We start from the raw sequence: 57,067 nt of genomic DNA on the forward strand, positions 1-57,067 counted from the left end.
GGCAGGCCGCCGTCGGCCAGCCGCCGCGCCACGGTCCGGCCCGCCTCGGAGGTCAGCCGCGCCGCCCGGGACGCCGCCTCCGGATGGGCGCCGCGGGGGGGGCGCCCCCCCCCCCCCCCCCCCCCCCCCCCCCCCGGGGGGGCCCCCCCCCCCCCCCCCCCCCCCCCCCCCCCCCCCGTCGTTGGCGCTCAGTCCTCCCAGGCGCGCTGCGTGCGGCGCATCCCTTCGAGCCGTTCGCCGGTCTCCCTGGCGTAGGCGTCCTGCAGCTCGTCCAGGTCGCGCTTGAACGTGCCCAGCGGATCCTCGACGCCGAGCGGCAGCCCGAGCAGTTCGCGGGCCTGCCGCTCGTGGTCTTCCTGAGCGGCGCGTACGGCCTCGACCACGTCGCGGCCCAGCTCTTCCGGTTCCAGCCGCATGGCCCGATGGGTGATCCGCACCTCGACGAGTTTGCTGTCGGCGTCCACCCGCGCGGACACCGTTCCGCCGCGGCTCTCGCCCGATCCGGTCACCTGACGTAGCTCCCGCGTGGCCTGTTCGAGCTCGCGCATCGTCCGTTCGCTGGCCTGTACGAGCCGGTCGAGCTCGTCGAGGCGGGGGTCACTGGAATCCATGCGTTCCACGGCATCGGCAGCAGGTTAACGAACAGCCATCGGCAGCCGTCCAATCGTCTAACTGATCATTAAGAGTGCCGTGCAAACAGGGAGGTAAGGGACGCCATCGGGAAGAATTCGTACATATGACGACGAAAGCGGTTGCGCCGGGGCAGGAGATCTACGTCACCTCCACGGCCATCGGTCACACGCGCGATCGGGTCGACGACGAGCTGAAGGCGGCGATCTCCTTCGTCAGGAGCCTCGTCGGCACGGTCGGGGTCGAGGCTCCGGGCTTCGGCGTACTCGGGGAAATGGTGCTGGGCGGCACCTACGACGGCATGTGCCGCTGGGCCGACAGCACACTGGGCCAGGCGGAGGAGACAGTGGACAGCTGGGTGGGGGCGCTCGGCATCGGGGAGCGTAACTGGCGCGCGGCCGAGAAGCAGAGCGCCGTGAGGTATCGCAAATGAGCGACTACGGGAACCTGCGCAACTACTCGCATCCCGCCTACAACACGCCCCCCACCGCGAACACCGGCTACTCGCCCTACAGGTATCCCGGCTACAACTCGCCCACCTCACACGGCGCCTATAACCCCTACAAGCCGCCCACCTTCGGGCCGCCTCCGACGATGCCGGAGCCGATCGGGCCCAAGGTGCTGGAGTCGCTGAAGAGGCTGGGCCGGATCTCGGCCTGGCTCGTCCCCGCCGTGGTCGTCGCGGGCACGGCCATCGCCAACGAGCCGGGCATGGCGCAGGCGGCCACGAACTGGAAGAACGGCATCGCGGGCCGGCTCGACGACGGGGTCAAGCAACTGCTGCCCCAGCTCGTCGCCACGTCGCGGAGCGGCTGGATCGCCCTCGACCAGCAGGAGTTCGAGCGGGTCGTGTGGATCTTCCACCGGGAGATCGGCGCGCTGCGCGGCGTGCTCGGCGACGTGGGTGGGATGGTCGACGAGGTGGCCGCCGGGTACCGCAGCTACTGGGTCAAACTGGCCACGCTGGGCGTGACCACGCTCACCTTGCTGCTGTTCGCCAAGCGACTGCAGGCGTTTCCGCACACCAGGCTGTATGGCGGCCTGCTGGAGAAGTTCGTCGCCTCCGGAACCAACGGCGCGGTGGCCGTGCTGACCTTGACGCTGGTGTCGGGTCTGCGTGGCGCGGGAGACATCATGTCCACCGTGATCAAGAAGGAGCACCAGTTCGGCTACATCAAGCCGAGCGGCGCCGCCGAGGTGAACTTCGAGCAGGCGACCATCAACGCGAAGGAGTTCCCGTCGTTCCAGGCGCCGGACAAGCCCGGCGACCTGCCCAAGGGCTATGAGAAGTTCGACTGGGTGGAGCCCGAGCAGACGACTTCTCAGTAGGGCCGGTACGGGCCGCCCTGCTCCACCGACTTGATGCCCGGGTGGTTCGCGAGCGATCCGTACCGGTCGTACGTGTACAGGACCCCGGCGATGATGTTGTCCACCGGCTCCAGGATCTGCTTGTATCCCGGCAGGCTGTTGTGGTCGAACGTGGGTGGGATGGTCTGCATCAGTCCCTGTGACGGCACGCCGTTCTTGGCGTTGATGTCCCAGTTGTTGATGGCGCTCGGGTTGCCGCCGGACTCGTGGTAGATGACGGTCCAGATCCGCTGGATGGCCTTGGGGTCGTTCGGGTCGAGGTCCTGGAGCTTGTCCAGCAGGCCTCTCTTCCGCAGCTCCGCGGCCATCTCCGGCGACTTGATGACCCGGAGGGCCTCCTTGATCCAGTTCACGACCTCGGCCTTGGGCGCGGGGGCGTTGCCGGCCGAGGAGACGCCGCCGCTGTAGGCGTAGCCGGCGCCGCCGCTCGCGCCGCCGCCGTCGCTGCCACCGGCGGCGGCCGCCGACTCCAGCGTGGTGCGCTTGTCGTCGAACGGCGTCCTGACCCACTCGACCTTGTGGTCGCCCGCCTCGAAGTCGGCCCCGTCCGGCGGGGGGACCTTGGTGAAGAAGCCGAACCCGGCATCCGCGCCGAGCTGCTTGGCCAGCGCCTTCTTGGCGTCCTCAAGGTCGCCTTCGGCCTTCTCGACCAGGCTCTCGGCCTGCGTGACGTTGCCGCTGACGATCGTCGTACGGGCGAGCGCGGCGTCGGCATCCTGGGACGTGGCCTTGGGATTCAGCTTCGCGTACTGGCTCTTGTACGTTGCCGCGCGCTCGACCGCGTCCTGGCAGAGCGTGTTGACCTTGCCGTGGGCGTCCTCCAGGGAGGTGGCCGCCTTGTCGAGAGCGTCGGCGCAGGCCGTCAGCGCTTCGTTGAGGTCGGTGCTCGCCCGCGGGTAGGCGTTCATGTACTTGGTGAAGGCGTCGGCCGAGCCGCCCTGCCACGCCTTGTCCACCTCGCCGACCGCCTTGGTCAGAGAGCTGGTCGACCTGGTGACGTGACCGGCCGCCGCCCGCCAGGCGCCGGCGGTGTTCCTGATCGCCTGCGGATTCCCGGTCACTTTCGCGAGGAGCGCGGCGAGCCGGTCACCACCGGGCAGGTCGCTGACCCCGCTCATCCGCCGGAGGCCTTCGCCGCCTTGCGCAAGTTGGTCTCCACCTGGTCGATGGCCTTCTCGACACTGTTCAGCCGGCTCTTGCCCGCCTGCAGCTCTTCCTTGAGCGCCCGCCACACCTTGTCGACGTCCGTGGCCAGGTCGCCGGAGTCCTTGAGGGCGCCGAACGTCTTCGACGAGGTCTGCCCGGTCGGTGCGGAGGACTTGGTGCCCTCGAACGCGTCGTCCAGATCGAGCATGTTCGCCACCTTGCGGGCCCGTTTTCCGCATTCTTCGAGCGCCTGGAAGTGCACGTCGACCCAGCCGCTCATCGGACCCCCAGACACCTTGCTGCGAAGTGCACGAAACATGAGCATAGTGGACAGTTATCTGAGATGTCCTTGAGGAAGGAGAAACGCTTGGGACAGGAAGGCGGCTACTCTGCGCAATGGGCAAATATCCGGCATGGGGCCGTAACCGCGAAGGAGGAGGCCGAGCACGTGCGCATGGTCCGTGACGAACTGCGTGACGTGTTCGCCGCCGAGGGACGGCCCATGGGGGACGACCAGTACGGCGCGGAGTTCGAGAAGAGCTTCCCCCTCCGGACGAAGGGCGTCTTCAAGGCTTTCGACGACTACATCGACGAGCTGGAAGGTGTCGGCGACGGGATGCGCGTCAACGCCAAGGGATACGAGGCCGCTGAGATCGACTCTCAGGGCTGACTCGCGTGCTGCTTGATGGGATACCGGTGCCCGAGTGGGCCCGTCCGTGGGCGGGCTGGGTGCTGGGCACCGACTGGCCCAAGGGGCGGGAAGGCGGTCTGTTCCGGCTCGCCGACGGGCTGGTGAAGGCGGCCCGCGACGTGGCCGCCGGAGCGGACCGCGACGGCGTACGGCTGGGCGCCGAGGGGTGGGACGGAGCGGCACTCCGGGCGTTCCGTAAGCGGGTGTCCAAGGACGTGGGCGGCCGCCAGGCGGCCCTGGTGCGGTCCCTGGTGGACCTGGCGTTCGCGTGCAACGAGCTGGGGGTGCAGCTCGAGTTCACCAAGCGGATGATGCGGCTGGCCGTACTGCTGCTGGTGGTGCAGCTGGCGTGGCTGATGTGGGCGCTGGCGTCGCCGGCGGGTGGGCTGGCGTTGCGGCTGATGGGGGTACGCGCCCAGGCGGCTCGATGGACGGTACGCCAGTTCGCCCGCCGGTTACTGATCAACATCGCGCTGTTCGGCGGGTTGCTCGGCGGGATGGACCTCCTGGTCCAGCTGACGCAGTCGCGCCGGGACGAGATCGACTGGCGGCAGGTGGGGTCGTCGGCGGCCACCGGAGCGTTGACCGGGGGGTTGCTGACCGGGCTGGCATGGGCGTTCCCGACGCGCTCGCTGTGGATGCTGATGGGCCAGTCGGGAGTGGCGAACGCCGGTGCCGTGCTGGGCACGGAGTTGTGGAGCGGTGACGGACCGGTCGACTGGACGCTGGTGCTGAAGGGCATGACGTCGGGCGTGGTCGGCGGTGCCGACGCGCACTGGGCGAGCTGGAGCCCGGACGGCGGCCACGCGGGACCCAGACCGGCGGACGGGCACACGCGCGCCGACGACCCGGGCCCTCGGGACGGCGGCCCTCGGGACGGCACCGGGCTCGATGGCCTGGACGGGAACGGTCGCACAAGACTCGCCGACGCCGGCGAGCCTGGTGTGCTGTCCGGCGGCGAGGACGCCCGGCCGCACCCGTACGAGGGGTCGAACACCACCCAGCGCAGCATCGACGAGCTGATCAACTGGTCGCGCCCGGGCGAGCCCGGACCCACCCCGCTCAGGAACCACGCGGAGTTCGGCGAGAGCGCCTCCCGCGGCGTGGTGGCGCGCGAGCCGCTGCCCGGCGCCGGCGGCGAGACCGTGAAGCTGGAGAAGGCCAGGCTGGCCGACGGCACGCACGCCGTCGAGAAGGAGTTCTCCGGGACGGACCGGCGAGACCGCGAGCATCTCAACTCGCGGCTCGGCCGCACGGTCGGCGCCGAGGTCGCCGCGACCCACATCACCGGCGAACGCCACCTGCTCATCGACTGGGTCGACGGTGAGCACGTGCCGGCCCAGCGCGGGCCGGACGGCAAGTGGCACCTGTCGCGGCTGCACAACACCCGTGAGGGGATCCTGCTCGGCCTGCTCGACGCGCTGACCGGCAACCACGACCGCTTCTCCCCGGGCCGCGCCGCGCACGACTTCCTGGCCGGCCACGACGGCATCGTCAGGGGCATCGACGGCGACAAGACCTTCACCGGGCGGCTGCCCGACACGAACAGCCCCTTCGTCCGCCACTTCTTCCGCGACAAGGGCGAGCTGCCCGACTGGGGGCCCAACCCGCTCAGCAAGAGCGACGTCGAGACGCTGCGGACCCGCATCGAGGCGCTGCGGGCGGAGTTCCGCGGCCACGCGGACTGGTATGCCGACGTCAAATACGCCTTCGAGAAGATCGCGGAGAACGCGAGCGGCACGGTGTCGGTGCTGGACGCACCCCACGGGTCCGTCATCGTGGAGCCGCGGGCGGCGGGCCCGGTGTTCGGGGAGCGGCCCCGGACGTTCGAGGGAACCACACCGCCTCGCGCGCCGGACGCCGTCCCGCCGGAGCGGTCCTCGTCGACCGGCGACCCTGGCGACCGTATGCGGGCGCGCCCGGTCCGCAGTTACGAGTTCGAACCCGACTACCGCACTCCGCTCCTGCCGGTCAACGGCGAGTCCGTCTTGGCCAAGCTCCGGGGTGTGCTGTCCAATTGCATAGACCCGCGGCAGGCGCTCAGAGCGAGCGAATGGGCCCACCTCAGGAAGAACGCGGATCCGTGGGTGGTCGAGGGCCGCAACCCGCAGCGTCCGGTGCTCGATGCCAGCGCTCGCGTGGAGGCACGCCGTTTCGCGATCCGCGGCGACGAGGTCCGGACGGTGACCGAGTTCACGGTCAAGATCAAGTACGTCGCCGAGAAGGGCATGACGTCCGAACAGGTCGCGCAACTCAAGTCCAACGCGCTCGACGGCGTGGACCGGTACTACAACCACCAGCACCGGCTCCGCGACGGCAGCCAGCTGCACGTCCGGCTGGAGTTCCAGGAAGTGCGTAACGCGCAGCCCGGCGATCTGGAGGTGGTGACCTTCCGCGCCGCCGGTGGTCGCGCCGACATGGTGACCTGGTACGCGGACAACGACGGGCACATCCACGCCCACGAGATGGGGCACCACCTCGGGCTGGCGGACGAGTACCTCGAACCCCCGGAGCGGGGCCGCCGGACGCTCACGGACCGGCACATGGAGCCGGGCGACAATCTGATGGGCGACGCGGTCCGTGTGAAAGTGGACGGCGACGTGCTGCTGGACCACGCGGGCCACGAAGTCCCGCCGGTGGCCGCGCTGCGCGACCACCACCTGGTGCACTTCGACGACCTGGTGCCCGCGTCGCAGCGGTTCGTCGAGGGGGAGGCCGGGTTCCGGCAGCCGGCCGACGAGTGGACGCGGCCCGCGTACACGCCGGAACAGCTGCGCCTGTCCGACCACCTGAGAGACCTGCTCGTCAAATTCCCGCATCAGGACGGCGACCTGATCGACCACGTGCGGGTACTGGATCGCGCCTACGCCCTGTTCGGCGATCGGCTCACCCAGCGCCATATCGACTACGTCCGCGCGCTCCTGGACACCGCCCACTCGCTCTACGGCGCCGCCCCCGATGCCGTGACGGTACGAGATCTGCGCCGCCTGTCCGGCCTGGTGACCTTCCTCGGCTGGAAGCCGGACGCGGGACCGCTCGACGGGGCCTGGGTCAGGGCGCGGAGCGAGGCGGTGCTGGGGCACGGTCATGCCGACGCGAGGACGATCGAGGGCCTGTCGAGGCTGCGCGAGTGGTTCGCCTACACCGACGGGCGGCCACACCCGGGCGAGACGGGACAGCAGGTCATGCAGAGGGCGGCCGGAGAGTTCTTTGGCGAGCCACCCAGCGAGGCCGGCGTCCGCCGCGCCGCTACCTTGTTCAGCGAGGCTGCGGAGCGCTCGCCCGTCCTGGCCGACGGATCGCCCGACTACGTCCGCGTCACCGCCGAGCTGAGGGCCAAGCAGGCGGGAGAGTGGCAGGGCCTAGCGTACGGCGGCGACCACTTCGGCGCGCTCGTGGAGCAGCTGCACGACGACCAGGGAGCCGGGCAGGCCGCCGGGCCACCCAAGGCTCCTGGGGAGTACCCGCACAGCAAGGGGCCGGTATGGGACGCGCGAAGGGTGGGCGAGGCGGTCACCGACTGGGGGGCCACGCCGCACGGGGGGAAGCCGCACACCTTCAGCCCGGCCGAGCTGGTGGCCGCGCGCAAGCGGGCCCATCCGGTGAACATGGAGGCACGTGACCCGGGGGTCGCGGCCATCGAGCGTCGCGACCTGACCGTCAAGGCACGCGACGGAGCGATACGGCCCGTCACGGAGTACACCGTCAGGTTCGCCTACCGTTCCGACACGTCGCCGCTGGGTCACCTTGGCACGCGCGTGCGGGCAGGTCTCGACCAGTTCGTCAACGGCAGGTACGTGCTGCCGGACGGCTCGACGCTGCTCGTCCGCGCGGAGTTCGAGCCGGCGGAACGCCGCGGTGTCACGATCGGACACCGCGACGAGGCACCTGGCAGCAGGCCGTTCGACTTCCCCCACGAGGCGTCACGCGTCGATCTGGCGCTCAAGGTCCTCGATCAGCTGGGGATGGACGACGTGCTCGGCCCACCGCGGACGGCCGAGGCCGCCTCGACCGAAGCGGCTCCCAAGGCGGACGCCGTAGCCGCGCGCAGGCAGGCGGCATGGGACGCGCGAAGGGTGAGCGAGGCGGTCACCGACTGGGGGGCCACGCCGCACGGGGGGAAGCCGCACACCTTCGGCGCGGCCGAGCTGGTGGCCGCGCGCAGGCAGGTCCAGCCGGTGAACATGGGGGCACGTGATCCGGGGGTCGCGGCCATCGAGCGTCGCGACCTGACCCTCAAACCGAAAGACGGAGTGGTACGACGCGTTACCGAGTACACCGTCAAGTTCGCCTACCGTTCCGACATGTCGCGGGCGGACCTGGGCTACTTCGGCAGGCGCGTGCGGGCAGGTCTCAGCCGGCTCGTCGACGGCAGGTACGTGATGCCGGACGGCTCGGCGCTGCTCGTCCGGGTGGAGTTCGTGCCGACGGCACGCCGTGGTGTCACGATCGGACACCTTGACGAGGCACCTGGCGGTAGGCCGTTCGACTTCCTCTACGAGGCGTCATACGTCGATCTGGCGCTCAAGGTCCTCGATCAGCTGGGCATGGACGACGTGCTCGGCCCACAGTAGACGGCCGAGGCCCAGTTCCCTAACCGCGCAAGCGGGCGTGGGGCGGCTCGGCCCGTTCTGGGTCACTGCGGTTTTGGGGGCGTCAGGCGGCTCAGCCCGTTCTGGGTCACCGCGTACAGGTCGTCGGACAGGGCGAGCGGGACGTCGCCCAGCCGGGTCTCGCCGACCTGCTCGCCGTCCGGCAGACGCCATAGCCGTACGGTGCCGTCGTCGCAGCCCACCGCCAGCACATCGCCGCCGAGGAAGCGCAGGCACCGGACCGTGCCCGGGTTGCCGCCGAGCACCACGACGTCCTCGCCCGTCTCGGTGTCCCGCACGGGTACCAGCCCGTCATAGCTGCCGGAGGCGAGCACCGCCCGGCCGCCGAGCGTGCCGAACGCCAGCGCGTACACCGGCAGCGAGTGCCCGTACACGGCCGACAGCGGCCGGCCCGTCGCCGCCTCCCAGGTCCTGACCACCCGGTCGTACCCGCTCGACGCGATCACGACCCGGTCACCGGACCGGCCGGTTGCCACACACGTGACGCCCGCCGTGTGTGCGGCCAGGCGGCGCAGCGGGCGGCCCGAGATCGCGTCCCAGGTCCTGACCGTGCCGTCCATGCCGCCGGAGACCAGCAGGTCGCCGTCGAGGGCGAGCGCGAGCACCTGGCCGGTGTGCGGGGTCGGCACCGCGACCACACCGCTCATGGGATCGTGTACGCGGACGGTGCCGCCGTCGGTGCCGCAGACCAGGCTGCCACCGTCGAAGGCCAGGCTCGTGATGCCGCCGTCTGTGGAGGCGGCGGTGAGGCCGTCTGTGGGGGCGGCGGGGATGCTGTCGCTGGGTGCGGTGGCGCCGTCGTCCGCGGATGCCACGGGCCGGAGGTCGCCGTCGGCCAGACGCCAGACCCGCAACGCGCCGTCGGGGGAGCCGGCGGCCAGGAGCGTCCCATCGGTGGCGACCGCATCCGCGACGGCGTCGGTGAGCTCCCGCAGCAGCGTGCCGTCGACCGTCCAGACCCGGACCCCGTCACCTACGGTGACCAGCCGCTCCGGCGCTGCGCCGTCCTCCGCGGTGACCAGCCACTCCGGCGCTACGCCGTCCTCCGCGGTGGCCAGCCGCTCCGGCGCTGCGTCGGCCCCGATGGTCGCAAGCCCGGCGGCCCCTTCGGCCCCGGGGATCCCGATCGGCGGTTTTGGCACGGTGGCGATGCCGGCGGCCCAGTCGCCGGACCGCCATCCCGCCAGGAGCGTGCCGGTGTGCGGGTCGTGGATGGTCACCCGGCCGTCGAGTGCGCAGGACGCCAGGGCCGGCCGTCCCGACACAGTGAGGAAGGCCAGGCCGGTCACGCTCGCCTCGTGACCCTCCAGGGCGCGTAGCTCATGCCCGGTGCCGGCGTCCCAGATCCGGATGAGCCGGTCAGCGCCCGCCGATGCGACGAGCCCGGCACCGGCGGCGACCGCGTTCACCCAGCCCCCGTGGCCGGGCAGCGAGTGCAGGGTGCGGCCGTTCGACAGGTCGGTGAGCCGTACCATCCCGTCGTCGGAGCCGGTGACCAGGAGCGTGCCGTAGGCGCGCACCGCGTTGATCGCGCCTTCGTGCCGATCCGCCAGTGAGCCCAGCGATCCCGCGGCGTCCCAGACGCGCAGCACGCCGTCGGCGCCGCCGGTGTAGATCAGCCCGCCGGCCGCGGCCACCGCCAGAACCGGGCCGTCGTGGCCCGCCTCGGCGTGGAGCTGCTGCCCGGTGCCGGTGTCCCAGACCCTGATGACCAGGTCGTCGCCGCCGGTGGCGACGATCTCCCGGCCACCCGCCGTGCCGAGCGCGATCGCCCGTGTGTGCGCGTCGGTGACGGTGGCGGCGCCCAGTTCCTCCTCGTACGGCAGGCCGTACAGGGCGAAGGTACGGCCGGGACGGGACAGCGCGTAGGCGGGCCGCCCGCCCACGGTGCCGAAGGCGGCGGCGGCCGGTGAGCCGGGATCGGGCGGTGGCAGCGTGGGGTCCGGCGCGGAGCGGTGGGCCAGCCTCGGCAGCTCGTTCGCCGTCTCCCTGACAGCACCGTTGCCGACCTGGTGCACCAGCGCGTCGAGTATCCGCAGCACCCGCTCCAGCCCCAGCTCGCCGCCGTGGTGCCAGCCGAACAGCACCGACCCGGCCAGCTGGCCAACCCCGCCGTCCGTGCCGTCTGCGGCGTCCGCGCCGTGCCCGCTTTCCGGGGTGGCTTCGGCGCCCCTGTCGGTGACCACCACGCTCACCTCGCGCAGCGTGGAGCCCGGCACCGGCGCGGGCGCCGCCACATCGGGGAAGCCCGAAGCGCGCAGCGCGTCCAGCAGCCACGGCCACACGACTGGGTCCAGCTCGGCCGTCCAGGCCCGGACGCCGCTCGCCCGCGCATGCTCCAGCCGGGCCCGCCCGTCGGCCGAGACCGTCAGGTCCACGGTGCCGGGGAAGGACGTGCCGGTCAGCCGGTAGCGCACATGTGACACGGCCGACAACCTACGGCGTGTCCAGGAACGCCGTCTGGATCAGGCGCGCGCCCGACCTCCTGTCCACGTAGAAGCCGCGGCCCGGCGGGAGCTGCTGCGGACGTACGTTGCCGAACAGCGCGCCCTCGTCCTTGTTGCCCGACATGATCAGAGCCGGGCTCGCCATCTCCTTCAGCCGCTGGACGGCCGGGTCGAACATGGAGCGGCTCGCGCCGCCCATCTGGCGGGAGATGATCAGGTGCAGGCCGATGTCGCGGGCCTGCGGCAGCAGTTCGGCCAGGGGCGCCAGCGGGTTGTTCGAGGTGGCGACCAGGTCGTAGTCGTCCACGATGATGTACAGGTCGGAGCCTTGCCACCAGCTGCGCTCCCTGAGTTGTTCCGGCGTGAGGTCCGCCGGGGGCAGCCGCTTGAGCAGCGCGGTGCGGGCGTCCTGGATCAGCTCGGCCGCGGCGGTGCTGGAGGCCGCGTACCCGATGCGGTGGTCGGTGACCGCGGTGTCGAGCAGGGCGCGGCGGTAGTCCAGCACGATCATCATGCATTCCTTGGGCGTCTTCCTGACGACCAGGCCTTCCATGATGAGCTTCAGCACGTTCGACTTGCCGCACTCGGTGTCGCCGAACACGATGAAGTGCGGGTCGACGTCGAAGTCGAGTGCGACCGGCGCCAAGGCGGCCTCGTCGATGCCGATGGCGATCCGGTTCGGCCCGGTCAGGGCGGGCTCCGGGAGCGACGCGGCGGGCAGCATCGCCGGCAGCAGTCGCACCGGGCGGGCGGCGGGACCCTGCCAGGAGGCCCGTACGACCTCCACCAGCGAGCGCACGCCGGCGGAGAGGTCGTCGGCACCGCGCACCCCGTCGATGCGCGGCAGCGCGGACAGGAAGTGCATGCCCTCCTTGGTCAGGCCGCGCCCCGGCACGCCTTCCGGTACGGCCAGCGCCGCCTTGCGGCTGACCTCCGACTCGTAGGCGTCACCGAGCTTGAACTCCAGCCGCGTGCCGAACAGGTCCCTGATCCCCGCCCGGAACTCCGACCACTTGTTGGTGGAGGCGATGATGTGGATGCCGTACCCGAGCCCTCTGGCGGCGAGGTCGGTGATGACCCCCTCCAGCGCCTCGTACTCCTGGCGGATGGTCAGCCAGCCGTCGATCAGCAGGAAGATGTCGCCCCAGCCGTCGCCCTCGTACTCTCCCGAGGCCACGAGCCGGCGGTAGGTGCTGATCGAGTCGATGCCGCGCGCGGCGAAGTCGCGCTCGCGCTGCGCGAGGATCGTGGCGATCTCCGCGACGGTCCTGCGTACCCGGTCCCCGTCCATGCGGGTGGCCACGCCGCCGACGTGCGGCAGGCCGTCCAGCGCGGCCAGCGCGCCACCGCCGAAGTCCAGGCAGTAGAACTGCACCTCGCGCGGCGTGTGCGTGAGCGCCATGCTGGTCACCAGCGTGCGCAGCACGTTGCTCTTGCCGCTCTGCGTGCCGCCCGCGACGCCGACGTGGCCGGCCGCTCCCGACAGGTCCAGCCAGTACGGGTCACGACGCTGCTCGAACGGCTTGTCGATGATGCCCACGACCCCGGCGAGGCGGCCCCTGCCCTCCCAGCCGGGCGTGGACAGACCGAGCTCGGGGGTGACGGTCAGCGGCGGCAGCAGGTGCGCGAGGGTCGGCGGCTCGCCGAGCGGCGGCAGCCAGATCCGGTGCGCGGCCGGGCCGTGCCCGGACAGCCGCTCCACGACGATGTCGAGCAGGCTGCTCCGCGGCCCCTTCTCCTCGTCCGTCCTGGCGACCTCCTTGGCCGGCTCCTCCACGACCGGGAGCGGCGAGTAGGCCGGGCCGTACTCCACGACCTGGCGGATCGTCCTGTCGTCGCCCTCGGGGGCCGCGAGGCGGGGGTCGGCCTGGTGGGGGCCGGACACGTACGCGGCCTTGAACCGGGTCATGCCGGTGGTGTCGAACTTGAGGAAGCCGTTGCCCGGCGCGGACGGCAGCTCGTAGGCGTCGGCCACGCCGAGCACGACGCGGCTCTCCATGGCCGAGAACGTCCGCAGGCCGATCCGGTACGACAGGTGCGTGTCCAGGCCGCGCAGCCTGCCCTCCTCCAGCCGCTGGGAGGCCAGCAGCAGGTGCACGCCGAGCGAGCGGCCGAGCCGCCCGATCATCACGAACAGCTCGATGAACTCCGGCTTGGCCGACAGCAGCTCGCTGAACTCGTCCAGCACCACGAAGAGCGTCGGCATCGGCGCCAGTTGGGCGCCCTGCTCGCGGGCCCGCTCGTAGTCGCGCAGCGAGGCGTAGTTGCCGGCCGAGCGCAGCAGCTCCTGACGGCGCACCATCTCGCCGTGCAGCGCGTCGTACATGCGGTCGACCAGCGGGAGCTCGTCCTCCAGGTTGGTGATGACCGCGGAGACGTGGGTGAGCGTGTCGAGCCCGAGGAAGGTGGCGCCACCCTTGAAGTCGACCAGGACGAAGTTCAGGATCTCCGACGAATGGGTGACGGCGAGGCCGAGCACCAGCGTGCGCAGCAGCTCGCTCTTGCCGGAGCCGGTGGCGCCGATGACCAGGCCGTGCGGGCCCATGCCGCCCTGCGCCGACTCCTTGATGTCCAGCTCGACCATCCGGCCGTCGGCGCCGAGGCCGATCGGCACCCGCAGCCGGTTCCGGCCTGCCCGCGGCCGCCAGGTCAGCGCCGGGTCCAGCCGCAGGGGGTCGCCGATGCCGAGCAGGTCGGTCAGCGTGGTGTTGACCGACAGCACGTCCTCGACCTCGCCGCCGCTGGTGGCGGAGGCGCGCAGCGGCGCGAGCTGCCTGGCCAGCCCTTCCACCCGCAGGTAGTCGAGCTTGTCGGGGTTGCCGAGCCGGGTCTTGTTCTCCTTGCCGGCGTGGTCGAGCTTGATCATGTGGAAGCCGTCGGGCTGGATCTCCAGCCGGAGCGTGGCCTTCTCCTCCACCGGCCCGGTGGCCCCGGACAGGTCGATCACCGTGACGCCCTGGATGGCGTCGACGCCGAGCTGCGAGTCGTGCGGCACGTGCCCGCCGTCGACGATGAGCACGTGGTACGGCAGAGCGTCCGCGGGTGAGCCGGGCCGGAACCTGGCCCGCTCCTTGAGCTCGGCGCCCACCAGGCGGTCCAGCTCGCTCATGTTCTCGGCCATCAGGCGCACCGGCCCGGCGGCGTCGACCTCGTCGGGGTGCAGCGCGTGGGGCAGCCACTTGACCCAGTCCCAGTGGCCCATCCACTCCTGGCCGGCGCACACCATGATCCGCAGGTCGTCCGGCGAGTGGAACACCGCCATCTGGCCGATCATGGCCCGTACCAGCTCGCGCATGGCCATCGCGTCGCCACTGAGCTTGATGCGCGCGAACGAGCCCAGCGCCACGGCCACCGGCAGCTCCGACACCGTCGCGTGCGCCCGGACGAACCTGCGCAGCGCGCCGGCCGACAGCGCGTCGAGGTCCTCCACCGGCTTGGAGTCCGGCGGGATGAGCTGGATGGCCAGCTTCTGCACACCGGTGCCGAGCCGTACCGTGCTGAAGTCGTCGTCACGCGGCCGGCGCTCCCACAGACGGGGGCCCATCGCGATCCACCAGAGCGCGTCGGGCTCGGGGCCGCTCCACTCCAGTGCCTCGCGCTGCTGCTTGGCCGCCCGCCTGACCTTCTTGCGCACCTGCGACAGGTAGCGGAAGTAGTCGCGGCGGGCCCCGTTGAGCTTGTGCTTGCGTTCACCCGCCTGGCGGCCCATCTGCCCCAGCGTCATGCCGACCATGGAGACCGCGAACATGCCGCTGGCCACGTACATGATCGGATTGGAGTTGCCGCCCGCGGTGAACATCAGGGCCATCGCGGCGGCGCCCGCCACCATGGGCAGATACGTGAGCACCAGCATGAAGCCCTGGCCCTGGACCTCGGGGATCTCAGGAGGCGATTCGAGCAGGATCTCCCCGCGCGGAGGTTTGGGGCTGGGACGACGTTCGGGTCGCCGGACAACGACGATGCTCACCGTGGAATGGTCCTCCGTATCGGTTGCTGACCTTCTTACCAGAAGCGACCCGATATGTTCTCTCTTGTCCATGATGCTCGTGGGACGGAGTCCAGCGATGGGATCGATGGTCCACGGACCGGCCGTTCAGGGACCGTTTCCGCAGGGTCCACCTCGCCTGCCAGGTCCGCCGCACCTGCAGGGCCCCCCGCACCCGCCGGGACCCATGCAGGTCAGCTCGCTCGCCCAGGTGCACGTGCCGCTGCCCCCGCTGTGCCATGTGACGATCGTGGGACCGCGGCGCAAGGCCGATCTGGCGCTGCCCGCCGACATCCCGCTCCCGCACGTCCTGCCCGGACTGCTGCGCGCCCTGGACGAACTGGGCGGCGAGTCCGCCGCCGCGCCGGGGTGGACGCTGCAGCGGCTCGGCGGCTCCCCGCTCGACCTGGGCCAGAGCCTCGGCGCGCTGGGCATACTCGACGGCGAGGTGCTCTACCTCAGGCCGCGCGAGGCGATCCTGCCGCCCGCCCTGTACGACGACGTGGCCGACGTGGTCGCGACCGGGGTGAAGAAGTCCTCGGGCACCTGGGAGACCAAGCACACCCGGCTGATGGGCGCGAGCGGCGCGCTCGGGCTGCTGGTCGTCGGCGCGTTCGCCCTGGCGCTCTCCGGAGCGTCCCCGCTGGTCGTCACGGTGGTGGCGGGCCTGATGGCGCTGGTGGTCGTGGCCACGGGCGCGGCCCTGTCGAGGGCGGTGGGCGACTCCCTGGCGGGCGCCCTGATCGGGCACGCGGCGCTGCCGTACGGCTTCATGGCTGGCCTGTTCGCACCGGCCAGCGGCGGCGTCCTGAACGTCGGCCCGCCCCACCTGCTGGCCGCGCTCGCCTGCACCGCGCTGGTGGCGACCATCGCGGGCGCGCTGATCTCCGACGGCGTGCCGGGATTCCTCGGTACGGCCGTCGCCGCGACCTGTGGGGCGATCGGCGCGGCCGTGGTCATGGTGTGGGGACCGCCGCCCGCGGGAGTGGCCGCGGTGACGGTGTCGATCCTGCTGGGGTTGAGCCCGCTGGTGCCCACGCTGTCGTTCCGCCTGGCCAAGGTGCCGCTCCCGGCCATGCCCACCACCGCGGAGGAGTTGCGGGCCGACAACCAGCGCCTGGACAGCGCGGCCATCCAGGAACGGACCATCATCGCCCAGCGCTACGCCACCGGCATGATCATCGCGGTCGGGCTGGTGGCGCTGGTCTCCGAGGTGCTGCTGGCGACGTACGGCGGCTGGGTCGCCTCCCTCATGACCGGAACGCTCGGACTGACGCTGATGATGCGGGCCCGGGTCTTCCGCGGCGTCCGTCAGCGGCTGTGGCTGATCACCGTCGGTCTCGCCGCGTTCGGCCTGCTGGCGATGACCCTCGGCCCGAAGTCCGGCGTCATCGGGGCCGTGGCCGTGGCGATCGTCATGCTGTGGCTGGCGCTGACCGCCGTCGGCATCGGCCTCTGGCTGCCCACGGGCAGGCCGTCGCCGTTCTGGGGCCGCGCGGCGGACATCGTGGACGTCATCCTGATCGTCGAGCTCTTCCCCCTTGCGCTGGGCGTTCTCGAGGTCTATTCGTGGGTGCGCGGTTTGTCCGGGTGATAGGTTGCTGCGCGATTTAACAGTTTTGTGAGAGTGGAGTGAAGATGCAGGAGTTTGGGGACTTCGCGAACATCGACATCGAGAAGCTTCTCAAGGGCGCGGACGAGCAGTTCGCCCGCATCGAAGAGCTCCAGAAGAACATGACCGACATCGTCGGCCGGGCCCAGGACGACGACGGCCTCGTCACGATCGCGTACGGCAGCGAGGGGCTGCGCGACCTCCTGCTGCATCCCAAGGCGATGCGGCTGAGCTCAGGCGAGCTCTCCGAGCTCATCAAGCAGCAGCTCCAGGCCGCGACCGCGGACCTGCAGCGGCAGGTCACCGAGGCCATGGGCGAGGCCTTCGGCGACGAGGACAACCCGATGAAGTACGTCGATGACCCCGAGGCCGCCCTGCACAAGATCAAGGAGGCCGAGTCCGCCTACAACCGGACGTTCGAAGACGTCATGGGCGAGCTCGACCGTATCCGCCGCCGCCTGGACCTCTGACCGTCGTCTAGACGTCCTTCTTCGTGCCGAGGGGCTGGCCGTCCTTGCCGAACTGGGGCAGGTTGGGAATGTAGACCTGCTCGAACGCCGGCATCTTCTTGGGGTCCGAGGGGGTGACGGCCTTGCTCATGTCCGACGCGGAGCCGCCCATGAACATGGTCGCCGACCCGGCGATGCCGGCGGCCGCCAAGTAGACGCCTTTGCTGTTGCCCACGATCGCCCTCAGTACGGCGAGCGCCGCGGCGCTCGAAGCGGTGGCGGTGAGGTCCGTCGCCACCGTCGTGGGAGGGAAGAGCTTGCCCGCGGCGCTAAGGGCGGAGAGGGTGGCCAGGACCGTGGCCACGGAGATACTGGCCACGGCCGCTTGGAAGGAATGTTTGGCGAGCTGGTCGAGCGCTCCCGCGAGCCCCTCGTAGACTTGCGAGCTGTTCTTCGCCTGCGTGGTGAACTTCTTCACCGCGGCGTCGACGTCCGGACGCGCCATCTTCTCCCAGTGGTCGGAGTCGATGGTGTCGAGGGCGGTGTCGATGGACGTGGCCGCGTTGTTGACCGTCGCGGTCATGTGGCGGGTGTCTCTGGCCGCTTCTTGGATGTCGCCGGGGCTGGAGAGAATCGTGCCGATGAGCGTCCCGGCGAACCTGCAGATCGTTCGGATCGCGGGGTTCGATGGCAGGCCCGCGGCGATGAAGCAGGTGCCGATCGCCGTGGTGTAGAGGCTTGTCCCATATGGGTAAGTGTCCATGTCGTCCCCGGGTCATTTCTTCGCGGTGCTCTTGGCGTTGGCCTCTCGGACGACGTTGGCTCCCTCTCGGAGCTGCTCGTCCCAGACACCCAATTGGTTCTTGGCACTCTTGAGGTAGTCGGCGGCCGACGTGCGGGCCGAGCCGTACGCGGAGCTGAACATCATCGAGCCCACCAAGCCGAAGCCTGGGAAAGGGATGCCGATGTGCCGGGCCGTTTCCTCCGCGGCGCCCAGGTGGTCGCCCGGGGTGTCGCCCTTGCCGTCTTTGGAGGGGCCGATCGTCTTGCCGAGCTTCTCCATGACGTCGGGGTGGGCCTTGCGCCAGCCGCCGCCTACGCCGCCTGCCGCGAGCTTGGTGTCCTTCGCGGTTGGGGGGGTGTCCTTGCTGTCGGTTTGGTCGCCGCCCTTGCCTTTGCCCTTGCTGTCGCCTTTGCCCTGGTCGTCGCCGCCCCCACCCCCGCCGCCTCCGGTGGGCAGGCCCCCGGTCGGAGTCTCCGCGCTGGGTGTGTCCACGGCGGGAGTCTCGGCGCTGGGTGTGTCCGCGGAGGGAGTCTCCGCGGTGGGCAGGTCCGGAGTGGGTGTCTCCGTGGTGGGCGTTTCCGTGGTGGGCGTTTCCGGGGTCGGCGTTTCCGGGGTGCCGGAGCCGGGGTCTTCGGTGCCGCCGCCACCGCCTGACGGGTCCGTCGAGGGGGTCTCGGGAACGGTCGAGCCGTCCTGGCCGTCGGGCGCGCTGGGGTCGGTCTGGCCGCCTGGGTCCGTCTGGGAGTCCGCGGGGTCGGTCTGGGAGCCGCCGGGGTCTTCCTGGCCGTCGGCGCTACCGGGGTCGGTCTGCGGGTCCGACGTGTCGCCCTGGTCGCCTGTGTCCGACTGGTCGCCGGTGTCCGTGCCGCTCTGGTCGTCCTGGTTTCCGGTGTCGTCCTGGTTCTGCGGGTCGTTCGGGTCCTCGGTCGCGTCGCCCGACGTGTCGGTGCCGTCCGGGTCCGCGCTCTCGTCGGCGTCTGAGGGCTCCCACGCGGGATCACCTTCGGCGGCCTGCGGATCGACCGAGCCGGGCTCGCCGTCGATCACGTCGTCCACCGTCTCGGGCCCGACACTCAGCTGGTCGGACTCGATCACCGTGGGGTCCCCCTGGCCGTCGGCCGGGCCCGCCTGATCGGGCGGGATCTGGTCGACGGCGGGTCCGGCCTGGTCCGGCGGGATCTGGTCGACGGCAGGCCCCGCCTGGTCTGCTGGGATCGCCTGGTCGTCGACGGTGGCCGCCTGGGTCGCCTGGGTGTCGGGCGAGCCGGCCTCGATGAGTCTCCCGGGATCACCAGAGGTGTCGCCGCCCTGGAGGCTCACCGGTGAAGAGCCCCCGGTCACGTCACCCGAGACAAGGACGGTCGTCCCACCGTCGATCGAGCCCGGGGGTGCGGTGCCCACCTGGACCTCGCTCGGGCCGTCCTGCGGCGGGGGAGAGCTCCAGTTGAGCAGGCTGTCGATGCTCGATCGCCCCACGGTCCCGAATTCGGCCACCTGTCGCCCTCCCAGCAATCAACACAGAAGCGGCAAAAGCGTATCCGTGAGGCTGCTGAGCCGTACAGGTTGTGAGCTTTTACGACAAGTCGCGACCACCCATCAGCGGACTCAGTCAGAAATCGGCGGGCCGTCTACCTGCTTGTTTGCCAAAAAGTCGCCTAACGGTGATCTAGCCGTTATGTTAAGTATCTGTTATTTCTGGGGCAGATGGGGGCTAGCATGCCATTTGATGTTGTTTGCGGGGGTACCCGGGTTGACCGGACCTACGGCACCGCCGTACAGAACCAGACCTTGTTGACCTGGAGGTCCAATGGCCACACTTATGGGTACGGCGCCCACGAAGCTCATCAAGGCTGCCGGCCAGTGCGAAACCACCGCCCAGTACATCGAGGGCATGCGCCAGAGGGTGCAGACCATCAAGGGTGACCTGATGGCCGCCGGCTGGAAGGGCGGCGCTTCCCAGCAGTTCGGCAAGGCGCTCGACGCCTGGGACCTTGACTTCCGTCAGGTGATCAAGATCCTTGAGGACATCTACGACAAGCTGAACATCAACGCTGGTGTGTACGCCGACGCCGCGCAGCAGAACATGGACATCTCCAGCGGGCTCAACAGCGCCGGCAGCGCCGGCCGTATCGACTCGCTCATCAACGCGTCGAGCTAAGCCCCCCCAGCACCTAGGACGGAGACACTCATGGCCGACACCTTCACTCCCGAGGACTACACCTACGCCCACTTCCCCAACATGGAAGCGGCGTACGAGCAGCTCAAGTCGATCGTCACCGAGCTGGACAAGGCGACGGACGATCTCTACAACGACGTCAGGACCACCCTCGGCACGGACTGGGAGGGTGAGGCGAAGACGTTCTTCGACGGCAAGAAGGCCCAGTGGGACAACCTCGAGGTTGAGATGGGCAAGCAGCTGTTCGAGGCGGCCAAGGCCGTCAGCATCGCCAAGGGTAACTACGAGACCGCTGAGCGGCGCAACATCAGCATCTGGTCCGACTAAGCAGTCGGTCGCGCCGATCGTGCCTCCCTCGGCCGGTGCCGCTGAGCGCCGGCCGGGTTCCTTTGTCTATGGGGGTTGGGGATGACTCAGAAGGATGCAATGGAGGGCGAGCAGGACCCTCTGTACATCGATCCTGATCTGTTCGACTCGGGACCGGGGCGGGAGCATTCCCCCACCCAGATGCGAGCGATCGCGGAAGAGCTCAAGTCGTACCTCGGCGGTATGACGGGACCCGGCTCGGCGGAGGGCTACACCAACGGTTCCGTGAACGGCATCCTGGACCACTGCCAGCTGTCCGAGGCGCAGATCGGCACGTGGCACGACGCCAGTGCCTTCAGCAGGACTGTCGGCGCCAACAGCGGCGGCAAGAAGTTCGCGCAGGTTTATCAGGAATTCATCGACGCCTACAAGGACGTGATCGCCGCCGTCGAGGCGAGCGCCGCCAACCATGGCGCCGGTGACAAGGCCAATGAGGGCAAGGGCTGATGGCCGAGGGCAAGGGCGGCAGGCATGTCGTCGTCATCCTGTCGTTCGACAAGATGCCAGAGGGCGGTGAGGTCAAGGCGTCCAAGGACGAGATCCTGACGATGCTGAAGAACACCCAGCCCAGCCAGATCGAGGATGCCGGGTTCGCGTACGACAAGGCGTCGAGCGCGATCGAGAGTGCCGTCAACGCGCTGGAAGAGCACGCGGGCAAGATCCTCAACGTGTGGAAGGGCCCTGACGCCAGCAAGGCGCGCCACGCGCTGCAGATGCTGCACGCCTCAGGCGGCGAGCTGTCCACCAAACTGGAGATGATGGGCTCCGCCCTGCGCCAGTACGCGAGCTACCTCCCCGAGACGATCTCGAAGGTCGAGGGCATCTCGACGAACAAGAGCTCCGATGGCGACGTTCCCAGCTCCGAGATCATGGTGGACGACGCCGCCAACGCGAAGGCCGCGAAGGCCGCCGCGGACCGCGAGGCCCAGCAGGCGATGCAGGAGCTGAACAAGAAGATCGTCGATCTTTACAACGTTCAGGTTCCGCACGACGTCTCCTACGAGCTGCCCGGCGTCTCGATCCCGGGCGGTACGGGCACGTACCGCGACCCCGGATACCCGGACCGCGTGGGGATCAACGCCGGCTCCGGTGGAAGCGGGTCGTCGGGTGGCTCCGGCGGGTTTGACGGCGGCTCCGGTTCCGGCGGCTCGGGTTCCACGGGCTCCACGGGTAACGGCACGGGCTCCGACGGCTCCCGCGGCAGCGGTTCGGGCGACTCCTCGGGCTCCGGCTCGGGTGACAAGCCGGGCTCGGACTCCGGCAACGGCAGCCAGAACGGCTCCGACTCCGGCGACAAGCCGGGCTCGGACTCCGGCAACGGCGACCAGAACGGCTCCGACTCCGGCGGTCAGGGCGATTCGTCGAGTGACGGCACCGGCAGCCAGGATCCCTCGAAGACCGGCGGTTCCGACACAAAGGACCAGACGGTCCCGCCCGTGCTCGGCCAGGACGACAAGACCAGCAGCGACAACGTCAAGGGCGGCTTGGACCCGAACGGGACCGAGGTGTCCGCTTACTCGCCGACAACGCCGACCACTACGCCGACCACGGTTTTCAACCCGACCGGCAATCCGGTGAGCACCATCGCCCCCAACCCGGTGGGCGTCCTCTCACCCACCGGCACGCCCAGCGTCCCCTCGGTGCTCGGCTCGCCGAACGGTGGCATGGGCGCGGGGGGCCAAGGGCTCGCGGCGGCGATGCGGACGTCCGGGAACGGCATGTCCGGCGGCATGCCGTTCATGCCGATGGGTGGTGGTGGCGCGTCGGACCAGGGGGACTTCGAGAGAATGACCTATCTCCCCGCGGACCAGGACGATTGGAACTCTGCGCACGACGTGACCGACCCGGTCATCTGCTGATCGCGCTACGGGGAGTGGTATGGGCAACTCAACGCAGAACTCCAGCCAGGCGGCTCAACTCGCGCAGCTGCAGAACAGCGGGCAGTTGCCGACGGCGTCGGGCGTCTCCTTCAAGACCAGCGCGCTCGACACCAACAGCGAGGCGATAGACGAACACGCCGGGGTCATCTCCTCGCTGGAGGCCAAGACGAACACCCTCCCCGTACAGTGGCCGCATTTCGGGGTGATCGGCATCGGCGTCAACAGCGTCCACGACAAGGCGGTCGAACGGCAGAAGGACGCGCTCGAGAAGGGACGCAAGGCGCTGCAGAGCTGGAAGACCGCGCTCAGGCAGGCCTCCTCCAACTACCGGGCGGCGGATGACGCCAGCGGCAATCAGTTCCAGAACGTGGGCTTCGACCCGAACAGCCTCGGCGGCGGACCGAACCTCGGCGGCCTCGGCAATCCCGGCGGCTCCGGCCTGCCGAATTCCGGCGGCATACCGGACCTGTCCGGTGTGGGCAACCCGCCGGGGGGCGACACGAACCTGCCCAACGGTGGCCTGCCCAATGGCGGCCTGCCCTCGACGGATCTTCCCTCAACCGATCTACCGAAGACCGACCTGCCTTCGACGGACCTCCCCAAGACGGACCTGCCATCGACTCCTGATGGGAGCCAGATCAAGCAGCCCGACATGAAGGTGCCGGACATCGACTCGGCGCTCAACGGTCAGCCGCAGCTGCCCGATTCGAAGCTGCCCGGTGTCGACGGCAAGGTCCCCGACACCACGTCGCTGTCCGGGCTCGACCCCAACTCGGTGAACACCCCGCAGCTCAAGAACCCGGACCTCAGCAGCCTGTCTCCGGACTCGACCGGCATCGGCACCAGGACCGGCCCAGGGACGGGAACGGGCACCGGGACGGGTACCGGCACGGGCACTGGCACGGGCATAGGCACCGCGCTCGGCACCGGCACCGGTGTGGGTGCGGCAGGCGCAGTGCCGGCCGGTCTGAAGGGGATCAACGGTTCGAGCGGGATGCCGATGATGCCCATGATGCCGATGGGCGGCGGCGGGACCGGTGGCGACCGGGAGAAGGACCGCGAGAACGCCCTGCTCGGTGAAGACGAGGGTGTTTGGGGTGGCGACGATGAGATCGCGCCCGAAGTGATCGGACGGGATTCCAGGTGAGCTACGAGTCCGACGGGTCGCTCTACAAGCTGGCGGCGAGCGAGGCGGCCGCCGGGGCCGTGATGATCCTGCAGCCCTGGGCCTTCTACGTCGCCGCCGCGCTTGGCGTGATGGTCTCGGACCCCGGGGCGATGTCGAGGAGCGCCAAGGCCTGGCGGAGTCTCGACCATGACGGTCTGATGTCCGAGCTGGACGACCTGGACCAGGGGCTGGACCACCTCAAGAAGCAGCTGAAGTCCTCGGGCAAGTGGGCGGGCGGGGCCTTCGACACCTTCGAGGGCATCCACACGGCCTTCAAGAACGGGGTCAAGTCACTCAAGGACACCCGCAACGACACGGGGCAGGCCGTTGACGTGGCGGCCAAGGCCTACCACTACGGAGCCCTCGTGGCCGTGGCGGTGGGCAGCAGCATGCTCCTCCTGGGCCTGTGGAAGCTGGCCATGCGCACCACCCCGTGGACCGCGATCGCCGCCGAGGGGCTGTCGGCGGTGCGGGGCTCCATCACCCTGCAGGCGGTCAAGAAGCTGCTCATCCGGCACGGCATGATCATCGGAGGTCTCTCCACGGTCCTCTACATGGCCGTCCAGCAGACCGAGATGACCGGAAAGCTCTTCCCCGGGCTTGAGGCCTCCATCCCCACCGAGATGACCGCGATGAAGTCGGGCGGCATGCCACCGTTCTCCGACGCGGGCATGCAGTACGACGAGAAGCTGGGCGGCCTCGGCGTGAAGATGGACGAGTCGCTGGGCAAGGTGCCCGGCGACATCGCCTCCGTCTGATCCTTACTCGTCCAGCGGAATCCGCAGCACCTGTCCGGGCACCAGGCTGCGTGGGTCGTCCCCGATGATGTCCCTGTTCGCGGCGTAGATCTCGCGCCACCGGTCGGGGTCGCCGTACACCTTCTCGGCGATGTCGTACAGCGACCCGTTGTTGACGGGCCAGTAGCCGACCTTCGCGGTGTCGACCCGTGACGGCGGAGTCGCGTGGCCGCTGGCGACGGGCACGTTCGACTGGGGCAGCTCGCCGAAGTCGGGGTTGGTCTGCAGGGGCCGCCACACCCGGAAGAGGGACGTCGGGATGCCACCCCAGAACTGCTTGTGAATGTTGCCCGGCTTCCCGGCGACCCTGGCTCCGGGCAGCTTGAGCTTGACCTGCTCGTACGCCCAGTTGCGCATCCCGACAAAGCCACCGAAGGCCATGCCGGACTCGCCGACGGCGGCGCCCGTCTTGGTCAGGGTCGCCGCCCAGCTCGCCGCGGTGCCGCCCTGGAGGATCCCCTTGCCGAAGAATCCGGACATGGGGGCGAAGGTGGCCATCACCATGGCGCCCGTGGTGATGCGGGCCGCCTGGGTGAAGGTCAGGGGGGCGAGGTTGAAGAGGCTGTGGCCGCTGATGCCCTGGGCCACCATCTGCGTGCCGATGACGCCCGCGTACACGCTGCCGGAGGTCTTGGCGTACGCCTTGAAGCTCGACGCGGCGAACTTGTCGGCGAAGGCCGAGTACTTCTTGAACTTCGCGACCGTCAACTCCGCCTTCGTCATGGCCGTGGCGGTGCGTGTGGCGGTGCCGAGCTTGGCCACCCACTTCAGCCGGCCGACCACGGGCAGGACCTTGAGCGCACCGGCACAGATCCTCAGGACGGACGCGAACCTGGTGAGGACCTGGGCCGCCAGAAGGACGATCTTCGTCGTCCGCATGTAGGCGGCTCCCGCGGCCAGCCATCCACCCCATACGCCGGCGGCCCACCTGAGGGCTATGAAGGCCGCGTACCAGATGATCGCGGTCTTGAGCAGCTCGATGATGGCCTGCCTGGTGTGGGCGGCCGAGTCCGCCACCATCCTGAGCAGGTTGGCGATCTCCGTGCAGCTCTTCTTCAGCGCGACGCGGTTGTCCTGCCTGAGTACCAGGCCCCAGACCTTCCTGAAGTCGTCGGCGGCCTTGCCCTTCCACTCCTTCACGATCTTGTCGAGGTAGCCGGCGTGCTGGCCCTGGGCGCGCCCGTCCAGAGCGTCGAAGACCTTGTCGAGGCTGACGGCCAGGCTGTCGTGCGCCGCGGCGGCGGCCCTGAGCCGCCCTTCGGTCTCATCGCCGCCGATGAGCGTGGGGAGTGCGCGCCACATGGACGTGATCGTGTTGAGCAGCGGGGTGGGGTCGAGCAGCGAGCCCCAGTTGATCTCGAAGTGCCAATCCGCCCAGTGCCACTGGAGCGGGTTCATGCTGCCTTCGTGGCTCATCTGGTGCCTCCGACCTGGCTGGCCTGGTGGCCGGCCTGGTAGTTGTACGCGGAGACCTCCAGGGCCGTGGTGATGAACTCCAGTGCGTCGGCCAGGTCACCGAGGTAGCCGTAGACCGACTCGTACCGCTTGTCCCGGTGGTTGTTCTCCGCGGTGCCGTCGACGTACGCCGCGCCCAACTCATCTGCTCCTGGCGCGAGGCCGAAGTCGCTCGTGCTCAGCTTGGCCGGTGCGAAGGCGATCATGCAGTTGCGGACGATCGGGGCCTGCTCGGCACAGGTCTCCATGGCCTTTTTCAGATCCGGCGGTATGACCTCATACCCCTCGGTCTTGTCCCCCATCGGCCCCCCAGGCATCACAAAGCCACATATGTCCCATTGATAGTAATGTTCACGGCTATTTGTCGTCCAGGAAACCTGCTGTTTACGAGCCACCTGAGCTGGTTACGAGCCACCTGAGCGCATCGCCGGGGTGTCGGAGACCGGTGTCCTGGCGGCCGCCGGGTCCAGCGTCGGTCCCTCAGGGATCAGGTGCAGGAGGTGGGCGGGCAGCGGGGCCACGTTCGAGGCGTCGTAGCCCAGCTTGGTCAGGACGTCGGGCGTGGCCAGCCGGTACTTCTTCCCCTGGTCGGTGACCAGGTAGAACTGCTGCACCGAAGAGAGCTGGTTCTCGGCGGGCAACAGCCCCGCCAGCGCCGCCGTGCCCGGCGGCAGCAGCACCTGGTCGAATTTCTCCGGGTTGCCGTTCGACGCCGGCGTCGGGATGGCCATCCGGCTCCCCACGGTCAGCGTGCCCTTCACGGACCCCTTCACGGTGTTGGCGTAGACCATGCACAGCGCTGCCGAGCTGGCGGGCACCTGGAAGCGCGGCATCGTGGCCGGCATGCCGCCGCCCGTGATCCGCTGGGCCGACACCTTCGTCGCGTTGGCGGCCGCCGCGTCGATGGGGATCTCCCGCACGTGGTTCCGTCCGTACGCCGCCTGGCTGGCCGGATCCTGGACCAGCAGCGTCGCCTGCGTCTGGGTGATCGGCGCGAGGCCGTCCGCGAGCATGACGTACCAGCGCGCGGGGGCGCCGGCGACCGGCGCGACCTTGAAGACCTGCCCGACCTTGAACGTCGAGCCGCCGGGTCCGGGGATGTTGCGGCCGCGCTGGGGGATCTGCGGCGCGGCGAAGTCCGAGCCCTCGGCGATGGCGTTGATCCACGAGGTCGGCACCCGCCGGGGCGTCTGGTCGGTGAGCCGGCTCACGTTCTTCACGGCCATGCGTTGGTTGCCCCAGAGCGCCCAGTTCTGCCGCCCATCGCTGACGATCAGCGCGTCACTTCCGGCCGGCGCGCCGCCGACGTCGGTCCCGCCCACGAGCGTCACGTACGACTTGCGCCCCCCGGCGGCGTCGGTCGCGTCCACCACGCAGGCGGACCAGGGCGACTTGATGAGCCGCTCGGGTTTGGGCAGCGAGTCGGGAGCGCCCGGGATGCCCACCTGCCCGCCGCGCGCGAAGCCGGCCAGCGACTCCGTGGACACCGTCTTGACCTTGATGGCGTCGCTGTCCAGGAGGAGCCGGGCGGAGACGTAGTTGGCCACGGGCAGCAACTGGCCGGTCTGCTGGCTGTAGACGTAGGAGGCGCCCGTCTCCTCCTCCACGATGAGCTGACCGGCGTCCCGCAGATTGGTCGCACCGCCCGGCTTGAGCATGCCCCAGATGCCGAACCCGGCGATGATGAGGACGCCGATCATGACGCCGGCGAACGTCGCCACGTTGTGCCGCCGCATCGGCGACTCGGGTAGGTCGGGTTCGCCCTGCAACAGGGCCATACCCAGGCGCTGGGTCATGAGCCGATGTGCCTGGTAGAGATCCTTGCGGGTCTGCATGCCACTCCGTTCCGGTCCAGCCTGAGGACAGCATAGGAGTGTTGCCTATGAGGACAGTGGGTGTTATGTCGCAAATGAGGGCACTAGATCGTGATATATGGGTAAAGTTTGTGGTCAGTGGTGCCCGGGGAGGTTGCTGTGTCAGATCCCGATAAGTTGAGTCCGCCGGTCCAGGGCTGGCATCTGGAATCGGATTGGGCCGGGCTCGATCCCGAGCGCGAGGGCGTCACGTACAGCGCCAGCAAGCTCAAGAAGCTCGCCGAGCAGCTTACGGATGAATTCGCCAAGTTCTCAGGGGAGAAGTCCGGGTCCGTCAACGACCTGGATATGAAGGCCAACCTCATCGGCCTGAAGGCGACCGTCGAGCAGGTCAAGCGATGGGACGGCGGGCAGGCCTTCGTCGAAACGGTCCAGCGTGGGCACAAGGAGTTCACCGAGGTCTACCGCGAGGTCGTCGAGAAGACGCGGATCGCCATCGAGCTGATCAACGCGGGCGCGGGCAACTACGAGCGCGTCGATCTCGCCAACCTCGGTAACAAGGAGGCGTAGGAGCTCCCGTGGCCGAAGACAAGAAGATCAAGACCAAGAAGCAGACGCACATGATCAAGACGTACTGCCCGACCTTTGGGGTGGACGACGACGGCAGGAGCGTCGCCGAGGTCAAGACCTTCGTCCAGTCGCTGGACGCGGATGCCGTCAAGCAGGCGGGCAACGCCTACCTCGACGCCTGCTCGACGCTGGCCGGTGCCCAGCGCGTCATCGAGGACATCAACGTCGAGATGGCGAAGTGCTGGGGTGGCAAGGCGTCGGTCGAGGCGCAGGAAGCCCTCAGGGTGTTGCACGCGACGGTGCGCGAGCTGTCGGGCAAGCTCAACTGGATGGGCCGCCCTCTGCAGTCACTCGGTGACAGGATCCGCGAGCATCAGGAGTTCATGGACAAGGGAGGCTTGTCCTGGGCCGACAACACCTACACCTGGGACGACTCCATGGTCGGCTGGTATCGCACCATGGACAAGGGCATCGAATGGGGCTCCCAGGACGAACTCGCCGGCAAGCACCTGCGCCTGCTGAACGACGACCTCACGCAGACCTACCAGAACCTGCCGGACTCCTTCCACAAAGAGATCCCGGACATCAAGGACCCCGCCGCTGCGTCCCCTCCCGTCACGCCCTTGAACACGGACTTCTCCAACCCCGGCGGCACGAACGGATTGGGGAACGGCGACTACAACGGCGCAGGCTTCAACGACGGCTCCTCTGACGGCTCGGACAAGACCGGGGGCGTGACGGACCCCACGGGCGGCGTCACGGATCCCACCAAGGGCCTGACCGACCCGACAAAGGGCGTGACGGACCCCACCACTGGCGCGACGGACCCGACCAACGGCGCGACAGACCCCACGAACGGCGCGACAGACCCGACCAAGGGCGTTACGGACCCCACGGGCGGCGTCACGGATCCCACCAAGGGCCTTACCGACCCGACGAAGGGCGTGACAGACCCCACGTCGGGCATTACCGACCCCACCAAGGGCCTGTCCAGCCCCACCTCCACCAAACTGGAGGACTTCCAGCCCCCCGCCGACTGGAACTCCGGCAACACCCCCACCTCCTCCACCCCCACTTCCACGACCACCAACCCCAACTTCACTTCCCCGAGCTCCCCGAACTCCTCCTCGCCCGCCACCGGACCCCTCACGAGCGCCGGAGGTAACGGCAGCATGGGCTCGGGCCTGTCGAACGGCCTGGGCTCGGCCAAGGCAGGCAGCGGGACCGGGTCAGGCATGCCGTTCATGCCCATGGGCGGCGGCGGCGCGGGCGCCGAGGAGCGAACCAATGAGGGCGGCACCTGGCTGACCGAGGACGACGACGTGTGGGGCGGCGAAACCGAGGGCGTCGTCACCGACCGAATCGGCTGACCGTCCCTGCCCGTTCACACGTGCGCGTGCGTGGCCGGATCACTCGTACGTACGCGCTTGTCCAGCAGAGCGGCCAGCCCCACGGTCCCGAGCGCGGCGACATCCAGCCCGGCCCCGATCCAGGCCACCACCGGATACCCGAACCCGGCCCCGATCGCCAGCCCGCCCACCCACGGCCCCACGGTGATCCCGACGTGGAACGCCGAGAAGTTCGTGGCGGGTGCAGACGTCCGTCCTCCACCCGTTTCTGACGCGCCCCTACGCGCCCTGGACGCGTCGCGCCTCGCTCCGGAGGCGGACGCCTGGGCAGGCTCGGCGCTCAGACGGGCGTGTGGTTCGCCCGGTTCTACGGCGGTCCGGTGTCCGTGATGGCGGCTTGGATGGGTGTCGTGTTGCCCATGGTGACCAGCAGGCCGCGTCCTGGCGGGCCTCCGACGGAGCCGCGCGGTAGACGGACCGTGAACAGGTCGCCGTCTGCCGGACTCTGTACCGACAGGAGTACGCCGGTGCGCGACTTGCGGGTTTCCGCTACGAAGCCGCGGTATGCCGTCGCCAGGTCGCCTGTCGCGCCCGCGATGATGAGGCCGTGGTCTCCGTCCCGACCTGATCGGAGGATCTCTTCCAGGGCCGTACCGAGGGGGGAGTCCGGGTTGATCAGCTCGGCGTCGTCCACGATCACCACGTAGCTGTCGCGGTTCGCGAGCAGCTCCTGTAGCCCCGCTCCGTCTCCATCGAGTACGGCGAGAACACCGTCCAGCGTACGCAGCGGGCTACGCCGGGGGGCGATGGCGACGACCGGTGTGCCGTACGAGATGAGGGACCTGGCGGCCGTCACCAGCACTGAGGAGCGTCCCGAGCGGGCCGGCCCGGCGACGACGGCGCCGGGACCGTGCGCGAGCAGGTCCAGACCCATCGGAGCGAGTGCGTCACCGCCTGCGCCGACCAGCGCCCATAGGGGCGAAGGCCGGGCGAAGTTCGGTTCCAGGTCCATGGCCTGGTCGGCGGTGATGCGCATGGGAAGCGCGTCAACGCGAAGCGGAGGCTCTCCCTCCCAAAGCCACGCACCACGTCCCAGGCGAGCCGACCGACCCGCTCGGGCAAAGCCACCCGACACGCCCACGTCGCCCAATGCGCCGCCCGAGACGCCGCCGCCTGATGTCCTGCCTGGAGCGTCGCCACCTGGGGTGCCGCTTGACGTTCCACCTGCGGTGCTTCCGGATGCGCCGCCTGACGCGCCTGCGCTGCCCGACGTACCCGTGTCCCCCGGAACATCGCCACCTGGGGTGCTCAGCGACACGTTGCCTGGGACGCCACCACCTGGCGCGGCCGCGCTACCTGACGCCCTACCGCCGATTGACGTGCCGGCCGGGACATCGCCACGTGACGTGCCGCCCGAGGTGTCGCTTGGCGTGATGTCTGGTACGCCCGCTATGGCCTCTCGGAGGTTCGTTCCAGGCTCTGCGGGGGTGGTCGTGCTGAGCCGGGCGGAGTCTTTCGAGGATGCTGTGGAGGCGTATGTCGGGATGCTGTGGAGAGGGGCCGTCGCGCGGGCGAGGGACTGGAGGGCCGCTACCTGGGCGGGGCCCGAGGGGTCTCGGGTGAGGAGGGCGATCTGGCTTTCGACGATGCCGTGTTCGCCCATCGAGAGAGCTCGGCCGGAGGGCATCGATGTGGGGAGCCCCTTCATCGGCATGCCTGCCAGGCCGTAGTCGGCCGGGTCCGCGAGGCGGAGGAGGAGGCGGTCGTCGAATACCGTGGAGATCTGGCCGAGCAGGCACGAACGGTCACCGGTCACCACCGCCCGCAGTCCCACCGCCGGACCCTCTCTGAGTAGTTGCAGGAGGGACTCCGTGAGGCGGCCGTAGTCGTAGCCCTCGAACGCCGCCACGTAGCCCTCCCAGCGGTCGACCATGAGGACCAGCCAGGGGAGGCGGTGGCCTGCCTGGCGGTATTCGGCCAGCGAGGCGTGTCCGGCTTCGGCGAGTAGTTGCTGGCGGCGGCCCACCTCGGCGCGGAGGCGGGCCAGCAGGCGTTCGACGCGGTCGAGCTGGTCGCGGGTCACGACCGCGCCACAGTGCGGCATGGCCATCAGCGGGAGCAGTGCGCCCGATCCGCAGTCGATGGCGTGCAGGTGCACGTCGGCCGGGGACGCTTGCGCGGCGATGGCGCCGGCGATCGTCCGTAGTGCGGTGGACCTGCCGCTACGGGCTGCTCCCGCGATGAGCAGGTGGCCACCCTGGGCCAGGTCCAGCGCGAGCGGGCGTCGGTCCTGCGCCCAGGGCCGATCGATTACCCCGAAGGCCAGTGGGCCCACTTCGGTGAACGGTCCTGAGCCGGTGTCCGTCCCTGAGCCGGCGAGCGGCCCTGAGCCGGAAAGTGCTCCGGCCGCCAGGGAAAGCGTCCCGGCCGCCAAGGAAGGGATGATCTCGTCGAGGGTCACGGTCGAGGGCAGCGGTTCCAGCCAAGGGCTCGGTTGCTCTGGTACGCCGGTGAGGCGGGCGGCCTCGATGAGCGCGTCCGCGAGGACGGTGAGGTCGGTGACCGTCGACCCCTCGGGCGGCTCTGGAAGCGGGGGGAGCGCCCGGCCCAGGGAACGCCAGTCCACGTCGATCACCCGCAGCTGACCGCCCGCGCCGGCCAGCCCTCCCGCGCCCGCCAATCCGCTCGCCATGCCGCCTGGGCCTGGCATCCCACCCGGAAGGGCGCCCGGACCCGCAAGGCCGTCCGTGCGCAGCGGCCCGCCCGTTCCAACCGGCCCGCCCGTTCCAACCGGTCCGGTCGCGCCCGATCGGTCGGCTCTGAGGGACGTGCTTGCTACCGGGCTTCGGCCGCCGACTCGTGCGGTCTGTACGGCCACAGCCGCCCCCACACCGGACTTCACGTAACACCGGCCAGGTGTCGACTTGGAGATGTGCGCCGCGTCCGCCATGTCGATGACGTCTGAGGACTCGGCGGGCTCGGTGACCCGGAGCGCGATCCGCAGGGACGTGTTGGCCTGGATGTCGGCCGTGACCACGCCCGCCGGGCGCTGGGTGGCCAGGATCAGGTGGATGCCGAGCGAACGGCCCCGGCGGGCGATGTCGACCAGGCCGTTGACGAAGTCGGGTAGCTCGGCCACCAGAGCGGCGAACTCGTCGATGATCAGCACGAGTCTGGGCAGCGGCTCGCCGGTGTAGTCGTCGATGTCCTTGGCGCCGGCGGCCAGCAGCAGGCGTTCGCGTCGCCGGATCTCGGCGGCCAGGGAGTCGAGGGCCCGCTGCGTCAGGTGGCCGTCCAGGTCGCTGACCATGCCGACCGTGTGCGGCAGGCGTACGCACTCCTTGAACGCGGCACCGCCCTTGTAGTCGACCAGCACGAACGTGAGCTGGTCCGGCCGGTTGGCCACCGCGAGCGAGCAGATGAGCGTCTGCAACAGCTCCGACTTGCCCGCGCCCGTGGTGCCGGCGATCAGGCCGTGCGGACCGTCCACTCTCAGGTCGACGGAGAACGGGCCGTCGGGGCCGATGCCGATGACCGCCTTCGTGGAGCCGTGGCCGTGCCAGCGGGTGACGAGGTCGTGGCCGGACGGGGCGGGCAGGCGCAGCAGGTCGAGCAGGCGGATCGCCTCGGGGAGGTGACCGGCCGGGTCGTCCCTGCTCACGTCGCGGATCGGGGCGAGCGCCCTGGCCACGCGGTCGCACCACGACGGTGACACCAGGTCGGCCAGAACCGGGCCGATGACCTCCAGGCCGCCGCCGAGCAGGCGTACCTGACCGTCCGCGGCGCACGCGGCGACGGTGGCGCACTCCTCGGGGAGCAGGCTCTGGTCGTCGTCGAGGGCGAGGGTGAAGACACCCGAACGCGGGCCTTGGCGCAGGATCTGTGGCATGCCGGGGAGGCCGCGCAGGACCTGGGCGCCGTCGAGCACGACGAGGACGTCGTAGGGGCGTACGTCGTAGGAGGTGAGAGCCGGTGTTTCCGGGCCGCCCAGGTCGTCCCAGCCCGTGGGGATCTTGCCGAGTTCGGGGATGGCGGTGTTCTGGCGTTCGTCGATGAGGGCGGCCAGCTCGGCGACGCGGTGGGCGGCGGACTCGGGGTCGGTGCCGACCAGGGTCACGCAGTCCTCGCCGCCGCGCGGGGCGCAGTGCGGCAGCCAGCGGACCCAGCCCCAGCGGCGCTCGCCGTCGGCGTGCGCGGACAGGACCACGATGGCCAGGTCGCGCGGGCTGTGGAGGGTCGCCGCCTGGCCGATCAGCCAGCCGGTCAGGCCGGTCGCGGTGTCGCGCGGGCCGGTGACCCCCGCCACGCCGAGCCTGCGCATGGCCAGGGCCACCGGTACGGACCGGCAGATCGGCGGCGAGATCGCGCCGCCCTTCTCCTCCGAGAGCTCCAGGTTCGCCGGGAGGTCGGCCAGCCCGACCCTGAGCCGCAGTGCGTCGGGATCGTGAATGCGCCGCTCCCACAGCCGCCTGCGTGGACCGGTGGCGGTGAGCAGCACCTGCGCCGGGTCGGGCGCGTCGGATCGGCGGATCAGCTCGTCCTCGGCCCTGGCCTGCTCGACCGCCAGGTCGTACGCCTCCAGGCGTTCCTTGTGCTGCTTGGCGGCCTTTCTGTGCTGTTTCTTGCCGTGGCGGCGGTCGCTCCACCACTGGCCGATCATGATGAGGGGGCTCATCAGGGCGATGAGCAGGTAGTACGGCTGACGTAGGACGTAGGCCAGCGTGACGCCCATCACCGCGGGCAGAAGCGCGGCCAGCAACTGCAGGCGCATCCCCTCGGTGCGGCTGGGCTCCTGGGGGCGTTCGAAGGTGCGCTCGGGCTCGGGCCTGCGTAGTCGTGGCGGGCGGTTGTAGGCGACGCCGCCCTCCGGGAGGGGCGCCAGGTGCGCGTCCTGCGGCTCGATCGCGGTCAGGGTGAACACCGAGGATCCGCAGGTCAGCAGCGTGTGCTCGGGCCAGTCGACGGGTTCGGTGAGCGGCTGGGCGGCCAGCGTCGGCGGCTCGTAGTGGACGGGCATCAGCTCCGCCGCCTCGCGTTCGGCGACCCGGGCGGTGAGCTCGGCGACCTCGTCGGCCCACCGGCCCTTGAGCTTGAGGCGCTGCGTCTGCTGGGGCACCCGGTGGCGGGCCGGTTCGACCGTGATCGCGTCTGGGGTCACGCGCAGGGTGGCGGCCTCGGGGGCGAGGGACGGGTCGGCGACGGTCAGCGCGCACATCGGGTCGGACCCGATGACGTGCACGCCCAGGCCCAGACGGTGAACGGCGCCCGCGGCCGGGCCGCCGACCACCCGCACCTCGGCCACGCCGCCGGGCTCCTCGATGATCGTGGAGCGTGCGAGGTGGGGGTCGAGGGTGACCTTGTCGCCGTCGCGCAGCACCGCCCCCGCCAGGGCGCGCGGGTCGAGCGGCCGGCCATTGCGCCAGATCACGGCGCCGTGCCAGCCAGGCCCGTAAGTACGGCCCCGGTCGGACCTGTCAGCCCGGCCCCGGGCAGGCCCGTCTGCCCGGCTGCGGTCAGCCCCGTCAGCCCGGCCCCGGGAAGATCCGTATGCGCGGCTGCGGTCGGCCTCCTCAGCCCAGCTCCGGGCAGGCCCGTCCGCCCGGCTGCGGTCGGCCCCGTCAGCCCAGCTCCGGGCAGGCCCGTCCGCCCCCTCCTGGCCGGACCCCTCGGTCCAGCTCCGGTCGGATCCCTCGGTCCGGTCCCGGATGGGCGCCCCGAGGGGGTTGCGCGGGCCGCCAGTGATGTCCCGCGGATCAGGGGTGGGGGCGCTCGGTGGTCCGTCGGCGCGGGTGTGCCGCCTCGATGGGCGGCCGCCGGGGTCGGTCACCGACATGCCGTAGGGGGCTCGAGCTCGGGGAAGGCGGACGACTTCGGCCAGCGGTGCCTGACCGCTGAGTGCCTCGCTCACCCTCGCCACCGTGGCGCCGTTGTCACCCTCGATCACAACGTCACGATCGCCTTGCTCGCCGAGCACGGTGAGCATGATCCGCATGTGCCGTCTCCTCGATCGGGCCTCGGCGCAAAGGTAGCGCCCGAAGAAAGGGTAGGTCCCGTGGTTGGCGGCAATGGCATGGAAGGGCCGGGTTGTGGATAACAGGCGACGGTAATTATGGCCTGTGGAAAGTCGACGATTTGGTTGCCCATTTAGGGGGTGGTGGCTAACGCATGTTAATGGAGTGAATGGTGTGAAAAGAGGGGCGCGGGTGGGCGTCCCCAGCACCAGCAGGGCAGATGCAAGGCCGGAGCCTGAGTGGGCTCGCGAATCGCCCCACTCCATCCCGCCATCGCCGCGCTTATCCCGAAAAAACCACCCTCGTCAACTTGGTAGAAACAATAGGCATCGATTATTTCTTGTTGACACCGCGCCACCTGCGAAACGAGCATGGTTCCTCGCATTCCAGCCCCGCTCCCACAAGCGGGTGCACATAATGGCGTGAATTCGACAATTCACAATGGGAGCCCCCCACCCATGAGGACCAGTGAAAAGCCTGCCGTCAACACGGCGGGGTTGTCCGGCCCTGCCTCGCGCAAGCTCCCCGTGCCGCCCCGCGAACGCAAGCCCGCCCTGGCCGCTCTCGCCGTACTCCTGATCCTCGGCGGAGCGCTCGCCACGACGCTGCTCGTGCTGCGCAGCGGCGACCGGATCTCCGCGATCCGGGTCACCCAGCAGATCGGCGCCGGGCAGCAGTTCACCCTCGAGGCGCTCGAAGAGGTGCAGATCGCCAATACCGGCCTCGACTTCGTCTCCTGGTCACAGAGGGGCGAGGTGACGAAGAGCTTCGCGGCCGTCACGATCGTGCCCGGCACCCTGCTGACCCACAACATGGGCGTCAAGGCCAGCAGCGAGCTGGTGCCCGGCAAGGCCAAGGTGGGCCTCGCCCTGAAACCTGGGCAGTTCCCGTCCGGCATCGTCGCAAGCCATCGGGTCCAGGTGGTGTACGTCCCAGCCCGTACCGAACAGGCGGAAAGCCGCGTACTCGCACAGAGCGCGCTCGTCCAGAGCGTCAGCGACAGCGGCAGAACCGGTGGATCAGTCCTGATCACCGTGATCGTCGACGCCGCGGCGGCGAAGACCATAGTCCAATACGCCTCCAGCGGTGAGATCGCCGTGGCCGACCTGCCCGGAGTAAATTGACGTGGCGCTGATCGTACTGGCCGCCGACAAGGGCGCGCCGGGCGTGACCACTGCCGCGACGGCACTCGCGGCCGTCTGGCCGCGCCCCGTGCTCCTCGCCGAGTGCGACCCCGCGGGCGGTGACCTCGCCTACCGGCTGCCCGCGGCCGACGGCGGCGTGCTCAACCCGGGCAAGGGCCTGCTCACGCTGGCCGCGACCGCCCGGCGCGGCCTGGAGCCCGCGCAGATCCACCAGCACACCCAGAAGATCGTCGGCGGTCTCGACGTGCTGGTCGGCCTCACCCACGGCGAGCAGGCGTCCGGGCTCACCTGGCTGTGGGGGCCGCTGGGCAGGGCGCTCGCCGCGATCCCGAACGCCGACGTGATCGCCGACTGCGGCCGCCTGGGCGCCTACCCGCAGCTAGGAGATCTGATGGCGCAGGCCGAGCAGGTCGTGCTGCTCACCAGAGCCACCCTCGACCACGTCGCCCACCTGCGCGAACGCCTGTCCATCACCAAGGCCCACGGCGTCGCCGTGATCGCCGACCCGCGCAACTACCGCTCCTCGATCGACGACGTACGCAGGATCGTCGGCCCGAGCGTCAAGTTCGTCCACGGCCTCGCGCACGATCCCAAAGGCGCCGAGCTGCTGCGCGGCCAGTGGGGCGGCCGCCTCGACCGCTGCCTGCTCATCCGCACGGCACGCGACCTCGCGGGCCGGTTGGTGAGTCACCTATGACACCTACGACACCTATCAATTTCGGTATGGCATTCAACCTCGCGAGGCGACCGGCACGTACAACCCGGCGACGCCTCCTCGCGAGAGTGAGCAGCCAGTGATCGACCACTCCCTAGTCAAGCGCTTCCGCCAGGAGGTCGGCGACCGCCTGGCCCACCAGCGCCGGCTCGACCAGGTCAACGGTCTGGCCTCGATGACCGGCGAGGACGAGCGCCAGTTCGCCAGGGCGCTGATCTCCCAGGTTCTGGAAGAGCACGCGCGCAGCGAGATCGGCCTGGGCCGTACCCCTCCCACCGTCGAGGAGGAGGAGGCGCTCGCGGCCGGGATCCACGCCGCGCTGTTCGGCGTGGGCCGCCTCCAGCCGCTGCTTGACGACCCCGAGGTCGAGAACATCGACATCAACGGCTGCGACCGCGTCTTCGTCAGCTACGCCGACGGCCAGGAGCTCATGCGGGAGCCGGTCGCCGAGTCCGACGACGAGCTCATCGAGCTGATCCAGATACTGGCGGCCTACTCGGGCCTGTCGAGCAGGCCGTTCGACACCGCCAACCCCCAGCTCGACCTGCGCCTGCCCGACGGATCGCGGCTGAGCGCGGTCATGGACGTCACGCTCAGGCCGGCCGTCTCGATCCGCCGCGCCCGGCTCGGCAAGGTGTTCATGTCGGACCTCGTGGGCAACGGCACGTTGAGCCCGGAGGTGGGCAGGTTCCTCAGCGCGGTGGTCGGCGCCCGCAAGAACATCATGATCGCCGGATCCACGAACGCCGGAAAGACCACCCTGCTCAGGGCCCTGGCCAACGAGATCCCGCCGTACGAGCGCCTGATCACGGTCGAACGCGCGCTGGAGCTCGGCCTCGACCAGTTCCCCGAGCTCCACCCCAATGTCGTCGCCTTCGAGCAGCGCCTGCCCAACTCCGAGGGCCAGGGCGAGATCACCATGGCCGAGCTGGTCAGGAGGTCGCTCCGGATGAACCCCAGCCGGGTGATCGTCGGCGAGGTGCTCGGCGACGAGATCGTCACGATGCTCAACGCGATGACCCAGGGCAACGACGGCTCCCTGTCCACCATCCACGCGAACTCCAGCATGGAGGTGTTCAACCGCATCTCCACCTACGCGCTGCAGGCCGGCGAGCGGCTGCCGATCGACGCCACCCACATGCTCATCGCGGGCGCGATCGACTTCGTGGTCTTCGTGGAGAAGCGCAACGACTACAGCCGCGGCGGCACCCTGCGCCGTTACGTCTCCAGCATCCGCGAGGTCAACGGCTGCGACGGCCGCGTCCTGTCGAGCGAGGTGTTCATCCCGGGCGCCGACGGCACCGCGACGCCGCACGCCCCCGTCTCCTGCCTGGAAGAACTCGCCGCCCACGGATACAACCCCGGAGGCTGGCTGTGATCAACCTCGATCCGCTCGCCCTGCTCGCCGGCGCTCTCGTCGGCGGCGGGCTGTTCCTGTTCTTCATCTCCCTGTACGGCATGCGCGTCCGGCCGGCCCGCCCCAAGCGCGAACTCGTCAAGACCCTCACCACCCGCACCGCGATCGCCGCGGTGTCCGCGACCCTGGTGTTGGTCATCACCGGCTGGCCGGTCATGGCCGTGGGCACGGTGCTGCTGGTGTTCGCGTGGCGCGGCCTGTCCGGCGGCGCCGCCGAGGAACGAGCCGCGATGCGCCGCCTCGAAGGTCTTGCCGCCTGGACGGAGTCGCTGCGCGACACGATCGCCGGCGCGGCCGGGCTGGAGCAGGCCATCCCGTCGTCGATCAGGGCCGCCGCGCCCACGCTCAAACCGCACCTGCGCGCGCTGGTCGACCGCCTGCGCACCCGCATGGCGCTGCCGGAGGCGCTCGCGTACTTCGCCGACGAGCTCGACGACCCCTCGGCCGACCTGGTGGTGGCCGCGCTGATACTCAACTCCAAGCTGCGCGGCCCCGGGCTGCGCGACGTGCTCGGGGCGCTGGCCGTGTCCGCTCGCGAAGAGCTCGACATGCGCCGCCGCGTCGAGGCCGAACGCCGGTCGACCAGGCGCAGTGTCCAGATCGTGGTGGTCACCGCGCTGGTCTTCGCCGGGCTGCTCGTCGTCTTCAACCCCTCCTATGTCAGCGAATACCGCGGCGTGCTCGGTCAGGCCGTGCTGGTCGTCGTGGCGGCGCTGTTCGGGGCCGGGTTCGCCTGGATGCGGCGCCTGGCCCGCTTCGACAAGCCCACCCGCCTGCTCGCGGGAGGCGGCCATGAATAGGAGGGGCGGTCATGGTTGAGGGCGTGCTGGCCGGCTCCGCGCTGGGCCTCGGCCTGTTCCTGCTGCTTCGGGCGCTGTTCCCGGCCCGCCCGGGCCTGGTGGCGCGGCTGCTGGCGATCGAGGCCGTCCGCGAGGACGCCGACGCGCCGCGCATCCAGCTCGTCCTGCCCGACGAGGAGGTCTCCGCCTTCCGCCGCGGCCTGGGCGTGCGCCTGGCCCACCTCTACCACGCGCGCGGCTGGGAGGTCCGGTCGGTCAAGGCCGACCTGGCGCTGGTCGGGCGGTCGTTCGAGGGCTATCTGGCCACCAAGGCGCTGCTCGCGTCGGCCGGGCTGCTGGCCTTCCCGGTGCTGCTCGGCTGGCTGGCGCTGATGGGCTGGGGCACGTCCCTGACCATCCCGTTCTGGTCCGCCCTGATCATGTCGCTGCTCTTCTTCTTCCTGCCCGACGTTCAGATTCGGCGCGACGCGACGGCGAGGAGGCGCGACTTCAGGCACGTCGTCGGCGCCTTCCTCGACCTCGTCTCGATGAACCTGGCGGGCGGGCGCGGCGTGCCCGAGGCGCTGATGATGGCGGTCTCGGTCAGCGGCGACCAGCCCAACTGGGCGATGTCGCGCATCCGCGAGGCGCTGAGCGGCGCCAGGATCGTCGGCATCACCCCGTGGCAGGCGCTCGGCCAGCTCGGCGAGGAGATCAACGTCGACGAGCTGCGCGACCTTTCCGCCGCGCTCGGCCTGGTCGCCGACGACGGCGCCAAGGTGCGCGCCTCCCTCACCGCGAGGGCCGCCACGCTGCGCCGCCGCGAACTGGCCGAGATCGAGGGCCGCGCCGGTGAGCGCTCCCAGTCGATGCTCGTCGCCCAGCTCCTGCTCTGCGCGGGCTTCGTGATCTTTCTTAGTTTTCCCGCCGCTATGAAGATGTTGGGGTCCTAATGAACCATCCCTGGGTCATCTACCTGCAGGCCTACCTCGGCGTACGAATCCACCGCGCCCGCACCGCCTCCAGCCGGGGCGCCTCGGCGGTCGAGTGGGTGATCATCACGGCGATCATCGCCGGAGTCGCCCTCGGGCTGGCCACCCTGATCAAGACGCTGGTCGAGCAGAAGCAGGGTGAGATCCAGACCAGCTTCGGCCAGACCGGCGGGAATCCGTGACAGTTGCCCGGCGACCAGGTGGGCACAAGCGCGACCGCGGGGCCTCGGTGATCGAGCTCGCCCTGCTGATGCCGGTCATCCTGGCGGTCGTGCTGCTCATCGTGCAGGTGGCGCTCTGGTTCCACGGCCGCCAGGTGGCCGAGGCGGCCGCCCGGGAAGGCGCCAGGGTGGCCAGGTCGGCCCCCTTCGACTCGGGCGACTGGGAGGGGGCGGCCACCACCAAGGCCACCGACATCGTCCACGCCATCGGTCCCCGCCTGCTCTCCAACGCGACGGCCACGACCGCGGAGAAGGACCCCGACGAGCGCTTCGTCACCGTGACCGGCAGCGCCGTACAGGTCATCCCGCTCCTGCCGGAGCTCACGTTCACGATCACGGCCACCTCGGGCGGTCCCGTCGAGTGCTTCCGCCCGGACGACGGGAGTGACGACTGCGAATGAGCCAGAACCGGCGGCGTGAGCGCGGCTCGATGGCCGTGGAGACGGTCATGCTGGCGCCCGTCTTCCTGCTGTTCCTGATGTTCCTGGCCGGAGCCGGCCGGCTGGTCGAGGCGCAGGGCGAGGTCAACGGCGCGGCGCGGGACGCGGCTCGGGCCGCGTCGGTGCGGCGGTCGTTCGACGCCGCCGGGGACGCGGCCGACAGGAGCGTCAAGGCCGCGCTCGACGGGCGGTGCCAGAGCCCGGCCGTGTCCCTCGACGGCTCCAAGTGGGAGGAGGGCGGCCAGGTACAGGCCGAGGTCACCTGCGAGCTGGACCTGGGCTTCCTCGGGTTCCCCGGCACCAAGCGGATGACCGGCACCTCGGTGGTGCCCCTGGAGCAGTTGAGGAGGACCGAATGAGCCGCCGCGACCGCGGGACGATGTCGGTCTTCACCGTGCTCTTCTCCGTGGCGGTGTTCCTGCTGGCGGGGCTGCTCGTGGACGGCGGCTCGGCGATCAACGCCCGGCTGCGGGCCGCCGACGTCGCCGAGCAGGCCGCGCGGGCGGGAGCCGACCAGGTCGACGTCGACCACCTCCACGAGACGGGCGAGATCCGGCTGCTCGGCGACGGCCAGGTGTGCGACCGGGCCGACGAGGTGATCACGGCGGTGGCCAGCGCCGACGTGACCAGGGACACGTGCGCCGTCGCGCCGGGCCAGGACGGGGTGACCGTCTCGGTGAAGGTGCGCTGGACGGCCTTCTTCCTGCAGGCCATCGGCTTTCCCGGCACCGAGATGGAGGGCGAGGCCACGGCCGGGCCACAGGCCAGGTGAGCCAGACCGATTCCGCTCACTCGATGGATCAGCGCAGGACCACGCAGGACCCTGAACACGAGAAGGGAGAGGCGATGCCGACGCGAGAACCCGCGCGTCCCGCGGGCCGGCCGCACGGGCCGGGTCAGGCGCCCGTGCGCATCCCGGCCAGGCGGAGCGTGGGCGACGTGCTGGGCGGCCTCGGCGCGCTCCTGGTGCTCGTGGCGATCGTCGGCGGTGTGCCGTACGCGCTGCTCACGTTCGCCGGACCGCCGCTCTCTCCCGAACTGCTCGATCTCGACCTGCTCACCAGCCGCGTGGGACCGAGCACGATCATGGCCGTGCTGGTGCTGTTCGTCTGGTTGGCCTGGCTGCAGTTCTTCGCGTGCGTGGTCGTCGAGGTGTACGCGGGAGTGCGCAAGGTGGGCATGCCCGCCAGGGTGCCGCTCTCCGGCGGGTCCCAGGCGCTGGCCAACAAGCTCGTCTCGGCCGTGCTGGTGCTGTTCACCGCCGGCGCCATGGTCGTGCCCATCGCGAAGCTGGCGACGCCGCCACCCACCGCGCCGCCCATGACGACGGTCGCGTACTCCGCGCCGATCGTGGAGCAGCCACAAGAAGCGCGGCAGACCAAGAAGGTGTACGTGGTCCAGCCGCCGCACGGCCGGCACCACGAGAGCCTGTGGGAGATCGCCGAGAAGTGCCTGGGTGACGGGCGCCGATACCCCGAGATCTACCGGCTCAACCAGCACAAGGAGCAGCCCGACGGCACCCGGCTGCGCATGGCCGACCTGATCAGGCCGGGCTGGGTGCTCGACATGCCCGACGACGCGCGCCACGCCCACGTCGTGCCGGTGAACCAGGCGCGGGCCCAGACGCTGAAGCAGCACCCGGCGGGGTCGCACAGCGGACATCGGCAGGTCACCGACGAGGTACGCCAGACCTCCAGCGTGAAGCAGGGACCGGCGCACGAACGGCGGGACACCCAGGGCACCATAGCCGAGCCGGCGGCGGAGAGCTCCGGCGTCGACCTGGCCGATTACCTGGCCACCGCGTCGCTGGCCGCGGCCGGCCTGCTGATCGTGCTGGCCAGGCGGCGCCGTGAGCAGTTCTGGCGGCGGGCGTTCGGCCGCCGCATCGTCCGGCCGCGCGACGACGCCGCCCAGGCCGAGGTCGCGCTCCGGCTGGGCGCCGACGCGCCGGGCACCCGCATCCTCGACATCGGGCTCCGGCTGCTCGGCGCCGAGCTGGCCACGCAGGGCCGCACCCCGCCGACCGTCTACGCCGCCCATCTGTCGCCGCGCAACCTCGACCTGTGGATCCACCCGCCGGACGGTGACGCGCCCGAGCCGTGGATGGCCCAGGACGGTGGCCAGGTGTGGCGGCTGGCCGCGCACGAGGGCCGCCTGCTGGAGGAGCAGCCCGGCGGCGCGCCGTACCCGGGGCTGGTCTCGATCGGCGCCGACGAGAGCGGCCGGGTGCTGATCGACCTGGAGGCGGCGCAGGGCCTGATCAACATCCGCGGCCCGCAGACCACCGCGGCGCTCGCGGCGCTGGCCGTGGAGCTGGCCACCAACCGCTGGTCCGACCGGATGCGCATCACGCTCGTCGGCTTCGGCGACGAGCTGACCGCGATCGCGCCCGACCGGATCAGGGCCGTGGGCAGCCTGGCCGAAGTGCTGCCCGAGCTGGAGGCCACCGCCGCCCCGCGCCAGGAGGTGCTCACCGGGCGCATCACCGGCAGCCCGCGCGACGCCCACTACCTGCTGTCCGCCGTGGCCCCCACCCATGAGGAGGCGCGCCGCCTGGCGCTGCTCGCCCGCAAGGACACCGCCGGATACGTGGTGACGGGCGACGTGCCGCACGCCACCTGGACCCTGGAGATCACCGACGACGGCAAGGCGAAGATCGCGGAGCTGGGCTTCGAGGTGACCGCCCAGCTGCTGCCGCGCCGCCACTACCAGGCGCTGATCGATCTCTTCCGTACGGCCGAGCAGCTCGACGGCGAGGTGTTGCCCGAGGCGGAGCCGCTGGAAGAGCTGTCGCCACCCGCGGTGGAGGTCAGGATGCTCGGCCCCATCGAGATCCTCGGCCGCGACCCCCTCGAAGAGGGCCGGATGGCCCTGGCCACCGAGCTGCTGGTCTACCTGGCCACGCATCCCGGCGGCGTGCACCCCGTCGTCCTCGGCGGCGTCCTGTGGCCGCGCGGCGTGCAGCCCATGGTCAGGGACGCCACGATCGACCGGGTCGTCGACTGGGTGGGCCGCGAACACCTGCGGGTGGACGAGGCGGGCCGGCTGCGGCTGGGGCCCGGCGTGCGCACCGACTGGGCGCTCTTCCGCGAGCTGGTCCGCCGGTCGCACGGCGATCCGGCGGCGCGGACCGTACTCCTGGAGAAGGCGCTCGGCCTGGTCAGAGGGCCGCTGCTGAGCGGACGGCCGCCCGGGAGATACGCCTGGCTGGCGGGCGACGAGCTCGAGTACGACGTCGCGGCCGAGGTCGCCGACGCCGCCCACCGGCTGTGCGAGATCCGGCTGGCGCACGGCGACCCGGACGCGGCGGTCGCGGCCGTACGCGCGGCGCTGCTGCTGGCCACCGACGACGAAGGGCTCTGGCGCGACCTGCTGCGCGCCACGCACGCCACCGAGGACGCGGTACGGCTCCGCACGGTCGTCGAGGGGCTGACCCGGCGCGCGTCCTCCCACCCCTACGGCGGCGGGATGGCACCCGAGACCGAGGCCCTGATCGACGAACTGCTGCCGTCATGGCGCATCCACATAGTGAGGGAGTCGTCGGCATGAGGCGGATGACGGTAATGCTGGCACTCCTGCTCGCGGCGGCCTGCGCCCCGCCCGACCGCCCGTACGTCCCCGGAGGCGCGCCCGCACCCGCCACCGGCGATACCGCCACGCGGCCCGCCCCCACCTCCTCCCAGAGCAAGACGGTCGAGGTCGGCGACGCCCTGAAGGTCAAGGTGGAGAAGGGGACGACGAGCAACGCGCTGCAACGGCTCTTCGCCGACTACTACGTCGAGCGTTGGAAGGCGGTCGAGACCGGCGACAACCAGTACCTGCGCCACCTGGAGGCGCCGCTGATACCGCAGGCGGGCGAGTGGGTGCGCGGGTTCGCCGACCGGAAGGAGTCGGCGCGCGGTGTCGCGCGGCTCTACCGGCTGCGGATCACGTCGGTCATGGGCAAGGGAGCCCAGGTCGACACGTGCGTGGACGAGCGGGGCGTACGCCTCGTCTCCACGCCCACCGGCAAGGCGGTCGCGCCCCAGCCCGACTGGGTGCGCGCTCCTTACCTCCAAGCCGTGCTCGCGCATCGCGGCGACGACGGTGTGTGGCGGATCAGGGAATTCCGCCAGGACAAAGAAGGGTGCAGCTGATGAATCCCCTGATCCCGGCGCTCGTCACAGGGCTGTTGCTGCTGTCCGCGCCCACTCCCCAACCCACCACGGGGGCCAGGACGACCGAACAAGGCAGAACGCGGGCCCTCACCCTCGAACACTCCGGCATCCAGGTCACCGGCGACGTGGGCAAGGGCGGCAAGAGCGACGGCTACCGGATCAAGCGCCCCTGCTGGTACGAGCCGGGGCTCTCCGCTGACGAGATGCTCAAGTTCCAGACGGACTCGAAGACCCAGTTCGCCAGGGTGAAGGCGGACGAGGAGAGTTTCACGAAGTTCGTCAAGCAGTTCAAGGACAAGAAGGGGCAGCCGGGGCGCTGGTGGACGCCGGCCTACGACGCCTCCGACCCCAACGGCGCCACCTGCTGGGCCGGGCTCGAACTGTTCATTTTTGTGCCGCCGAACGACACGCCGCCCTCCGGCATCACCTTCGAGCAGCTGGCCGAGATCGCGCGGGCGGCGATCACCGTGCCCCAGCCGACGGTCAAGCTGAGCCCCGACGCCAAGACCTTCGTCAACCTGCCGACGTTCGTGTGGCTCGAAGGCATCGGCCAGCCGCGGCGGACGGCGACGGCGACGCTGCCCGGCATCATGAGCGCCACCGTGGTCGCCACGCTCCAGAACATCAAGATCGACGCGGGCGCGGGCAAGGACCGGGCCGAGGTGCGCGAACAGTGCGGCGCCACCGGCAAGCCGTACGCCAAGGGGGCCGCGTTCACCTGTGGCGTGCAGTATCTGCGCTCGTCGATCGACCAGCCGCGGCAGGTGTACCAGCTGACCGTGACGACCGTGTGGCCGGTGACGGTGGCGGGCGGGGTGCCGGTCCAGTTCGCGCCGGTCGAGGTGGGGGTCACCCGCGACGTGCCGGTAGGCGAGGTGCAGAGCAACGTCCGGCCATAGGCAACGCCTTCAGGCGATGACGGCGGCGAGCGGGGCGAGCTCCGGCAGCTCCGCCGCCTCCGCCAGCACCTCCTTGAGCACGGTGTCGTGCGTGGGGCTCGCTTGGCCGAGCAGCTCCCGCCCCGCCGAGGTGACCTCGGTGTAGATGCCCCTGCGATCGTCCTCGCACAGGTAGCGGGACAGCAGCCCGCGGTTCTCCAGCCGTGTCACCAGCCGTGTGGTGGCGCTCTGGCTCAGCACGACCGCGCGGGCGAGCTGCTGCATGCGCATGTGCCAGCCGTCCTGGCGGCCCAGCACGTCGAGCACGGTGTACTCGCTCACGCTCAGGTCGTGCTCCTTCTGCAGAGCCCTCTCCAGCCGGTCCTCGATCCTGGCGTGCAGCGCGGCGAGCGTGCGCCAGCCCTGGGCGCGCGCCTCGACGGCGTCATCGGCTAGCGGCATGTGACACCTTCCCGGACAAGCTTGTATGGTGAGTTAGTCGGCGCGTGCAAATAATGTCTACGCCTACTAACGTCGTCTGAGGAGTATTCTATGCCACTCGCCCTGTTCGCCCTGGCGATCAGCGCCTTCGGCATCGGCACCACCGAGTTCATCATCAACGGGCTGCTGCCGGAGCTGGCCGCGGACTTCGCCGTCACGATCCCGGCCGCCGGTCTGCTCGTGTCCGGCTACGCCCTGGGCGTGGCCATCGGCGGGCCGCCGTTGACCATGCTCGGCGGCCGGTTGTCCCGCAAGACCATGCTGCTGTCGCTGATGGTGCTGTTCATCGTGGGCAACCTGCTCTCCGCGCTCGCGCCCTCGTACGCCGTGCTCATGGTCGGCCGGTTCCTGTCCGCGTTCGCGCACGGCGCCTACTTCGGCGTCGGATCCGTGGTGGCCGCCGACCTGGTCGCCCCGCAGAAGCGGGCCAGCGCCATCGCGCTCATGTTCACCGGGCTGACCCTGGCGAACGTCCTCGGGGTGCCGCTCGGCACCTGGATCGGGCAGGCGTTCGGCTGGCGGGCGACGTTCTGGGTCGTGGTGGTCATCGGCGTCGCCGGCCTCGTCGGCGTGCTCGCCCTGGTGCCCGCCCAGCCGCGTCCCGAGGGCGGTGGCCTGCTGCGTGAGCTGGTGACCTTCCGCAAGGGTGGCGTCTGGCTGGCGCTGGCCATGACCGTGTTCGGGTTCGCGCCGGTGTTCGCGGTGATCACCTTCATCTCGCCGATCATGACGAGCGTCGGCGGATTCTCCCCCGGTGCGGTGCCGGTCGTCATGGCGCTGTTCGGGGTGGGTCTCGTGGTCGGCAACCTGATCGGCGGCCGGCTCGCCGACCGGGCCGTCATGCCGAGCATCTACGGCTCGGTGGCCCTGCTCACGCTGCTGGGTGTGGTCCTCGCTCTGGTGGCGGGCAACCAGGTCGCGTTCATCGTCACGATCACGCTGTTCGGGGTGGCCGCCTTCGCGACCGTGCCGCCGCTGCAGACCCGGGTCCTGGACGCCGCCGCGGGTGCTCCGACGCTGGCCTCCGCGGCCAACATCGGCGCCTTCAACCTGGGCAACGCGATCGGGTCGTTCGTGGCGGGGCTGACGATCGACGCGGGCTTCGGCTACACGGCTCCGGCCTGGACGGCCGCACTGCTCGGCCTGACCGGGCTCGCGGTGGCGGGACTCGCCGGTGCGCAGGCCCGCCGCCATCTCGTCCCGGCCGCCTGACGATCCTGTGGGCCTGACGGTCCCGCGGGCCGCCCGATCGCGGGCCGGCTGAGCCGGGGGCCGGTACGCATCGCGCGCCGGCCCCGGCTCAGCCGAACAACTCGTCCACGCTCTGCGCGGTCACCGCCCTGACGGTCCAGCGGTCGAGCAGGCTCTGGTCCGTGCACGCCTGGATGCGGGCCCGAGCCTCCTCGGGGATCGCGATGCGGCGTGCGTCGAGGAATCCCAGGATCAGCTGGGCCGGCGTCCTGTCCGGCCCGCCTCTGTATTCATGTGCTCCAGCCACCGGCCAAATCCTACAGAGCGCGGCCGGAACATGACGGGGAGTTGCTAGACCCGGCCGGATTCGTGAGCGAGCAGCCACTCCTTGACCGGCACGCCGTAGTAGTAGCCGCCGTAGCCGCCCGAGCCGGGCAGCACGCGGTGGCAGGGGACGAAGGGGGCGATCAGGTTCTGGGAGCAGGCCGACCCGGCCGCGCGGGCCGCCGTCCTGGGCAGGCCGGCGCGTTCGGCCAGCTCGGCGTACGAGACCGTGGTGCCCGGCTTGACCTCGCGCAGCGCCTCGTGCAGGCGCTTACGGGTCGGCGTGCCTGGCTGCTCGACCGGAACGGCGTCCAGCGCCAGGAGGTCGCCGTCCAGATAGTCGCGTACGGCCTGGGCGGCGAGGCCGAGGTCGTCGACCACGTCCAGGCCCTCGGCCTGCAACGCGGGTGACAGCCGGACGAACATGTCCGAGGGGTCGGCGGTGAAGCCGGCCGCGACCAGCACGCCGTCACGGCACAGCAGGGACAGCGGGCCGATGGGCGTCGGCAGGACCTGGGCGTCGATCATGAGGAACTCCAGAGATGCAGGGCGGCGTAGGCCCGCCAGGGCCGCCACCGCTCGATGTGGTCTTCGGGAATGCCCAGGCAGGCCATGCGCTTGTTGAGCACCAGGTCGCCGATGGGCCAGGCGTCGGGGTCGCGCAGCGCGCGCAGCGCGACATAGCTGGCGGTCCAGGGGCCGATGCCGGGGACGTCGAGCAGCTCCGCCACGGCCTCGGCCGGATCCTGGCCGCCGTCGAGGTCGATCCGGCCCTCGGAGACGGCGATGGCCAGCTCCTTGAGCGTCGAGACGCGGCGGTTGGTGAGCCCCAGCCCCGAGAGGTCCGCCGCGAGCAGCTCCGTGGCGCTGGGGAACAGGTGGGTCAGCCCAGGTGCCGGGCCCTCGACGGGCCGGCCGGCCCGCTCGGTGATCCGGCCGAGCATGGTGCGGGCGCCCGCGACGGAGATCTGCTGGCCCACGACCGCGCGTACGGCCAGCTCGAACCCGTCGAACGCGCCCGGCACCCGCAGCCCGGGCCGGGACTCGACGAGCCGGCTCAGCGAGGTCTCGGCCAGCGCGGTCGCGATGGCGTCGGGGTCGGCATCGAGATCGAGCAGGCGGCGGCAGCGGGCCACGATGCGGGCCAGTTGCCGGGTGTCGTCCACGGCGACGTCGAGCGCGATGTGGCCGGACTCGGGGGTGAGCGTGATCGTCCCGCCAGGGACAGTCCGGCTGTAGGACGCCGGGCTCGCCACCTCAAGGCCGGGGATCGCGCGCGAGGCCAGGAACGAGAACACGCCCTCCATGTCGTACGGCTCCCGCCGGTGCAGGCGCAGCCGGAGCCGCGCGGGCCCCGCCACGACCTCGACCGCCGGTGGCGCCGTGGCGGACAGGCCGCCCGCCGTCGCGCGGAGCTCGCTGGGCGTGAACCCGTACGTCTCCCGCATCGTCGCGTTGAACTGCCGCACGCTCCCGAACCCGGCCGCGAACGCCACCTCGGTGACCGGAAGCCGCGTCTCCGTCAGCAACTGCTTGGCGAGCAGCAGCCGCTTGGTCCTGGCCACCGCCAGCGGCCCCACGCCGAGCTCGGCCACGAACAGCCGGTGCAGGTGCCGCTCGGTGATGTGCAGCCGCCTGGCCAGCCCCGCCACGCCCTGCTCGTCGGCGGCCCCGTCGTCGATCAGCCGCAGCGCCCGCCCGATGAGGTCGCCGCGCAGGTCCCACCCCGGATCGCCGGGGGAGAGCTCCGGGCGGCAGCGCTTGCACGGGCGGAAGCCCGCCGCCTCCGCCGACGCCGCGTGGCGGTAGAACCGCACGTTGCGCGAGGCCGGCGTGCGGGCCGGGCAGATCGGCCGGCAGTAGATCCGCGTCGAGGTCACCGCCGTGTAGAAACGCCCGTCGAATCGGGCGTCCCGGGCTGAGACCGCCCGGTAGCAGGAGTCGAAATCGAGCTCAAGTGGCGACATGACAACGAGCGTATGCGTTCGCCCAGCCCCCCGACTGGCGGAAATCAGACCTGACCGTAAAAATGCTGGTCAGCAGGTCAAAGCCGCTGACCAGCGGAAATCAGACCTCACTTCGACGAGACGCCCACACCCAGGTCGAACTCCCGGTACACGCGCGCCCAGAACCCGTCACGCAGCCACACCCGCGCCTCGGGGAACGGCCGCAGCGAGTGGCCGAGCTCCTTCTCCGCCTCGATGAGCAGCTCCGTGTCGATGACCGTCGGCAGGATCGGCCCCGGCAGCAGGTCGCGGATGTTGTCGCGGCCACGCGTGAGGATCCACTTCTGTGCCACGTGCTCGCCCACGTCCTCGACCCGCGGCCTGTTGGGCCCGAGCTTGGCCACCTGGCCGGGCTTGACGTGCGGTTTGACGGGCGCGCGCCCGGCGAACACCTGCGCGGGCGACGGAGCGGTCACCGGCGGGGCGACCGGAACGGGCTGCGGAGCACGGCTGAAAAAGGGCCTCAGGAAATCAGCAGTGATCACTTCCACGGTGTCGGACTCCCACACCAGGCGCTCGGCCTGGTTGGTGCCGTACGGCGGCTCGACGCCCCACAAGTGGATGCGCACTCCGTACGCCTGCGCCGCCTCGACGGCGGGCACCATGTCCTCGTCTCCGGCTAGCAAGATCGTGTCAGTTACCGCATGGTGCCTGGCCAGCGCCTCCAGGTCACTCCTGATCTGCGCGTCCACGCCTTTCTGCTGGCCACGGGCGTTCAGGTTGCCAAGCCGTACCTTGACCCAGGGCAACTGGGCGATGACCCGCTGATCGACGGTCGGCACACGGTCACGAGCGGCGTCATACCAATAGATCCGCAGAAGTTCGCCAGATATACGTTCCAGCGCATGTTTCTGTAGACTCTGGATCAGCTCATCGGCGGCAACTCGATATTCTTTGCGCTCCTTGGCGCCCAGCAGCACTTCGCCTGCGGCAGCATAGAGATAACCGACGTCCACCAGGACGGCGTACTTCGCTGCCACAGCATGCGGCATGAGGTCTGGGATGGCCATGTGTCCTCCAGGCCGCGGTTAGTTGATCGGCTGACTATATACGCCTACTTTCTCTAGATAGTCCCAACTCCTCGAGAACTTGACACCCGATTCCCGGGATCTATCTAGGGTAGGGCGCTCATCCGCCAAGCCGACTTCCCCGGTACGACTGGCTTACGCATCACTCTCGCAGGGTTTCGCCATGTTTGACTTCGCGGTGCGGCGGGCGGTTCCGGCGCGGACCGCCGGGTGGCGAGGACGGCCACGAGGGCGGCGATCTCCTCCGGCGTGGCGTCACCGCGCACGATCCTCAGCTGGGCGCTCATAGCGGGATGTTCCCATGCTTCTTCGGCGGCAGCGAGGCCCGCTTGTTCCGCAGCGCGCGCAGCGCCTTGACGACCTGAGCGCGTGTCTCGGCAGGTCTGATCACCGCGTCGACATAGCCGCGTTCGGCCGCGATGTACGGGTTGGCCAGCGTGTCCTCATACTCGGTCACCAGCCTGGCCCGCTCGGCGTCGGCGTCGTCGCCCGCCGCGGCCAGCTCGCGCCGGTAGAGGATGTTGACGGCGCCCTGCGCGCCCATGACCGCGATCTGCGCCGTGGGCCAGGCCAGGTTGACGTCCGCGCCCAGGTGTTTGGAGCCCATGACGTCGTACGCGCCGCCGTACGCCTTGCGGGTGATCACCGTGACGAGCGGCACGGTGGCCTCGGCGTAGGCGTAGAGGAGCTTGGCGCCGCGGCGGATGATTCCGTTCCATTCCTGATCGGTCCCTGGGAGGAATCCCGGTACATCGACAAAAGTCAGGATAGGAATATTAAAAGCATCACATGTTCGAATAAATCTGGCTGCCTTCTCGGAGGCGTTGATATCCAGGCAGCCGGCGAAATGCATCGGCTGGTTGGCCACCACGCCCACCGACTGCCCGTCCACCCGGCCGTAGCCGACCACCACGTTCGGCGCGAACAGCGCGTGGACCTCCAGGAACTCACCGTCGTCGAGCACGTGCTCGATGACCCGGTGCATGTCGTAGGGCTGGTTCGCCGAGTCCGGGATCAGCTCGTCGAGCTCGGGAACCGGCTCCAGGTCCCCGGCGCCCTCGAAGACCGGCGCCTCGTCCAGGTTGTTGGACGGCAGGTAGGACAGCAGCGCCTTGACGTAGTCGAGCGCGTCGTTCTCGTCCGTGGCCTGGTAGTGGGCCACGCCGGACTTGGTGTTGTGCGTGTGTGCGCCGCCGAGCTCCTCGAAGGTGACCTCCTCGCCGGTCACGGTCTTGATCACGTCCGGGCCGGTGATGAACATCTGCGACGTCTGGTCGACCATCACCACGAAGTCGGTCAGCGCGGGGGAGTAGACGTGCCCACCGGCCGCCGCGCCCATGATGAGCGAGATCTGCGGGATCACGCCCGAGGCGTGCACGTTCCGCTTGAAGATCTCCGCGTAGAGCCCGAGCGCGACCACGCCCTCCTGGATGCGGGCGCCGCCGCCCTCGTTGATGCCGATGATCGGGCAGCCGGTCCGCAGTGCCAGGTCGAGCACCTTGACGATCTTCTCGCCGTAGACCTCGCCGAGCGAGCCGCCGAACACGGTCACGTCCTGCGAGAACACGCACACCTGGCGCCCGTCGATGGTGCCGTAACCGGTGATCACGCCGTCCCCGTACGGCCGCCTGCTCTCCAGCCCGAACATCGTGGACCGGTGCCTGGCGAACTCGTCGAACTCCACGAACGAGTCCTCGTCGAGCAGCGCCAGCACCCGCTCCCGCGCCGTCATCTTGCCTTTGGCGTGCTGTTTGTCCACGGCGGCCGCGGAGCCGGCGTGCACGGCCTCGTCAAGCCGGCGTTCCAGGTCGGCGATCTTGCCCGCGGTGGTGTGGATGTCCGGCGGGTCCGGTAGGGCCTCGGCAGCGCTCATGCGCGCAAGATTAACCCGCCTCCTAGAGTGGATCCATGACGGAGGCGGTTCACACGCACGGCCTTTTCAAGAGATACGGCCCACAGATCGCGGTGGCCGGCATCGACCTGGTGGTCCCGGCAGGCAGCTTCGCCGGGCTCGTCGGCCCCAACGGCGCCGGCAAGACGACCTCACTCAGCATGATCACCGGCCTGCTCCGCCCCGACGGGGGCCAGGCCGAGATCGACGGCTTCGACGTGTGGCGCGATCCCGTCGCGGTCAAGGCCCGCATCGGCGTGCTGCCCGAGGGGCTGCGGCTGTTCGAGCGGCTGTCGGGCCGCGAGCTGCTCCTGTACAACGGCAGGCTGCGCGGCATCTCCAAGGCCGATGTCGCGCAGCGCGCCGAAGAGCTGCTGCACGTGATGGACCTGGCCGACGCCGCCGACAAGCTCGTCGTCGACTACTCCACCGGCATGCGCAAGAAGATCGGCCTGGCGGCGGCGCTGCTGCACAACCCGTCGGTGCTCTTCCTCGACGAGCCGTTCGAGGGCGTCGACCCCGTCAGCGCCAACACGCTCACCGAGGTGCTCCGGCGCTTCACCGCGTCGGGCTCGACCGTCATCTTCTCCAGCCACGTGATGGATCTCGTCGAACGGCTCTGCGACTGGGTGTCGGTGATGAGCGCCGGGCACATCGTGGCCCAGGGCCCGCTGGAGCTGGTGCGTGAGGGACGCAGCCTCAACCAGGCCTTCCTGGAGCTGGTCGGCGGCTCGCGTGACAACGGCGACTCGGGCCTGACCTGGCTCGGCCGGGGTAAGGAGCCTGCGTGAGCACGGTCGCGCTCTTCGCCCAGCTCAAGCTCCGGTTGCTGGCCGGCAACCTCCGCGGCGACCTGCAGCGCCAGCTCGGCTTCGTCCTCACCCTCATCATGTCCGTGTTCGTGAGCGTCATCGGCTTCCTGCTCATGAGCCTGCTCCGGCTGGCCTCGCACGACACGGCCGCGTCGATCGTCGTCGTGGTCTTCTCGGCCATGCTGATCGGCTGGATGATCGTGCCGCTGCTGGCGTTCGGCCTGGACGACACGCTCGACCCGGCGCGTCTGTCGCTGTTCCCGCTGCCCACGCACCGGCTCGCGGTCGGCATGTTCACCGCCTCCGCCACCGGCGTCTGGCCGCTGGCCACGCTGATCGTCACGACGGGCGCCCTGGTGGGGCTCGCCACCGGCGTCGGCGGCGTGCTGCTCGGGATCGTCGCCGTGCTCCTGCAGTTCGCGCTCTGCCTGGTCGCCTCCAGGCTGGTCACCACCGCGCTGTCCAGCGCGCTGCGCACCCGGCGCGGCCGGGACGTGCTGGCCGTGGCCGCGATCTTCGTCGTCGTGCTCGCGCAGCTGCCGAACCTCGTGCTCAACGGCAACCTCGGCGACCCGGCGGAGATGCTGCGCGGGGCGGCGGCGATCCTCAGATGGACGCCCTCGGGCATGGCCGCGCACGCCATGGCCGACGGCGGCCTGACCGGCCTGGCCGAGCTCGTCGCCGTGGCCCTCGTGGTGGTCGTGGCCGGCTGGCTGTGGATCAAGGCGCTGAGCCGGGCCCTGGTCACACCCGACGCCTCCACCCGCGCCGCCTCCGTACGCCGGGAAAGCGGGCTGATCGACCGGTTCCTGCCGGACGGGCCGCTGGCCGCCGTGGTCACCAAGGAGCTCAAGTACATCAGGCGCGAACCCCGCTCCCGGGTCGGCTGGTTCTCCTCCGTCGTGGTGGCCGTCGTGCTGGGGTTCTCGGTCACCCGTTCCCTGGAGACCGGGGCGTGGCTCCCGATCCTGCTCACCGCGTCGGCCGGGATGATGATCGCTCTGCAGTCGGCCAACTCGTTCGGCATCGACGGCCGCTCGCTCTGGATGAACGCCGTCGCCACCGGCTCCGAGCGCGGGCTCAGCACCGATCTGGCCGGGCGCCACCTGGCCGCCGCGGTGATCGCGACGCCGCTGCTCGTCGTGATCGCCACCGTCGCCGGACTGCTCGCCGGGCACCCTGAGGGGATCGCACCGGCGGTGCTGACCGGCCTGGGGGCGCTCGGAATTGGGTTCGGCGTCGGCTCCGTGACCAGTGTCGTCATCCCCTACACCGTGCCCGACCGGATGAACGCCTTCACCGGGGCCGCGCCGGGGCAGGGCGGGCAGGCGTTCGTCTCCGGCATGGGCGCGCTGCTGGGCGTCAGCGCCCTGTCGCTGCCGTTCGTGGTGCCGCTGTTTTTCGGGCTCTTCTGGGTGTCCGTGTTCGCGCCGTTCTACGGGCTGCTGGCCGAGGCGCTGGGGCGGCGGCTCGGCGCGAAGATCGGGTTCGCCCGGCTCCCCGAGCTGCTCGCCGCGGTGTCCCAGGCCACCTGATCAATGGTCTAGTCCAATACGTGAGACCGCCTTACGGTCTTTCGGGGCTTGTGGATACCTTTGAAGCATGATTGACCAGGGGATTGAGCGTCGCAGTGCCGCGGTCACCGAAATGCCCGATGAGCTGCGTCAGGACGTGCGGTTGCTCGGCAAGCTGCTCGGGCAGGTGATCGCCGAGCAGGGCGGCGAGGATCTGCTGGCCGATGTCGAACGCCTGCGTAAGGCCGTGATCGCGGCACGCAGGGGTGAGGTCACCGGCGACGAGATCACGGCCATGGTCGCCGAGTGGGAGATCGACCGGGCGGTGCAGATCGCCCGCGCGTTCACCTGTTACTTCCATCTGGCCAACCTGGCCGAGGAGCACTACCGCATCCGCATCCTGCGCGAGCGTGACACCGAGGGCCGGGTCGAGCGGGAGTCGCTGGCGCAGGCCGTACAAGAGCTGGGCAACGAGCGCGTCACCGAGCTGGTCAAGGGGCTGGAGCTGCACCCGGTTCTGACCGCGCACCCGACGGAGGCGCGCAGGCGCGCGGTCGTCACCGCGATCCAGCGGGTCAGCGGCCAGCTCACCGAGTACAACGCGGCCGGTCGCGGCGCCTCCGAGCGCGCTGAGAGCCGGCGCCGGATGCTGGAGGAGATCGACCTGCTGTGGCGTACGGCCCAGCTGCGCTCCACCAAGCTCGACCCGCTCGACGAGGTACGGACGGCCATGGCCGCCTTCGACGAGACGCTGTTCCGCATGGTGCCGCAGGTCTACCGCTCGCTCGACGCGGCGCTCGGCGACGGCACCGGCACCCGCCCGCCGCTGGCCAGACCCTTCATCCGCTACGGCAGCTGGATCGGCGGCGACCGCGACGGCAACCCCAACGTGACCGCCAAGGTCACCCGCGAGACCGTCCAGATCCAGTCCGACCACGTGCTGACCGCGCTGGAGACGGCCTGCACGCGCATAGCCCGCACGCTCACCCCGGCCGAACAGTTCGCGCCGCCTTCGCCGGAGCTCAAGACAGCGCTGGCCGCGGCCGTCGACGCCCACCCCGAGGTGGTCTCGGTGATGGCCACCCGCTCGCCGAGCGAGCCGCACCGGCAGTGGCTGCTGTTCGTGGCCGCCCGCATCGCCGCCACCCTCCGCCGCGACCTCGACCTCGCCTACCGCGCACCGGCCGAGCTGCTGGCCGACCTGCGCCTGGTCCAGGATTCGCTCGCCGAGCACGCCGCACGGCAGGCGTACGGCGAGCTGCAGCACCTCATCTGGCAGGTCGAGACGTTCGGCTTCCACCTGGCCGAGCTGGAGGTACGCCAGCACTCCGAGGTGCACGCGGCGGCGCTGGCGGAGATCAGGGCCGGCGGCGAGCTGTCGGAGCGCACCGAGGAGGTGCTGGCCACGATCCGGGTGATCGCCTGGATCCAGGAGCGGTTCGGCGTCACGGCCTGCTCCCGCTACGTCGTCTCCTTCACCCGCTCCGCCGCCGACATCGCCGCGGTCTACGAGCTGGCCGAGCACGCGCTCGGCCGGCGCGCGCCCGTGCTCGACGTGGTGCCGCTGTTCGAGTCGGGCCAGGACCTGGCCAACTCCCCGGCCGTGCTGTCCGGCATGCTGGAGCTGCCCCAGATGCGCGAGCGGCTGGCCGCCACCGGCAGGCGCATGGAGATCATGCTCGGCTACTCCGACTCGGCCAAGGAGCTCGGCCCGGCCGCCGCGACGCTCCGCCTGTACGAGGCGC

49 protein-coding genes (1 of these 49 cut by a window edge) are annotated in these 57,067 nt (G+C 70.3%); 30 read left to right on the forward strand and 19 right to left on the reverse strand.

Features of this window, described 5'->3' with window-relative positions; genetic code table 11:
- Positions 1-188: 188 nt before the first annotated feature.
- Complete coding sequence (locus ACGFNP_RS56990) at positions 189-611, reverse strand: YbaB/EbfC family nucleoid-associated protein (protein ID WP_358330010.1); 423 nt, start codon at positions 609-611, stop codon at positions 189-191.
- Positions 612-736: 125 nt separating this feature from the next.
- Here ACGFNP_RS56990 and ACGFNP_RS56995 point away from each other — a divergent pair, with 125 nt between their 5' ends.
- Both ACGFNP_RS56995 and ACGFNP_RS57000 read left to right on the forward strand, forming a co-directional pair.
- The gene (locus ACGFNP_RS56995) at positions 737-1,063 is read left to right on the forward strand and encodes a hypothetical protein (RefSeq protein ID WP_214633410.1); all 327 of its coding nucleotides are present in this window, start codon (positions 737-739) and stop codon (positions 1,061-1,063) included.
- Positions 1,060-1,959 carry a hypothetical protein gene (locus ACGFNP_RS57000; protein ID WP_393332978.1) on the forward strand — a complete coding sequence of 300 codons (900 nt, stop codon included), beginning with the start codon at positions 1,060-1,062 and terminating at the stop codon, positions 1,957-1,959. Before ACGFNP_RS56995 ends, ACGFNP_RS57000 begins: the two co-directional genes overlap by 4 nt.
- Here ACGFNP_RS57000 and ACGFNP_RS57005 read toward each other — a convergent pair.
- On the reverse strand, positions 1,953-3,116 hold the full coding sequence (locus ACGFNP_RS57005; RefSeq protein WP_393332981.1) for a WXG100 family type VII secretion target: 1,164 nt from the start codon (positions 3,114-3,116) through the stop codon (positions 1,953-1,955). The genes ACGFNP_RS57000 and ACGFNP_RS57005 overlap by 7 nt on opposite strands.
- Complete coding sequence (locus tag ACGFNP_RS57010; protein WP_358330000.1) at positions 3,113-3,424, reverse strand: hypothetical protein; 312 nt, start codon at positions 3,422-3,424, stop codon at positions 3,113-3,115. Before ACGFNP_RS57010 ends, ACGFNP_RS57005 begins: the two co-directional genes overlap by 4 nt.
- 87 nt (positions 3,425-3,511) lie before the next feature.
- Between ACGFNP_RS57010 and ACGFNP_RS57015 the strand changes: the two genes are divergently transcribed.
- Positions 3,512-3,814 carry a hypothetical protein gene (locus ACGFNP_RS57015; protein WP_358329997.1) on the forward strand — a complete coding sequence of 101 codons (303 nt, stop codon included), beginning with the start codon at positions 3,512-3,514 and terminating at the stop codon, positions 3,812-3,814.
- Positions 3,815-3,840: 26 nt separating this feature from the next.
- Positions 3,841-8,409 (forward strand): hypothetical protein, encoded by a 4,569-nt coding sequence (locus tag ACGFNP_RS57020; protein WP_393332985.1) that lies wholly within the window; start codon positions 3,841-3,843, stop codon positions 8,407-8,409.
- Between the two features lie 62 nt (positions 8,410-8,471).
- Here ACGFNP_RS57020 and ACGFNP_RS57025 read toward each other — a convergent pair whose 3' ends face one another.
- Both ACGFNP_RS57025 and eccCa read right to left on the reverse strand, forming a co-directional pair.
- Positions 8,472-10,874, reverse strand: coding sequence for a WD40 repeat domain-containing protein (locus tag ACGFNP_RS57025; protein WP_393332988.1), 2,403 nt, complete (start codon positions 10,872-10,874; stop codon positions 8,472-8,474).
- A 10-nt stretch (positions 10,875-10,884) separates the two neighbouring features.
- Positions 10,885-14,862 (reverse strand): type VII secretion protein EccCa, encoded by a 3,978-nt coding sequence (gene eccCa / locus ACGFNP_RS57030; RefSeq protein ID WP_358329989.1) that lies wholly within the window; start codon positions 14,860-14,862, stop codon positions 10,885-10,887.
- 205 nt (positions 14,863-15,067) lie between these two features.
- On the opposite strand from eccCa, the gene eccD reads away from it, so the two are divergent.
- Together eccD and ACGFNP_RS57040 are read left to right on the forward strand one after the other, a co-directional pair.
- A complete protein-coding gene (gene eccD, locus ACGFNP_RS57035) occupies positions 15,068-16,474 on the forward strand; it encodes a type VII secretion integral membrane protein EccD (protein WP_358329986.1) in 1,407 nt (468 codons plus the stop codon).
- Positions 16,475-16,518: 44 nt separating this feature from the next.
- Complete coding sequence (locus ACGFNP_RS57040) at positions 16,519-16,962, forward strand: YbaB/EbfC family nucleoid-associated protein (RefSeq protein ID WP_358030243.1); 444 nt, start codon at positions 16,519-16,521, stop codon at positions 16,960-16,962.
- A gap of 7 nt (positions 16,963-16,969) precedes the next feature.
- Here ACGFNP_RS57040 and ACGFNP_RS57045 read toward each other — a convergent pair whose 3' ends face one another.
- Positions 16,970-17,704: a hypothetical protein gene (locus ACGFNP_RS57045; protein ID WP_358329983.1), complete on the reverse strand. Its 735-nt coding sequence runs from the start codon at positions 17,702-17,704 to the stop codon at positions 16,970-16,972.
- Between the two features lie 12 nt (positions 17,705-17,716).
- On the reverse strand, positions 17,717-19,219 hold the full coding sequence (locus ACGFNP_RS57050; RefSeq protein WP_393332993.1) for a hypothetical protein: 1,503 nt from the start codon (positions 19,217-19,219) through the stop codon (positions 17,717-17,719).
- Between the two features lie 313 nt (positions 19,220-19,532).
- On the opposite strand from ACGFNP_RS57050, the gene ACGFNP_RS57055 reads away from it, so the two are divergent.
- From ACGFNP_RS57055 to ACGFNP_RS57080, 6 genes are all read left to right on the forward strand, one after another.
- Positions 19,533-19,883 carry a WXG100 family type VII secretion target gene (locus ACGFNP_RS57055; protein WP_358329977.1) on the forward strand — a complete coding sequence of 117 codons (351 nt, stop codon included), beginning with the start codon at positions 19,533-19,535 and terminating at the stop codon, positions 19,881-19,883.
- Positions 19,884-19,913: 30 nt separating this feature from the next.
- On the forward strand, positions 19,914-20,228 hold the full coding sequence (locus ACGFNP_RS57060; RefSeq protein WP_358329974.1) for a WXG100 family type VII secretion target: 315 nt from the start codon (positions 19,914-19,916) through the stop codon (positions 20,226-20,228).
- 99 nt (positions 20,229-20,327) lie between these two features.
- Positions 20,328-20,714: a hypothetical protein gene (locus ACGFNP_RS57065; RefSeq protein WP_358329971.1), complete on the forward strand. Its 387-nt coding sequence runs from the start codon at positions 20,328-20,330 to the stop codon at positions 20,712-20,714.
- The gene (locus ACGFNP_RS57070) at positions 20,714-22,126 is read left to right on the forward strand and encodes a WXG100 family type VII secretion target (RefSeq protein ID WP_358329968.1); all 1,413 of its coding nucleotides are present in this window, start codon (positions 20,714-20,716) and stop codon (positions 22,124-22,126) included. The genes ACGFNP_RS57065 and ACGFNP_RS57070 overlap by 1 nt, the downstream gene beginning before the upstream one ends.
- Positions 22,127-22,145: 19 nt before the next feature.
- On the forward strand, positions 22,146-23,294 hold the full coding sequence (locus ACGFNP_RS57075) for a type VII secretion target (RefSeq protein ID WP_358329965.1): 1,149 nt from the start codon (positions 22,146-22,148) through the stop codon (positions 23,292-23,294).
- Positions 23,291-24,073, forward strand: coding sequence for a WXG100 family type VII secretion target (locus ACGFNP_RS57080; RefSeq protein ID WP_393333000.1), 783 nt, complete (start codon positions 23,291-23,293; stop codon positions 24,071-24,073). Before ACGFNP_RS57075 ends, ACGFNP_RS57080 begins: the two co-directional genes overlap by 4 nt.
- A 3-nt stretch (positions 24,074-24,076) precedes the next feature.
- Here the strand turns inward: ACGFNP_RS57080 and ACGFNP_RS57085 are convergent, their stop codons facing one another.
- The 3 genes from ACGFNP_RS57085 to eccB all read right to left on the reverse strand — a co-directional run bounded on the left by ACGFNP_RS57085 (position 24,077) and on the right by eccB (position 27,402).
- A complete protein-coding gene (locus tag ACGFNP_RS57085) occupies positions 24,077-25,528 on the reverse strand; it encodes a LysM peptidoglycan-binding domain-containing protein (protein WP_393333003.1) in 1,452 nt (483 codons plus the stop codon).
- Complete coding sequence (locus tag ACGFNP_RS57090) at positions 25,525-25,869, reverse strand: hypothetical protein (protein WP_393333006.1); 345 nt, start codon at positions 25,867-25,869, stop codon at positions 25,525-25,527. The genes ACGFNP_RS57085 and ACGFNP_RS57090 overlap by 4 nt, the downstream gene beginning before the upstream one ends.
- 102 nt (positions 25,870-25,971) lie before the next feature.
- The gene (gene eccB, locus ACGFNP_RS57095) at positions 25,972-27,402 is read right to left on the reverse strand and encodes a type VII secretion protein EccB (RefSeq protein WP_358329954.1); all 1,431 of its coding nucleotides are present in this window, start codon (positions 27,400-27,402) and stop codon (positions 25,972-25,974) included.
- A 138-nt stretch (positions 27,403-27,540) separates the two neighbouring features.
- Between eccB and ACGFNP_RS57100 the strand changes: the two genes are divergently transcribed.
- Positions 27,541-27,951 (forward strand): hypothetical protein, encoded by a 411-nt coding sequence (locus ACGFNP_RS57100; protein WP_358329951.1) that lies wholly within the window; start codon positions 27,541-27,543, stop codon positions 27,949-27,951.
- 8 nt (positions 27,952-27,959) lie between these two features.
- A complete protein-coding gene (locus ACGFNP_RS57105) occupies positions 27,960-29,321 on the forward strand; it encodes a hypothetical protein (protein WP_358329948.1) in 1,362 nt (453 codons plus the stop codon).
- Between the two features lie 14 nt (positions 29,322-29,335).
- On the opposite strand, the gene ACGFNP_RS57110 is transcribed toward ACGFNP_RS57105, so the two are convergent.
- Positions 29,336-29,503: a hypothetical protein gene (locus ACGFNP_RS57110; protein ID WP_393333011.1), complete on the reverse strand. Its 168-nt coding sequence runs from the start codon at positions 29,501-29,503 to the stop codon at positions 29,336-29,338.
- 164 nt (positions 29,504-29,667) lie between these two features.
- The gene (locus tag ACGFNP_RS57115; RefSeq protein ID WP_393333014.1) at positions 29,668-35,292 is read right to left on the reverse strand and encodes an FtsK/SpoIIIE domain-containing protein; all 5,625 of its coding nucleotides are present in this window, start codon (positions 35,290-35,292) and stop codon (positions 29,668-29,670) included.
- 477 nt (positions 35,293-35,769) lie between these two features.
- On the opposite strand from ACGFNP_RS57115, the gene ACGFNP_RS57120 reads away from it, so the two are divergent.
- From ACGFNP_RS57120 to ACGFNP_RS57175, 12 genes are all read left to right on the forward strand, one after another.
- A complete protein-coding gene (locus ACGFNP_RS57120; protein WP_358329942.1) occupies positions 35,770-36,435 on the forward strand; it encodes a hypothetical protein in 666 nt (221 codons plus the stop codon).
- A 1-nt stretch (position 36,436) separates the two neighbouring features.
- Positions 36,437-37,153: a hypothetical protein gene (locus ACGFNP_RS57125; protein WP_358329939.1), complete on the forward strand. Its 717-nt coding sequence runs from the start codon at positions 36,437-36,439 to the stop codon at positions 37,151-37,153.
- A 97-nt stretch (positions 37,154-37,250) separates the two neighbouring features.
- Positions 37,251-38,549, forward strand: a complete 1,299-nt coding sequence (locus ACGFNP_RS57130; protein WP_358329936.1) for an ATPase, T2SS/T4P/T4SS family — start codon at positions 37,251-37,253, stop codon at positions 38,547-38,549.
- Complete coding sequence (locus tag ACGFNP_RS57135) at positions 38,546-39,388, forward strand: type II secretion system F family protein (RefSeq protein ID WP_393333019.1); 843 nt, start codon at positions 38,546-38,548, stop codon at positions 39,386-39,388. Before ACGFNP_RS57130 ends, ACGFNP_RS57135 begins: the two co-directional genes overlap by 4 nt.
- 11 nt (positions 39,389-39,399) lie before the next feature.
- Positions 39,400-40,320: a type II secretion system F family protein gene (locus tag ACGFNP_RS57140; protein WP_393333022.1), complete on the forward strand. Its 921-nt coding sequence runs from the start codon at positions 39,400-39,402 to the stop codon at positions 40,318-40,320.
- Positions 40,320-40,541 (forward strand): hypothetical protein, encoded by a 222-nt coding sequence (locus ACGFNP_RS57145; protein WP_358329928.1) that lies wholly within the window; start codon positions 40,320-40,322, stop codon positions 40,539-40,541. Before ACGFNP_RS57140 ends, ACGFNP_RS57145 begins: the two co-directional genes overlap by 1 nt.
- A 47-nt stretch (positions 40,542-40,588) precedes the next feature.
- On the forward strand, positions 40,589-40,981 hold the full coding sequence (locus ACGFNP_RS57150) for a TadE/TadG family type IV pilus assembly protein (RefSeq protein ID WP_358329926.1): 393 nt from the start codon (positions 40,589-40,591) through the stop codon (positions 40,979-40,981).
- Complete coding sequence (locus tag ACGFNP_RS57155) at positions 40,978-41,379, forward strand: TadE/TadG family type IV pilus assembly protein (protein ID WP_250904734.1); 402 nt, start codon at positions 40,978-40,980, stop codon at positions 41,377-41,379. Before ACGFNP_RS57150 ends, ACGFNP_RS57155 begins: the two co-directional genes overlap by 4 nt.
- Positions 41,376-41,792 (forward strand): Tad domain-containing protein, encoded by a 417-nt coding sequence (locus ACGFNP_RS57160; protein WP_358329923.1) that lies wholly within the window; start codon positions 41,376-41,378, stop codon positions 41,790-41,792. Before ACGFNP_RS57155 ends, ACGFNP_RS57160 begins: the two co-directional genes overlap by 4 nt.
- A 74-nt stretch (positions 41,793-41,866) precedes the next feature.
- A complete protein-coding gene (locus tag ACGFNP_RS57165) occupies positions 41,867-44,569 on the forward strand; it encodes a BTAD domain-containing putative transcriptional regulator (RefSeq protein WP_393333027.1) in 2,703 nt (900 codons plus the stop codon).
- A complete protein-coding gene (locus ACGFNP_RS57170; RefSeq protein ID WP_393333030.1) occupies positions 44,566-45,156 on the forward strand; it encodes a hypothetical protein in 591 nt (196 codons plus the stop codon). The genes ACGFNP_RS57165 and ACGFNP_RS57170 overlap by 4 nt, the downstream gene beginning before the upstream one ends.
- Positions 45,156-46,076, forward strand: coding sequence for a hypothetical protein (locus ACGFNP_RS57175; protein WP_393333033.1), 921 nt, complete (start codon positions 45,156-45,158; stop codon positions 46,074-46,076). The genes ACGFNP_RS57170 and ACGFNP_RS57175 overlap by 1 nt, the downstream gene beginning before the upstream one ends.
- A gap of 9 nt (positions 46,077-46,085) precedes the next feature.
- On the opposite strand, the gene ACGFNP_RS57180 is transcribed toward ACGFNP_RS57175, so the two are convergent.
- A complete protein-coding gene (locus ACGFNP_RS57180) occupies positions 46,086-46,517 on the reverse strand; it encodes a MarR family winged helix-turn-helix transcriptional regulator (protein ID WP_393333036.1) in 432 nt (143 codons plus the stop codon).
- Positions 46,518-46,607: 90 nt separating this feature from the next.
- Between ACGFNP_RS57180 and ACGFNP_RS57185 the strand changes: the two genes are divergently transcribed.
- Entirely contained in the window at positions 46,608-47,768 is a 1,161-nt protein-coding gene (locus tag ACGFNP_RS57185) for an MFS transporter (protein WP_393333039.1), read from the forward strand.
- An 88-nt stretch (positions 47,769-47,856) separates the two neighbouring features.
- Here the strand turns inward: ACGFNP_RS57185 and ACGFNP_RS57190 are convergent, their stop codons facing one another.
- The 6 genes from ACGFNP_RS57190 to ACGFNP_RS57215 form a co-directional block, all read right to left on the reverse strand.
- Positions 47,857-48,054, reverse strand: a complete 198-nt coding sequence (locus ACGFNP_RS57190) for a hypothetical protein (RefSeq protein ID WP_358329905.1) — start codon at positions 48,052-48,054, stop codon at positions 47,857-47,859.
- 44 nt (positions 48,055-48,098) lie between these two features.
- A complete protein-coding gene (locus ACGFNP_RS57195; RefSeq protein WP_358329902.1) occupies positions 48,099-48,599 on the reverse strand; it encodes a methylated-DNA--[protein]-cysteine S-methyltransferase in 501 nt (166 codons plus the stop codon).
- Positions 48,596-50,038: an AlkA N-terminal domain-containing protein gene (locus ACGFNP_RS57200; RefSeq protein ID WP_393333042.1), complete on the reverse strand. Its 1,443-nt coding sequence runs from the start codon at positions 50,036-50,038 to the stop codon at positions 48,596-48,598. Before ACGFNP_RS57200 ends, ACGFNP_RS57195 begins: the two co-directional genes overlap by 4 nt.
- A 107-nt stretch (positions 50,039-50,145) precedes the next feature.
- A complete protein-coding gene (locus tag ACGFNP_RS57205; protein WP_219537365.1) occupies positions 50,146-51,087 on the reverse strand; it encodes an NYN domain-containing protein in 942 nt (313 codons plus the stop codon).
- Positions 51,088-51,191: 104 nt separating this feature from the next.
- A complete protein-coding gene (locus ACGFNP_RS57210; protein WP_358329896.1) occupies positions 51,192-51,392 on the reverse strand; it encodes an acyl-CoA carboxylase subunit epsilon in 201 nt (66 codons plus the stop codon).
- Positions 51,389-52,978: an acyl-CoA carboxylase subunit beta gene (locus tag ACGFNP_RS57215; protein ID WP_358329893.1), complete on the reverse strand. Its 1,590-nt coding sequence runs from the start codon at positions 52,976-52,978 to the stop codon at positions 51,389-51,391. The genes ACGFNP_RS57210 and ACGFNP_RS57215 overlap by 4 nt, the downstream gene beginning before the upstream one ends.
- A 35-nt stretch (positions 52,979-53,013) precedes the next feature.
- Between ACGFNP_RS57215 and ACGFNP_RS57220 the strand changes: the two genes are divergently transcribed.
- The 3 genes from ACGFNP_RS57220 to ACGFNP_RS57230 all read left to right on the forward strand — a co-directional run.
- On the forward strand, positions 53,014-53,787 hold the full coding sequence (locus tag ACGFNP_RS57220; protein WP_358329890.1) for an ABC transporter ATP-binding protein: 774 nt from the start codon (positions 53,014-53,016) through the stop codon (positions 53,785-53,787).
- Entirely contained in the window at positions 53,784-55,343 is a 1,560-nt protein-coding gene (locus tag ACGFNP_RS57225) for a hypothetical protein (RefSeq protein WP_393333048.1), read from the forward strand. The genes ACGFNP_RS57220 and ACGFNP_RS57225 overlap by 4 nt, the downstream gene beginning before the upstream one ends.
- Positions 55,344-55,410: 67 nt before the next feature.
- On the forward strand, positions 55,411-57,067 hold the 5' portion of the coding sequence (locus ACGFNP_RS57230) for a phosphoenolpyruvate carboxylase (protein ID WP_393333051.1). It continues 965 nt past the right edge of the window; 1,657 of the gene's 2,622 nt are visible here — the first part of the coding sequence; it begins with the start codon at positions 55,411-55,413; the stop codon falls past the right edge of the window.

The sequence above is a fragment of the Nonomuraea sp. NPDC049269 genome (assembly GCF_043197155.1).
GTDB lineage: Bacteria > Actinomycetota > Actinomycetes > Streptosporangiales > Streptosporangiaceae > Nonomuraea.

Excerpts from the sequence above, each read along its gene's own strand:
- ACGFNP_RS57090 (WP_393333006.1), bottom strand. The coding sequence starts at position 25,869 with ATGGGGGACAAGACCGAGGGGTATGAGGTCATACCGCCGGATCTGAAA.
- ACGFNP_RS57070 (WP_358329968.1), top strand. The coding sequence starts at position 20,714 with ATGGCCGAGGGCAAGGGCGGCAGGCATGTCGTCGTCATCCTGTCGTTC.
- ACGFNP_RS57215 (WP_358329893.1), bottom strand. The coding sequence starts at position 52,978 with ATGAGCGCTGCCGAGGCCCTACCGGACCCGCCGGACATCCACACCACC.
- ACGFNP_RS57165 (WP_393333027.1), top strand. The coding sequence starts at position 41,867 with ATGCCGACGCGAGAACCCGCGCGTCCCGCGGGCCGGCCGCACGGGCCG.
- ACGFNP_RS57175 (WP_393333033.1), top strand. The coding sequence starts at position 45,156 with ATGAATCCCCTGATCCCGGCGCTCGTCACAGGGCTGTTGCTGCTGTCC.
- ACGFNP_RS57195 (WP_358329902.1), bottom strand. The coding sequence starts at position 48,599 with ATGATCGACGCCCAGGTCCTGCCGACGCCCATCGGCCCGCTGTCCCTG.
- ACGFNP_RS57115 (WP_393333014.1), bottom strand. The coding sequence starts at position 35,292 with ATGCGGATCATGCTCACCGTGCTCGGCGAGCAAGGCGATCGTGACGTT.
- ACGFNP_RS57145 (WP_358329928.1), top strand. The coding sequence starts at position 40,320 with ATGAACCATCCCTGGGTCATCTACCTGCAGGCCTACCTCGGCGTACGA.
- ACGFNP_RS57140 (WP_393333022.1), top strand. The coding sequence starts at position 39,400 with ATGGTTGAGGGCGTGCTGGCCGGCTCCGCGCTGGGCCTCGGCCTGTTC.
- ACGFNP_RS57120 (WP_358329942.1), top strand. The coding sequence starts at position 35,770 with ATGAGGACCAGTGAAAAGCCTGCCGTCAACACGGCGGGGTTGTCCGGC.
- ACGFNP_RS57170 (WP_393333030.1), top strand. The coding sequence starts at position 44,566 with ATGAGGCGGATGACGGTAATGCTGGCACTCCTGCTCGCGGCGGCCTGC.
- ACGFNP_RS57200 (WP_393333042.1), bottom strand. The coding sequence starts at position 50,038 with ATGTCGCCACTTGAGCTCGATTTCGACTCCTGCTACCGGGCGGTCTCA.
- ACGFNP_RS57000 (WP_393332978.1), top strand. The coding sequence starts at position 1,060 with ATGAGCGACTACGGGAACCTGCGCAACTACTCGCATCCCGCCTACAAC.
- eccD (WP_358329986.1), top strand. The coding sequence starts at position 15,068 with ATGCAGGTCAGCTCGCTCGCCCAGGTGCACGTGCCGCTGCCCCCGCTG.
- ACGFNP_RS57045 (WP_358329983.1), bottom strand. The coding sequence starts at position 17,704 with ATGGACACTTACCCATATGGGACAAGCCTCTACACCACGGCGATCGGC.
- ACGFNP_RS57220 (WP_358329890.1), top strand. The coding sequence starts at position 53,014 with ATGACGGAGGCGGTTCACACGCACGGCCTTTTCAAGAGATACGGCCCA.
- ACGFNP_RS57210 (WP_358329896.1), bottom strand. The coding sequence starts at position 51,392 with ATGAGCGCCCAGCTGAGGATCGTGCGCGGTGACGCCACGCCGGAGGAG.
- ACGFNP_RS57065 (WP_358329971.1), top strand. The coding sequence starts at position 20,328 with ATGGAGGGCGAGCAGGACCCTCTGTACATCGATCCTGATCTGTTCGAC.
- ACGFNP_RS57185 (WP_393333039.1), top strand. The coding sequence starts at position 46,608 with ATGCCACTCGCCCTGTTCGCCCTGGCGATCAGCGCCTTCGGCATCGGC.
- ACGFNP_RS57205 (WP_219537365.1), bottom strand. The coding sequence starts at position 51,087 with ATGGCCATCCCAGACCTCATGCCGCATGCTGTGGCAGCGAAGTACGCC.
- ACGFNP_RS57055 (WP_358329977.1), top strand. The coding sequence starts at position 19,533 with ATGGCCACACTTATGGGTACGGCGCCCACGAAGCTCATCAAGGCTGCC.
- ACGFNP_RS57060 (WP_358329974.1), top strand. The coding sequence starts at position 19,914 with ATGGCCGACACCTTCACTCCCGAGGACTACACCTACGCCCACTTCCCC.
- ACGFNP_RS57040 (WP_358030243.1), top strand. The coding sequence starts at position 16,519 with ATGCAGGAGTTTGGGGACTTCGCGAACATCGACATCGAGAAGCTTCTC.
- ACGFNP_RS57010 (WP_358330000.1), bottom strand. The coding sequence starts at position 3,424 with ATGAGCGGCTGGGTCGACGTGCACTTCCAGGCGCTCGAAGAATGCGGA.
- ACGFNP_RS57085 (WP_393333003.1), bottom strand. The coding sequence starts at position 25,528 with ATGAGCCACGAAGGCAGCATGAACCCGCTCCAGTGGCACTGGGCGGAT.
- ACGFNP_RS57155 (WP_250904734.1), top strand. The coding sequence starts at position 40,978 with ATGAGCCAGAACCGGCGGCGTGAGCGCGGCTCGATGGCCGTGGAGACG.
- ACGFNP_RS56995 (WP_214633410.1), top strand. The coding sequence starts at position 737 with ATGACGACGAAAGCGGTTGCGCCGGGGCAGGAGATCTACGTCACCTCC.
- ACGFNP_RS57005 (WP_393332981.1), bottom strand. The coding sequence starts at position 3,116 with ATGAGCGGGGTCAGCGACCTGCCCGGTGGTGACCGGCTCGCCGCGCTC.
- ACGFNP_RS57180 (WP_393333036.1), bottom strand. The coding sequence starts at position 46,517 with ATGCCGCTAGCCGATGACGCCGTCGAGGCGCGCGCCCAGGGCTGGCGC.
- eccB (WP_358329954.1), bottom strand. The coding sequence starts at position 27,402 with ATGCAGACCCGCAAGGATCTCTACCAGGCACATCGGCTCATGACCCAG.
- ACGFNP_RS57160 (WP_358329923.1), top strand. The coding sequence starts at position 41,376 with ATGAGCCGCCGCGACCGCGGGACGATGTCGGTCTTCACCGTGCTCTTC.
- ACGFNP_RS57075 (WP_358329965.1), top strand. The coding sequence starts at position 22,146 with ATGGGCAACTCAACGCAGAACTCCAGCCAGGCGGCTCAACTCGCGCAG.
- ACGFNP_RS56990 (WP_358330010.1), bottom strand. The coding sequence starts at position 611 with ATGGATTCCAGTGACCCCCGCCTCGACGAGCTCGACCGGCTCGTACAG.